Raw genomic sequence first — 57,671 nt, 5'->3', positions numbered from 1 at the left:
TTGCGCTTTCACAAATTCCATTTGCTTCTGACACATAAAATGTAGTAGTACCATTCACAACAGATGTAAAAGTAGTTGATGTACTGCTTTGTAAAGCTGTAGATGTACTGTTGTCAGCATACCATTTAAATGTTGGCGTTGGCAATCCAGAAGTTGAAGTTAAAATGGCAGTAGGAATACCCGAACCACATTGAGTTGAACCAAGCGAGCTAGGCGGTGTAGGAACGGTAGTAATAACAACCGGTAAAGTTGATGCCTGAGCATTACACCCTGTTAAATTAGCAATCGTTGCGGTATAAGTTGCAGTAGTCGTTGGATTAATTGTTATATTATTTCCAGAATAAGAAGAACCATTACTTCCTGCCCAACTTACTGATGTAATAGCAGGGTTTATAACAAATATAAACTTCGGGCGACTAGTTCCAGTTGTTGTGGTACCAAAATCACTTGCTACCGATAAAGGACAGAATGAAGCAGGAAGCGTATTGTCTTTTTGTCCAGATGCAGTACAAGTAAAACCTACTGTATCAACTTTTACAGTTGTACCAGTTGTTGAACTAGCAACTGGATTTTTAGACCAACAAAAGGATAAAACTATATTTGATGTTCCGTCCCAATTAAAAGGAGTGCTAAAAGTTAAAGTATTTATGCCAACTGTTGTAGCATAAGTACCATTAGTTCCTCCACCAGTATACACTTCAGTTAATCCAGTAGTTATTAGAGGAAAAGCTGCAGTAGTTGCAGTAGTGTTCCCAATACTTAAAGTAAATCCTTGGTAACCATTGAAAGCCGTTGTAGCTTCAAATGCAACTGAAGTGATATTTCCAGCAATTTGTCCTAAAGCTGTTAACTCAGATGCTCTAATAATATATTGTGTTTTATGACCTCCCCAAGTACCCGAGAACATAGAAGCTCCAGCTGAACTTGAAGTAGAGGCTCCAGCTCCTAAAACAGCTGGCGTATTGTTTAATGTTGCAGTCAATACAGTTGTACCAGCAGCACCACAAATCTGAGAATTAGAAGCACTAGCAGTAGCAGTAATTCCAGTCAATGGTTCGTCTTTATAAGATGTTCCTGTCGCACTAGCGATAATATTATTTGTATCAGTAGCAGTAACTGACCACGCAACTGTTGCATTAACAGGACTAACCGTTGGAATAACTCCTGTCCAATCATTTCCACTACTATTAGTCATTGCAACTGGGGCTTGAGCTACTCCATTTACTGAATAGTTAATGCTTACTCCTGATACAGGTGCTGCACCTGGAGTGGCTGTTACCGTTACTATTCTAGCAACATTTGTACACTGATTTCCAGTTGGGCTAATAGCCAAATTAGTTAATGCTGGTGGACTAGCTTTTGTAGCCATAGCAAAGAAACCACCTATATTTGTTGTTACCGGTGGCGATACCGATGTAATAGATGTACCCGTTACTGTAGGGGTTGTGCCTCCAAATAATCCATAAGTAAATCCACCATCTGAACTAAATCCTATAGCATTAGCAACTCCTGGAGTATCTGACAACCTTACTAATGTTCCCGTAAGGTTACTATTAGGGTCATTAAGAATAACAAACCAACTTCTGTTTGTGTTTATTGAACTGACTAATCCAGTACCTACACCACCTGTATTATTATCATAAACAGTAGCTCTAACAGTAACATTAGTTCCTGCAATTGTCGTTGGATTAACCAAAGCAAAAGGATTATAGCTTCCAAAACCTATTGGAAAATTATAAGTTGTCCCGGTTGCTAGACCTGATGCTAAAGTTCTATATAAATCTCCTTTAACGTAAGAAGTAGCTGAACCCCCAACAATAGCATTTTCCGTTGGATTAGCAATCGTTAATACAGATCCGGAGTTAACCAATATTCCATTCGTTAAAGTCAAAATACCAGAAGTTCCCAGCGTTCTTGGCGCATTAAGCTGAACTGTGTTGTTTGGAGAAGCAGCAGTGTTATTAATTGTTAATGAAACTGGTCCATTAACTGCTGGGAATTCTATTGGACTTATTGTTTGTGCCGCTGTGGTACTATTATAAGTCAAAACAGAACTAGCCCCATAAGTTAAAACAGCTCCCGATAAATTTCCATTAGAAATTGTTAAGTTTCTAACTGAAAAATCGGCAGTAAGATTAACTCCGGCTGCATTATTAACTCTTGCGTTAATAGCATTAGTACCGTGTGAACCTGTTACTAAAGTAAACGTTTGAGCACTTGTCCCGGAAAAATCTAACAAGCCACCTGTATTAGTTTGTAGCAAAGTACTAGGAGCGTTTTGAATAAAGTTGCCTAAAACTCTTAAGGTAGAAGCTCCACCTTGGGCAATGTCAAAAGTACCGCCGTTAATAGTAACATTTCCATTAACTATTAAAGTTCCTGTTGAAGAAGCTACTTCAAAAATACCCGAAGTAAGCGTTAAATTTCCTTGAACAGTTAATGTCCCTGAAGTTAATGCTCTAAATCTACCTGTACCTGTAGCTGAAATAGTCAAATTCCCTTTTACAACACCAGTTGTAGAGGTTGTAAACATACTCATAGTTCCAGATGCTGAACTACAGTTATAGGTTACATTACCATAAGACTGAGAAGCATTCGTCATTGAAGTAGCAGAAGTAATTCCCGATATTAACAAATTCGAAGTAGTGCCCCAAGTAGCTGATGGTATTGTGATACCAGTAGTAGCTCCAGTAATATTGTAGGTAGATCCATTGGCAAAAGACAATGTTGCTGTCGAACCACCAAAATAATTTCCAGTTCCAACAATAGTATTATTTACAGTTCCTGTTACTGTAACCAATGTTCCTGTACCTCCGACACTTGAAAAAGTATTTGAAGTACTACCTCCTAAGTTTAAAATACCGGCAATAGAACCCGTATTTCCAATTCCGGTAAAAGCAATGGCAACTGCAAAATTTGGAGAAGTTCCTGAAGCATTCAAATTCAAAGTACTTCCAGATTCTAATACAAAATCATCACCAGGGCTTCCTGATATTGTCAATGTTCTGACAGCGGAATTACCGATTAATGATAAGTTGGTGTTACTGGTAATTTTTAATTGTCCAATAGTATAGGATGCAGCATCAACTAGAATAGACATAGTACCACCTGCTACAGTACCGGCACCATCGACAATTAATATATCAGTGGTCAGAGGTGTAGATCGTGTGGAACCTGAACCGTCAGCTTGTGTATTCCAGTTTGCAGCAGTGGACCATAGATTTCCTGAAGTTCCTACCCAGTAATAGGTTGCAGAAGCAGTTGTTGCTTGAGAACTAGAAACTCCAGTACTTATACCAGCCTCAACAATGGCTTGAACCTTATAGAAATAAGTAGTACCCGGTGTTAAACCAGTTTGAGCAGAAGTATAAGCTGTTCCAGTTGTTCCAGAAGTTGTTGTAGCGACAGAAGTAGTAACCACATTTTGAGTAAATCCTGCATCTGTGGCTCTGGTTATTATAAACCCAGCCTCATTTGTAGCACTGTCAACAAAATTTACAGTAGTGGTTGATGTCGTAACGGCAGAAAAAGTCAAAGCCGTTACATCACCGGAAACACTGGTGAAATTAGGAGTAAATCGAAGCACTCTTCTTACACCATCGGCAGCAGAGTATAAATTAGTAATATTTCCTAAAGCATAAGAATTTGTTGTTGGCGAACCAGCCAAAACAAAAGTTGGATTAGTAGCAGCTACGGATGAAACTACATTGTAACCTGCAGTTGTAGCCGTATTGCTTGAAGATATAAATGTTGACCTTGAAGTAGATGCATTAGTTACCATCCCTCCATATATGTATTCTATAACACCTGTAGTTTCATAAAGCCAAACTTGCATATTAGCTACTTGTGTAGCTGATGAAGAAAAAGGGATTTTGAAATTTTTCCATTGCACCTTTAGAATTCTATTTCCAGGTGTTCCGGTAACAACATAACTTACAGGATCTAAGTCTCCGGCCAAACCAGAAGAGTTATCTCCAGCCATAGGTGCAAAGTAAGCAACCCCTGCTGAAGTTGAAGTAACCGCTCCACCACTAATTGCTGTAGAACCTAACCTCATTTGACCGTTACTTGTAACAGAAAACTGAGTATATGGTGTACCCATGAAAAAAAAGGTAAATCCAATATTCGTTACAGCTGAAGCATTATCATCGTTGTAACCAGTAGTCATACCTCCCGTACCTGCAAGTGATGTTGCACCTGTCATAGGGTCTAAAGTCCCTGAGAGATCGGTAGAATAACTATAATTAGCAAGACTCTGTCCCCACGATTTCTGACCAGTAGCCAAAGAAAGCAGGACGACAAGCATTACCAACCAGGAAAGGCCTTTACCTTTCAAAGAAGCATTAGAAGAAAATCCTTCTATAACTTCATTACCCTTTGTGAGTTGCGTTTTTGAACGTAAACTCAATTTAGTGTAGTTGTTCATCATAATATAAAAATTGGGTTAAATAAGTTTTGTGAATGTATATATATTGTTAATTATATGTAAAATTTAAAATCAATTTTTCGATGAAGTACATGTATCATCGTTAAACACTAGTCCGTTTTTCTTTTTTCTTACAGTTTTATAAATGACAAACGAAGAAAAACTTCATTAATCAATTGAAAACAAGTAACAAAACACTTCATTTTAGGCGCTTTAATTTTGATATTTAGAACTTTTGCAAGGCAAGTTAAATATCCCCCAACAAAGTGCTTAATATCTCCCAAAATCAAGAACATTTACTAAGTTTTTTTCTTATTCCGGATTTTCTCAATTTTATAAAAATCAGGAAAATTGAAATAATAAAAAGAACAAAACACTCAAATAAAATAAACTATTTTATCTGATGTGAGTTTTCACATTTGTAAGAAATCATAATAGAATACCAATAACAAAAAAAGGCACCAAACCCTAAAATGAATTTGGTGTCTTTTCTATTTATTAGTAAACCACTTTTTTGGTGACTATTGCACCATTCTCTGATTCAATTCGAACCAACAGTACCTGATTTGTAGTAGGCAATGTAGTAAATACTGTGGTGGTTCGGTCAACTTGCTTTTGGGTAGCAAGTAGTCTTCCTCTAATATCAAATATGCTTACAGTTGCCATATTCACAGCTCCTGAATCTATATACAATCCTTGGTTATTTTTGTAAACAATAACCGAATTATCATTAAATACCGGATTAGTAGTTCCTAAAGCAGTATCTGTATAACGCAATTCAAAACGATTATCAAAAGTACCAGCCAATGTTGCAAATGTATATGATGAGACTCTTAAATCATGAATAATATTTAAAACTTTATCCTCAACATACACATGTTGTGAAGTAAATAATCCATCATAATGAGACAAACTTATCGTAAAGGTTCCATCTATAGTCGACTTGTATCCTAATGGTATTGTCTCGTTAACATCAAAAGGCAACGGTTTCCCTTGGATACTCAATTTTGTATCTTCCACAGTTGTATAAAGTGTAACAGCATTACCTACGTCAACCATATCTCCATCAAATAATCTATCTAAACCACTAGTAGCTGTTTCTACATAACCAATCAATATTTGCTTGAAGGCTCCTTGAGAGTTAGCAATATCAATCCAATAACGATGCTTTTCTAATGCATCATCATTATCATTATCATTATTCTCTCTTGTATTTAATCTATAAAATTGGGTATTGTTACCTGCTCTTCTCATCGAATTGCTAAAAGTAGCCGTACCATTTGATAATCCTTTTACAAAAAATCCTTGACCGGAAGCTATGTTACCCAATGGAGGTGTTAGATCGGATGTTCCTGCTCCTGTGGTTGGTGCTGCCAGAGTCCCTCCTACTAAATTAAATATTGCATAATCGCTTGCAGTATATTGGAATGTTACTGGGTTTATTGGTGTATTATGCGTCCAAAAATAAAGTGTTCCACTAACATTTGGATTACCATTAATAAAATCAGGAGCGTTTAATGCACTAGGATATGGATTACCAATAAGATTCATCTGCGATGCACCTCCAACTATTGGTGTTGTAAATGTTCCGTTGTTTGGTACACCTATAAAACTTGCTGTATAATCCAATGGTAGCGCAGGGCTTACCGGATAATTAAGTGGCGCTCTAATAAGATATCCTTTACCAACTGTCATTGTTGTAGTACCAGGACTGGTCACGTATGCCCATGCATTTGAAGCAGCATTATAGGTAAGGAACCAATTTGTTGGCGATGCAGGCGAAACAGCTAATAAATTTTGTGGATTAACCGGACTTGACCAATAGGTGTAATCAAATTTATACATAGGTTCTGCAACTCTTTGAGAAGTAATATTTCCTGAATTACCTCCAGAATATACTCCAGGTGCATTAGTAACTGCTCCACTTTGGTAAAGACTCGCATTATCTTGTATTGTTAAGAATCCTGAACTAACATTAACCTCATTTTGAACAGTCAAAGTTCCAACATCAAATAAGACATCTGCCCCATTCGTTATAATAACACTACATGCTGATAAATTACCGGATGGTGATGCGTTTGTAGAAGAAACAAAGTCTTCTTGAAATTCGGCCGACAAACCAATTGTTGGACCTGTGCCATTAGACCAAACTCCACCAGCCCATATAACTCTGTTATAAGTTAAAGTAGCTGTAGTTGAATAAGCTGTAGTACATGAACCAACAGTAACTACTACTCTGTAATATCTGGTTCCTACAAAACTACCTATTTGTGCAGATGTTAACGTGGTAGAAGCACTTGAAGGCACATCTGTTAAATTAACTGTAAAAGCAGCATCGTCAGCATATTGCCATTTAGTAACAGTACCTGCACTGCCACTTAAAACAAGGTCGGCAAATGAACCTCCGCATATATTTTGACTACTTGAAACTGTTCCTCCTACGGCATTACCAATCACAAAAGTAGTAAGTGTTCTACAACCGGGATTCGACGAACATGCTCCATAAAAATTATAAGTTCCCGGTGTTAAAGTATTTGGCAATCCTGAACCTGCTACACCAACCGGATTATAAGGATTACCCGAACCTATTGGAGTACCTCCACTAGCCACGGTATACCAAGTTATTGATGCTGCTTGGAATGTCATTACGCTACCACCAACAGGAGTTATAAAATTCCACGTATAACTACCGGTTGTGCCACTGAAAAAAGTTGTAGTATATAACGTATAAACTACCCCGGCAGTTAAATTAACCGTAAATTTAGGTTGAACTCCGGATCCAGAATCATCATCAGCAGCAATTACTGTTCCTGAAGCACAACTACCAGGTGTAAATGAACCGCTAGTAATGTAAGCAAAGAAATCTATACCACCATCAGATGTTTCAAATGTATAACTTCCCGAAACACTAACCGTAATTTGAGTAGCATTATAATAAGCAGAAGTTCCAGATAAATTACAAGTAGTTCCTGTAACTTGTCGAAATGCTGTTGGACTACCTGTAGTCAGTGAATTGGTAATATTTGTAACTGGAGTCCAAGCATCACAAACAGTACTACTAGAAAGGCTTCCTGAACCACCGGTACAAACAACAGCACCTGTTGTAACTGGTGGAGGATTATTAACAGTAAAATCTGTACTGCTTGTAGCCGAGAATGTAGAAGTTATTACTTTAATTTTACCTGTAGTTGCAGTTGCCGGAACAGTAGCTGTAATCTGAGTTGGACTGTTAACTACATATGAGGCAGAAACTCCGTTAAAATTAACACCTGTAACACTGGTAAAACCTGTCCCGGTAATTACAACCGAAACCGATGAAGAACCGCAGTTATTATCTGTTGGAGTAAAGCTCGTAATAGTCGGGGGACTACTAACACATTTAATAGTAGCTGTCCAACCAAAAGGTGTTACAGAATCATCCGAAGTGAATTCAAAAGTAAGTGAACCATCAGCTGCAGTTGACAATATAGTTCCCGGTGATGTAGTTCCTGTCCAAGCACCTGTTGGACAAGATTTTGGGTGATTAGCAACCCTACCTGAAGACATTAAAGTTCCCGTATTATCCAATCCACTATATATCATCAATCCATCCCAACCTAATTCAACATTAAACGTATTGAAAATCACCATTAACTTGGCACCAGGTGTACCATCGGTCTTAAAGGTATAAGAATATGGTACATTCACCGCAGTTGAAGGCAGAGGAAAATATACTTTTTCATTATTAGAATAATTACCCGCTGTTCCACCACTGTCAGTAAAAGTAATGTTGGTAGTCGAACCACAAGCAACTGTATAAGGCCCTGTAGTATCATTTACTTTTATTACTGTTGGAATACTCACGTTTGTTGTTGTAAAACTGGCATAAGACGAAGACCAAGTACTGATTTGTCCTCCGCAATTAGAACGCACCCATACATAATAAGTAGTATTAGAAGACAAAGATGATAGGGTAACACCGGTACTGGAAACTGCACCTGTCTCTGTATCATAGTAACCCGGAGGCGTACTTGAGGTAGAAAGATAATAATAGTAGCCATTGCTTGGAGCACCTGTTGAAGGAACATTCCAAGCTATTGTGGCACCAAAATCATTCACACCTGAAACAGGGCTACCAGGAAAAGTTGGTGGCAAACAATTTTCTATTTCTAATCTTACGTTATCAAGATTTAAAGCTCCTGAACCTGTATTACTCAAAGCACTTAATAAAAAGCGAATGTAAAAAGTACCTGAAGTAGGTGCTACAAAGTTAAGTACGTTTGTAGTAACACTCGAAAAAGTATTGTGTGTAGCTAATAGCGAATTAACATTACTAACCGTTGGCGCAACATTATTTACAGGGCTACCAAAGAAAACCTGCATGTCTGCAGTTCCGTTTAGGTTACTGGCATAATCATAGGTCAAACGGTATAACTGACCTGCAGTTAAAGTAACTCCCTGTGTAAAGAAACTTTGTCCTACACCATTACAAAACAAATTTCCGTTAACACTATTAGATTGCCAGCTACTGGCTGTTGCCGAAGTACATGTTGGTAAAACACCACCTACTAAACCATTAAAAGTTTCAAGATAGGTAACCGTTTGTGGAGTACACAAAGTTGTTGTTGAAATTGGTCCAAGCCATGAACTCACACTACCAGAACCACAATTTGAACGCACCCAAAAATAGTATAAAGTGGAAGCACTTAAACCAGTAACGGTTGCTGATGTAGTAGCAACTGTCCCTCCGTTTGGTGATGTAGCTCCAGTTGGTGCTGTATTGGTTGTACTATAATAAACTTCATAATTGGCTGCTGTACCCGACCAGGTCAAAAAGGCACTGTTGTGGGAAACACCTCCTGCAGCAGCAAATGCCAATGCAGTTGGAGCCGGACAACCCACACACTCAACCTTTATTTTATAACCGGATAATGGTGCACCTGTACCTGATACAAATCTAACTGTGATATTACCACTCGAATCTGTTGAAGCATAAACCGTTACTCCGGGAAGTGTACTTGTACTGGTATATGCATTTAATAATACTGTGGATGCTGTTGTGGGTCCGTTATAAACACTTATTGTACTGGCAGTTCCACCAGATGCACCATTGATAGCAAAAGGACTCTGAAAGGTAATTTGCACTTTCTCTGAGGCAATTGCAGGGGCAAAAGTAATTGTTTGTGTTTGCAATCTATTGTATTCGTCTGAACTACCACCCTGATCATATAAAGTTAAAAAACCTGTTCCCGCTGCAGGAACAGTAATAGGGCTACACGAACTGTTACCTAACTCAGGAACAACAATCGTATTCTCACTGGCTGTTCTTGAAGTCCATGCAATATCATCTATTAGAAGACTACCAAAAGGACCATTATCAACTATTTTAAATTTCACGTTACTATTTAGTGAATTGCTTGTCCCAAATGTAACTGATATCAACTGCCATTCACTAAAATTTGTCAAGGCAGGTAACACAAAAGATGTAACGTTATAATTCGTTCTATTTGTACTATCTAATAAACTATACCAAGTACCCAGACCATCACCTACTAATAAATCATAATCGTCACCAAAAAGATAAAAGGAAAAGGTTTGAGGTGTTGCAATAGTTGGCGTTATAACGTATTCACCATTTACTGTATCATAATTGAAAAGTCCTCTGGCACCCGTTCGAAAAGTCCCACCATTACCATCATCATAAACACCTAAATTGGTACTAAAACTCCAACCCGCACCAGTTAGCGTAGAAATATCTTGCGGAACACTCTCAAAAGCTTGATACGGTCCGATACATTGTGCAAAAGTGATTTGAGTACCACTTAAACCTAAAAGCATTCCAAATAACAAAATTTGAAATACTAATCCTTTTTTAAACAAAACCAAATTACTCGAGGCTGTAAGTAAAGATTTTCTCATAGTTAATTTTTTAAGTTGTGCGTCACCACTCACAATGACATTAAAAGCAATGTTATATTATGGTTAAGGCGTTAAATTTACGCCATAAAAAATTGTAATCCTCATCCGGTCATCAAAAACCAATTGTTTTTCGATAAACTGTAAATATAATAGACCAATGCTGCACAATACTGCTACATTGGGTTATTTCATTTATAATCCATAAAAAAAATAGTACATTTTTAAGCAAACAGACTATTATTTAATGTTCCAAAATTAAATAATTATAATGAATTTGGGTGCGCTAATTTAACAAATTGTCAACACTTTTCAATATTTGTTTATAAAACATGTCTAAATAGGACAAAAAAATTACATTATTAATAAATACCTTATAAAAACTTAATGCTAAATTAATGTTCAAAATTAAAGCATTAACGAATAACTCTTTTAGTCACCACTACACCATCGTCTGTTGTTATTTGAACTAATAATACCTCATTGACAAAGCCGGCTTGAAAGCTTGTTTGCGTGGCATTAATACCTTTTTTCTTCAACAACAATCTACCTGCAATATCATATACTTTTATAGATTCCATATTAGTTGTTCCGGTAGTAACAACAAACTCATTAGTTGCGTTTCTGTAGATTACAATCTGATTAGCATCAAAAGCAGGATTATTAGTACCTAAAGCAGTATTGGTAAATCGAATCTCAAATCGATTTTCAAAAGTTCCTGTTTCGGTTGCAAACTCATAATCCCCTGTTCTCAAATCATGAATCATATTTAAGAGTTTATCTTCTATATAGATAGATTGTGATTCAAACAAACCATCAAAATCAGACAATCTAATCAGATAGGTTCCGGCAACAGTCGATTTATATCCAACCGGAATTATATCGGCTGCATTAAATGGTAAAGCGCGACCCTGAATACTAAGTTTTTTATCCTCCTGCATCGTGTAGAGGGTAATTATATTTCCAACATCTACTAATTCTCCATCAAAACCTCTATCCATTCCTACATTCGTTGCATTTTCAATATAGCCAACTAAAAGTTGTTTGAATGCACCATCGGGATTATAAATATCGAGCCAAAAACGATGACGTTCCAAATCATCAATTACTGAAGTTTCAGTGTGTGGATTTGTCGTTCTGTAAAATAAATTATTGTTACCGGCCAATCGCATACTGTTTTTAAAAGTAGCGTTTCCATTAGTCAATCCTTTAACAAAGAACCCTTGACCTGCCGCAATATTACCATTAGGAGCAGTGTTATTCACACCACTACTTGGAGAAGCTGTTCCGATACCTGTTGCAGTGCTTCCTGTATAATTATAAACTGCATAATCATTTCCTGTATAATTATTGCCTGATATTGGTGTGTTATGTGTCCAAAAATAAAGAGTAGCGTCAATAACAGGAACATTCAAAGGATCAGACAAAAATAAATTGGCACTTAATGCACATGGATATGGATTTCCTATTAAATTAACCTGATTGCCTCCTCCCACAATAGGAATGGTTATATTTCCTGTATTTGGTACTCCAACAAACGAGCCTGTAAATATGTTAGTGGTTGTTGTATTAAATGGAGCAATATCAGGTGTTCGTATTAGATATCCTTTTGCAGGAATCATTACATCAGTTCCATTAGCATAGGCATAACGACCCGTAGCTGAATTAAAGGTATAGAATAAAGTTGTACCCGGAGAAAAACCTATTAATGTTTGCGGAGTTACCGGGGCGGACCAATAGGTATAATCAAATTTACGAACCGGAGTACTGTTTCTTTTGTAGGTAATACTTCCTGAGTTGGTAAACTGTACCCCTAAATTATTTAAAGTATTCACCTGAACCAGGCTGGCAGTATTTTGGAAGGTTATTGAACCTCCGGTTACTTTAATATCATTTTGCACTGTAAATGTATGACCCGAAAGGATAGATACAGCACCCGAAAGCACCTCAACCGAACAAGCCTGAAGATCAGCTCCTGATGTATAATTTCCGGCAAAAATCACTTTAGTGGTAGCACTAGGAAAACCATTGCTCCATGAAGTTCCATTCCAGGTTGTTGATGAAAAACTTACATATACCGAATTAGAATATACTACGGGACAAGTTCCGGTTTGAAGTACAACTCTATAATAGCGTGTGCCTGTATAAGTTCCTATTTGAGCCGCTGTTAGCGTGGTTGTTGTATTGGCAATGGTGGTTAAACCAACTGTAAAAGCCGCATCTGTTGCATATTCCCATCTAACAATCGTACCAACAGAACCTGTTAGAGTTAAACTATTTGGTTCCCAATTTGCACACATAGCCTGACTGCTCGATAAAACTCCTGCTGTTGGTGCAGGTATAACCGTTATGACACTTGAATTAAAGGTTGAACACCCATTAGCTCCAAGAGCCGTTCCTGTATAAGTAGTCGTCGCACTAGGTTTGGCATAGACAGTTGATGTTGGTGTTCCTGCAATATAAGGACTGGTTGCCGCAGCATTAAAATAAAGTGCCGTTGCAGGTGACCAACTTACCTCTAATGCCAGTGCTCCTGTAATATTGATATTGTCGATTGCCCAACCATAATCCCAAGTCGCATCGTAATAAAATCTAAGCATAACAGATAAACCAACATAAGCGCTCAAATCTGCTGTTGCATTAACAAAAGCAGAAGCCGTTCCCCTGGAAGCTGTAAAGGCAGTTACAAGTATCCAGGTAGCACCTCCATCAGTTGATACCTGAACCCAGGCTTTGTTTCCACCAATATACCTTAAATAGTGCCAAAAGCTTAGTGTGGCGCTGGTATAACCTGACAAATTTATTGTAGGAGATGTCAAATAGGTCATGGTTCTATTACTACTTGGAGTACCTTGAGCATCTGAATTGGTAAAATAAAACTGTGAAGCATCATTACTACTTATCGTGGTATTCCAAGTTCCGCTTGAGTATGTATAGGGGCTTGTTCTCAATGTCCATGAAGCGTTAGCAGGAATTCCTCCGGTAGAAGTGTTAGTCGTTGTCCAACTATTACTACCATTGAAGTTTTCGCTGTAGATTACCGCTGCGCTTGCTGCTGCTAAAGTAGCATTTAGTGTCTGAACAGCCCCTTCACAGATTGTAGCTGATGCAGGCAATATACTAATAGCAGGAGGTTGTGGTTTTACGGTAACTGTTATACTCAACAACGATGAACATAAACTCCCTGATGTTTGTGAAGCTGTTAAAGAATAAGTTGTAGTTGCAGTAGGCTGAAATGTATAACCAGTTGCTACAGAACCAACAATATTTGTATTTGGTGACCATACGAAATTATTATAAGATGCAGCACCTGTTATAGTTACCAATGGCGTAATTTCTCCATAACAAATAGTAGCTGTAGTTTGGCTCAGGGAAATACTTGGTGCACTGGTCACAGTAGCATTTACAGGCGTTAGAAGTGAGCGGCAGATATTAGAGAATTTCCAATTATAAGCAAACATATAAAACGTATTGTCATAACCGTTTCCTGTTATGCTGGCAACAGAAGAATTATAAGGATATGAAGCGTTATCAATGTTAATCAACAAACCTGCTGCAGGTAAAGTATCCATGTATAGAAAAAAGTTACCTACTGGTAAATTGATTCCAAATGGAATGGTCTGCACAGTATTTCCACCAGCTGCATTGGTTGTGTATGGATATGTTGCCAATATTCCATTAGATGCATTTCGAATAGTAAATACGCCACTTTGCCCTGAAACTAGAGGATAAATATCGATTGATTGCAAGGTAGTAGCTGTTGAAACAGAAAAACTTACAAAGGTTTGAGTAAGGCCTGTACTTAAAGATCCGCCTTGGGCTATTGGCGAAATTGGACCAACCGTTACAAGCCCCCCCGGTGCTCTTGATTGAGCATAGTAAGTAGTTGTAGCGAAAAGTGTAGGAGTAACATAATTATTACCGGTTGAAATCAGGTTTGTTCCTGCGGAATCAGAAAACCATTCTACAGTAGAACCCGGAGCAGAAGTAGCTTGTAAAGTTGTTGATCCACCTCCACAGAGTGTTCCATTTACAACTGTTAGTAAAGTTGGTGTTGTACAGTCCGTGCTAAAAGATTGAATTAAACTCCAAATACTTTTATCTGTAGTACTACAATTACCTCTAACCCAAACATAATATAAAGTTGCCGGTGTCAATCCTGTAATAGTAGCGGTCAAGATTCCTGCACCAACTGAACCAGATGGTGTTACACTAACACTAGGTTGTGTATTGGAAGTGCTAAAATAATATTGATACCCATTCGCTGGTGCCGGTACCGGTTCATCCCACGAAATATTTGCCGTGGTAGCATTTGTAGAATTGACCGTGATAGATGCAGGTTCAAAACAAGTAGGAGAAACAATAACACTAATATCATCTACCACAATTTTACTTTGATTGGCAAAACTATAACCTTGAAATCCTAAATAATAAACATCATTAGTAACCGGAATAAAGTCAACTGTAGCCGTTTGATAAACTGTATTTACAAGATTAGGTAAATCTAATATCGTAATATTCATACTAGGTTCGGATGGACCATTACCTAAACGAACCCTTAGATTTTCGGTATATGTTCCTGCACTTGTGGTATTATATTTAAATTTCAATCGATAAGAAACTCCGGCGCTTAAACTTAGACCAGGAGTAAAAAACCAATCGTCAGAATCAATAGGATTATTTGTAGCTAAATGAATTGCATTAGGCGTTGATGATGCGATTGAATTTTGAACTTGCCAAAGCGCACTATCAGAGTTATTATTAGTAATGGTAAAACAAGTTGGAACTGTTGCCACAGTAGTTGTATCGAAATTTTGAAAATATGGAATTGAATAGGCACCACAAGTTGTAGTTACCGAGGCGGTACTACTATTAACATTACAACCTAAACCAACTGCTCTAACCCGAAAATAATAGGTAGTGAAAGGACTTAATCCATTAACAGCTAAACTGGTAAGTGTACTTGATGAAATATTATTGTAGGCAGGAAGAATAGCGGTAAAAGTGTTGTTGGTGGAAACATCGATACGATAGTCTGTTGCTCCTGTTACTGCACTCCACGTAGCTGTGAAAGAGTTCCCTTCGACGGTTGATGCTGTCAAGCCTGTTGGTGCCGGTATACAAGTGGCATTTGACTCTGAAATCATCCCTGCAAAATAATAAAACGGACCACCAATACAGCCCGAATTATATGGTATAACCCAATAGTAATAATTTGTATTTGGAGTTAAAGATGTTTGCGTAAAAGTGGTTGCATTAGTATTGCCGATTACTGTATAGGTTCCTGATATAATTTCACCTACAGCCCTATATACTCTATTTGGAATATTTAAGCTGGTGGGAGGTGTTGCAACTACGCTGCTTAATATCAGATAATTAGTTGGAGCCGGAGAAGCCGCCGTAAAGCTATTACCAACAAAACTGGTTGTGCTTACACTTGTTCCACCTATTATAAGATTAGATGGCGCTGCTGATGGCGTGAGACAAGTAGCTGAAGGCGTAAATGAAAATTTAAGTCCATTATTAGGATATTCTGTTACACTGGTTCTGACAGTATTTGAATTAGCAGTTCCCTCTACAGTTTTTCCAAACCATGCACTATTAACGTTTGCTCCTGTTTGCAAACGGTTTTTAACATCTCCCTGAAAAAAATCATTTGTAACACCACGTATACCAACCTGCGTATTTAAAACGGTAGTATCATCGGGAGCACATGCACCGTAAGACAGCTCAACGACATTTGTAGTTTCAACTAATCGTATTTGAAAATTAAAATTACCTGTCATGAATTTTCTTCGCGCATTAGTCCATTGCACTACAAAAATTCTGTTTGGTGATGATCCTATTGTTTTATAAACAATGTCTTCTGTAGCACTAGAAGTAGAAGAAGTTAAATTCATTCCTAACGCACTAATACTTCCGCCATTTGTATATGCAGTAGCGTCACTAAGTGGGATGTAATTTGTTGCTGTTGGAGCAATTCCAAAAGAAATAAATCCGTTTGAACTAATATAACACTGTGTTTGATTTACTCCATTAAAGGTAAAGGTAAAGCCCAAGTTAACAGCAGCAGTTACATTGTCATCCCAAGGAGCAGCAATAGCAGTTGTTGGAGTTGTTAATGCTGTGTATGTTGAATTTGATTCGGTGAATCCATAAGTATTCACTTGAGCAAACCCAAAATGGCAAAGCAACATGACAATGAAACTTATAAAAAAACTATATTTAGGTCTTTTTTTATTCAAGATATATGTTTTGGGACTATGTGAAGCACTAATTATAAATAAAGCAATTTTTTAATAATTTAATTTTAAACGTTTAAACGGAAATTTATAAATTATTTAAATATCCTAAAAAAATCAGGAGCGTAAATTTATAAGAAATCCATATAAAAAAAAGGATGATTAATGAATTTTAATGATTAATCGTTAAACTGTAAAAAACATCGATATGCCACATCGAAACAGTCGTATTATTCTTATATTTTTACTGGTCTTTTATGTGTTTTAATCCGTTGATTTTTTTTATATATTAACTGATTTACAACATTAAAGGTCGCAAATATATACGAAATATTGAATAAAAAAAGTTCAAATGTAAATATATGAATTAAAATAGCTGATTACAAAAGGAACATCAATGCAAAGCCGTTTTTAAATACTATAATTCTCATATAAAAACATGCCTCTTTTAAATTTGTGAAAGCTAACATTTACCTATCTTTGAAAAAAATATATCATGAGTCAAAATATAATTCTCAACCATCTGGAAATAGATCATAAAATCAAAAGAATTGCTTATCAGATTTACGAGACTTTTGCCGAAGAAAAAGAAGTAATCATAGCCGGAATTGCAAATAATGGTTATGTTTTTGCAGAAAAAATAGGTTCCGTTTTAAAAAACATTTCTGATTTAAAAGTTACACTTTGTGAGGTTAAGATTGACAAACAAAATCCTTCTGCCAAAATCACTACTTCGATTCCAAATGAACTATACCTAAACAAAAGCATAGTCTTGGTTGATGATGTATTAAACTCGGGTACCACACTGATATATGGTGTTAAACACTTTTTAGAAACGCCTGTAAAAAAAATCAAAACAGCAGTTTTGGTTGACCGAAATCACAAAAAATTTCCGGTTAAAGCTGACTTCAAAGGCATCTCACTATCGACTTCATTAAAAGAACATGTTCATGTTGTATTTGAAAACAAAAACAATCATGCCTATCTAGTCTAAATACTGAAGTATTTCTTGGGCTATTGTATCCGGGGTTTTATTGTCGATGTTAACTTTAAAAGTAGCTTGATTATAAAAATAGCTTCTTTCAAACAAGTGCTTGGCGACAAACTCTTTTAATTCGTCTTGGGATTGATTGGCAACAAGAGGTCTTGTTTTTTTTTCTGAAATAAGTCTTTCTAAAATAAGAGATAGTGAAGCATTCAAATAAATTGAAATAGAATTTTTGCCATTGAGCAGTAAATGATTATCCGCATAACATGGAGTTCCCCCTCCGGTACTGATAATTAAATTTTCTTCATTCTCTGTAATTTCCTTGAAAATTTCGTGTTCAATTTTTCGAAAGTAAACTTCACCTTTCTGTTTAAACAGTTCGCTGATACTTAAATTAGTTTTTTTTTCGATCAAACTATCTAAGTCAACCCATTTAGTCTCCATTTTTTCTGACAGTACCTGAGCAATTGTAGTCTTCCCAACAGCCATATAACCAATCAAAATAACTTTCTTCATTACAATAAAACCTTATAAATTAAGCCGTTAACGTCCTTTGTCAAAAAAAGGCAAATTTATAATAAAATTGCTTTGAAATATAAATAATAAGGTCTTATATTTGCACCCGCATTCAAGAAAAGAAAAAGACTCGATAGCTCAGTCGGTAGAGCACATCACTTTTAATGATGGGGTCCTGGGTTCGAGCCCCAGTCGGGTCACAAATTTTCTGCTTCTTTTTGCCAAAGACTCGATAGCTCAGTCGGTAGAGCACATCACTTTTAATGATGGGGTCCTGGGTTCGAGCCCCAGTCGGGTCACAAAAAGTCGAACAGATTTTGTTTGGCTTTTTTTGTTTTAGGCCACGTGGAGAAATTGGTAGACTCGCCATCTTGAGGGGGTGGTGTTGCAAGACGTGTCAGTTCGAATCTGATCGTGGTCACGAATAAATGGAAATGTCTAATAAAAATGATAAGCTTACTTAATCATTTTTATTGGGCATTTTTATTTTCAGCAAGGTAATTCCTTCTTAGTTACGGTTCAAGATTAAACTCTATTATAAGTTTACTCTTTTTTTAGTTTTTTTTCACTTAGTAAAAATATTATGCTATTTTTGTTTATTATTTTTCTACAAAAGATGAACAATATTAAAAATACTTTCAGCATAAAAGACCTGGAAAACCTAACCGGAATCAAGGCTCATACTATCAGAATATGGGAGAAAAGATATAATGTTCTCGAACCCATGCGTACTGAAACAAATATCCGTTTGTATGATATTGAAAATCTGCAAAAGCTTTTAAACATAACCTTATTGCACAATCACGGCTACAAAATTTCACATATTTCTAAGCTGTCTAAGGAAAGAATTCCTCAACTGGCAAACGAAATTATATCTGATAAAAGCTTTAAAAGTCACGCGATTAGTTCCTTTAAAATGGCGATGATGAATTTTGATCAGGTACTGTTTTTAAAAACCTATGACAAATTACTTTCTGAGAAATCGTTCCGCGAAGTCTTTTTCGATATTTTCATTCCTTTCATTCAAGAAGTTGGTTATTTATGGCAAACCAATACTATTTCAATTGCGCATGAACATTTCATCAGTTACTTAATTAAGCAGAAATTACTAATCAATACCGAAAAACTTCAAATTCAGGAGCCTACAAAACATGACAAAGTTTTTGTTTTGTATTTACCAGATAATGAAATACATGAACTTGGCTTAATGTATTTAAATTATGAAATACAATTTAACGGTTATAAAACCATATATTTGGGAGAAAGTGTACCGATTGATAGTTTAAAAGATGTAAAAAAATATTTTGATAATATAATTTATGTTTGTTATATGACTGTTGAGCCAAACAAATCATTAGTTAATGACTATATAAAAGAAGTCCAAAAAGAACTACTAATCGACAATTCGGAATTTTGGACTATTGGCAGAATGGTAGAAAGCATCGATACTAAATTGTGCTCTGATAATTTATTGACTTTTACATCTATCAAAAATCTGACGGATACTATATAATTGTTAAAACGTTTTTTTATTGTTTAACTTTTATTTACTTTTGTTAAACAAAATGAAAAAAGAAATCAAAATAATCGGCTCCGGATTTTCATCACTTGCTGCTTCCTGTTATTTGGCACAGCAAGGGCATAATATTACTATTTACGAAAAAAATGAAACTATTGGGGGCAGAGCGCGCCAGTTAAAAAAAGAGGGGTTTACGTTTGACATTGGTCCAACTTGGTATTGGATGCCTGATGTTTTTGAGCGCTTCTTTGCTGATTTTGGCAAAAAACCATCTGATTATTATGAACTAATCAAACTCTCTCCTGCTTACCAGGTTTACTTTGGTCCAAAAAATTTTATAACCATTGCTGACAATCTTGCTGAAATTATTACCACTTTTGAATCTATAGAAAAAGGAAGCGGACAAAAATTAGCTGTTTTTATGAAGGAAGCCCAAAGTAATTATGATATAGCTATAAAAGACCTGGTTTATCGTCCCGGAGTTTCTCCTTTAGAATTGATTACTTTTGAAACAGTCAAAAAAGTAAATCAGTTTTTCGGAAACATCTCTAAAGACATTCGAAAAAAATTTAAGAATCCGAAACTAATCCAAATCCTTGAATTTCCTGTACTTTTTCTTGGAGCAAAGCCATCAGACACGCCATCTTTCTACAGTTTTATGAATTTTGCAGATTTCGGTTTGGGAACCTGGCATCCAAAAAACGGAATGTACAGTGTGATTTTGGCAATGGAAAAATTAGCTTTAGAACTTGGCGTGACTATTCATACAAACTCGAATATTGAAAAAATTAATGTTGATAACGGAAAAGCCAATGCCCTAATAGTAAATGGTGAAATTGTGAATGGTGACATTATTTTAAGTGGTGCCGATTATCATCATACAGAAAGTTTGTTAGATAAAAAACATCGGGCTTATTCAGAAAACTATTGGGAGAGCAAAACATTCGCGCCATCTTCGCTCCTATTCTATGTGGGTTTTGACAAAAAAATAGAAAATGTCGAACACCATACTTTGTTCTTTGATGTTAATTTTGATACTCATGCACGAGATATTTACGATACTCCAAAATGGCCCGAAGAACCATTATTCTACGCCAGTTTCCCATCAAAAACGGATGCCAATTCAGCACCAATCGGAAAAGAAGCCGGAATATTTTTAATTCCGTTAGCCCCTGGATTACAAGACATTCCTGAGATAAGGGAAGAATATTTCGAGAAAATTATTACCCGATTTGAAAAACTGACTCAACAAACAGTAAAAGACAGCATTATTTTCAAAGAATCATTTTGTGTAAATGATTTTATTACAGAATACAATTCGTATAAAGGAAATGCATACGGTTTGGCCAACACCTTACTTCAGACAGCATTTTTAAGACCCAAATTGAAAAGTAAAAAAGTAAAGAACCTCTTTTTCACCGGACAATTAACCGTTCCCGGACCAGGTGTTCCTCCAGCATTAATCTCTGGCAAACTGGTTTCGGAACTGATTCAAAAAAATCTTTAATTCAATAGAAAGTATGAAATCCCTTTTTGATAAAATATCATTCGATTGTAGCAAGAACGTTACTAAATCCTACAGCACATCGTTTTCTGCTGCTGTAAAAATGTTGTCATCTACTATTCGTCAAGACATTTATAACATCTATGGATTTGTGCGCTTTGCTGATGAAATTGTAGACACCTTTCATGATTATGACAAAGAAGTACTTTTCGAAATGTTTGAAAAAGATCTGGAAAGTGCGCTGCAAAACAAGATAAGTTTAAATCCCGTACTCAATTCTTTCCAACATACTGTCCATAAATATGCAATTCCACGAAGCATGATTACCGCTTTTATGAACAGTATGAAATTAGATTTACATAAAAAAGAATATACAACAATTGATGAATTTAATGATTATATTTATGGCTCGGCTGATGTAGTTGGCTTGATGTGCCTGAAAGTTTTTGTGAATGGTGATGAAAAGAAATTTAATGAATTAAAACAGTCCGCAATGCGACTGGGTTCTGCTTTTCAAAAGGTAAATTTCTTAAGAGATCTTAAAACCGATTATGAAGATTTAAACAGAACCTATTTCCCTAATACTGATTTATCAAGGTTAGACGATTGTTCAAAAGATGCCATCATCAAAGAAATTGAAGCCGATTTTGAAGCAGGATTTCAAGGGATTTTAAAATTGCCGTTGGAAGCAAAATTCGGAGTTTATACGGCTTATATTTATTACAAAAAATTGTTGTCAAAGCTAAAAAAAACACCTTCTGTTGAAATCAAAAACACCCGAATCCGTGTTCCTGATTATGAAAAGTTTGGGCTCCTGGCGAAATGTTATGTTAATTATCATCTGAATTTATTATAAATCATGCTAGTAAATATTTTAGTTTTCATCCTCACGTTTTGCATTATGGAATTTATGGCTTGGTTCAGTCATAAATACATCATGCACGGTTTTCTATGGAAATTGCACGCCGATCATCACAAAAAAGACCATGATTCCTGGTTTGAAAGAAATGATGCTTTTTTTATTTTTTACGCCGTAGTGAGTATTGGCTTCTTTTTGCTTTGGCAAAATGATATACTCGAAATTGGTCTGGCAATCGGACTCGGAATCTTTGCTTATGGTTTGGCGTATTTTACCGTTCATGATATTTTCATTCATCAACGATTTAAATTGTTTAGAAATGCTGATAATCGTTATGCAAGAGCGGTAAGAAGAGCACACAAAATGCATCACAAACATCTTGGAAAAGAAGATGGTGAATGTTTCGGAATGTTGATTGTTCCGTTTAAATATTTTAAAAAATAAAAGGCGGGATAAATCCCGCCTTCATATCAAAAATAAAGACGAGATAAATCCTCGCCTCTATTCAAAAATTATTTAACTAACCCTTGTAATGGTTTTAATGCATCCATATCAATATTGGAACTTTGCAATAACGATATCATATTCATAATATTATTTGGATTCATATCATTACCTAAAATCCTAACTACTGCAAAACCGTTTTCTTTCTTTTTGGCAAAAAGGATAAACTCATCAATATGATTTTCATCGCCAACAAAACTTACCGAGGCAGCATCTCTCCCCGAACCAACTTTCATCAGTTCCTGATACTTTTCATTTTTTAGAATTTTCGTCACTTTTTGACTTTCAACATCGTATTGTGCTTTGTTGGTTTCATCCAATTTAAAAGCGAGAATATTCATTTTGTCAAACGACCCTAAAGCTGTTTTTTGTTCGGCTGTAAGTTTCGTTTTATCAATATTGATTATACTTGGTGAAACATTCAACTCAATAAAATCTTTCTTTTCAGCGCTTTCTACAAAGTACTTTTGAAGTGTTTGCTCATTAGTACAACTCGAAAATAGCAATGAAGCCAATAATAGTGCAAGATAAAGTACAGTTCTCATGGTCGATTATTTTTTCCCTTTCGAACCTTTTGATGCTTTTTTCAAATCATCGCCACCAGGCAAATTCATCTTGTCTGTTAATACCGAAAGCTCGTTTAAATCAAAATCACCAGTCAACGACATCAAAACTGTTTCTTCATTTCCTGAACCTTCCACAAACATCATTAACTCTTTAATTTGTGATTCGGTAGCTCCGGATTTTACATATATTTTGACGCTTTTACCTTTGTCATTTATTTTCATTAACTCTTCAAGGGTTGATGATTTTATATATTTATCTGAAACTGCTTTCATCTCTCCTGCTTTCTTGTCGCTCTGCGTTACGAAAACTCTCAAGTTGTCTAACTTCTTTATCAAATTCACATACTGTTGTGATTCTTTGTCTTTTACTTCCATTTTGCTCAAAAGCGAAAACATCTTTTTGTTAACCACGACAGCTGTTATTCCTTCCTGATCCTCAAATTTATCAAAGACGCTTTGTGCAAAAAAGGTGCTTGTGCTTAAAACTAATACTAAACTTAAAATTAATTTTCTCATGATTTCTGATTGTTTATTTTTTAAAAATTCTGTTTTTTGATTGTTGATATTCATTTAAATATTTCATACTTCCGATGCCTTTATTTACACTTTCCGAAATCATCGCTAACGCTTTTTGCGTTTCTCTAAAGGCTTCTTCGGGATCATCATAAGTTCCTAAATCTTGCGATTTTGGCTGATTATAATGATTGAATGTAAATAAACCCACACCAAGTAAAACTGCCACAGATGCTGCAACTGATAACCAAACTACGCGTTTGCGTTTGATAGTGTTTAATGGAATAGTTGCTGTAAATTGTTCTTGTTTTGCCTGAACAGCATAACCAAATATTGGTTTGTATTGTTCCAGATGCTGCGCAACATCTGAAGAAGCAAAGTAATCTTTCAATTCTTTTTCTTCTGCAATACTGGTTTCTGCCTCGAAGTATTTTTCTAGTAAATTTTCTATTCTATCCAATGCCATAATGATGTGTTTTTATCATTTTTTCTCTTATAACTTTCCGTGCTCTTGACAATGCTGTTCGAATGGCTTGCTCATTCATTTCTAAAACCCTTCCAATTTCTTCAAACTCCATTTCTTCTATGTCACGCATTTGAACAATCAGCTTTTGTTGTTCGGGCAAATTGTCCATTATTTTTTCAACCCAATTCCAAGTGTCAATATCTTCAACTTTTTGGTGCAAGCTCGCATCTCTGTTGGTGAAATTATTATGAACAATTCTCATGTTGCCGGCTCGCTTCGATTTTAGTTGATCCAAACAATAATTTTTTGTCATCGTCATTGCCAAAGCTTCAACGCTATTGTATTGATCCAAACTTTCATTCTTATTCCATAATTTTACCAAAACTTCCTGAGTGGCATCTTCCGCTTCTTCAGTGCTAACGAGTAATCGTTTCGCCACTCGAAAGAGCTTATCCTTAAACGGATTCACAAGTTGCATAAACTCATTTTGATTCATTTAAACTAGTTTTGGTTATTGGTTGTTAGGTCAAGACGATGCATCTTTTTATTTGTTACAAACAAAATATAATTATTAATCTAAACTTTGTAAATTTACGTTTATTAAAAGAAAAGCTGCTATGAGAAAAATTTTTATATCACTAATACTGCTATTAGTTGTTATTCCTTTTGGTTGTTCCGATATGGATGATAATGCAGTTCCTGCAAGTCTTCAAGTAAAGGACTTTGTTTGGAAAGGCATGAATTTATACTATCTGTGGCAGGAAGATGTTCCTGATTTGGCTGATGACCGATTTGCCAATCAATCACAACTGAATACTTATCTGGAACCATTTTCTTCGCCTACCGATTTGTTCAACGCGCTTCGTGTGCCTTCACCAACCGATAGATTTAGCGTGATTTATAGTGATTATACTGTTTTGGAAGGTGTACTTTCGGGAACTACTTTAAGCAACGGAATGGATTATGGGTTAAAGCATATCAATGCAACTACCGATGTGTTTGGTTGGGTAAGATATATTATTCCGAACTCAGATGCTGCAACCAAAAACATACATAGAGGCGATATTTTTTATGCTATTGATGGAATTCCGTTAAACGATGACAATTATCGCTCACTTTTATTTAGTAACAACGAAACCTACACTGTTAACTTAGCTGATTATAGTTTTGATAGTAGTGGTTTTGTAACAATTACACCTAATGGTCAATCAGTAACTTTGACCAAAACTGCCTTAGCCGAAAATCCTATTTTATTAAGTACGGTTATTAATCAAGGTACACATAATATCGGCTATCTGATGTATAACGGATTTTACCCGAGTTATGACGGTCAATTAAACACCGTCTTTGGCTCTTTTGTTTCGCAAAATGTAAATCGTTTAGTATTGGATTTGCGCTACAACTCCGGAGGATCAGTGGCTACGGCTACCAAACTGGCAAGTATGATTACAGGACAATTCAGCGGACAATTATTTGCCAAAGAACAATGGAATGCCAAAGCACAAGCTTATTTTTTAGCCAACAATCCAGCTTCGCTGGAAAACAAATTTGTTTCCGGCTTAAACGGTTTGCGCCTTAATAAAGTATATATACTAACCACGAAAGCGAGTGCTTCAGCAAGTGAATTAGTCATAAATTGTTTGAAACCGTATATAGATGTAGTTCAAATTGGTGATATAACTACAGGAAAAAATGTTGGATCAGTAACACTCTACGACTCGCCTACTTTTGCAAAATCGAATGTGAATAAAAATCATAAGTATGCTATGCAGCCTATTGTGTTGAAAATTGTAAATAAAAATGGTTTTGGAGATTATACTACCGGAATTACACCAACCATTCCTTTACCTGAAAACTTAGACAACCTGGGTGTTTTGGGCGATGCTAACGAACCTTTATTAAATGCTGCCATCAATCAAATCATAGCCAGCGGAAAAGCGTTACCACAAGTTCCAGACATAATTGAACGTGATTTCACCGATGCTAAAGCGATTAATCCTTTGAGAACGGAAATGTATGTTGAACATAAATAAAAAAACGCTTCAGGGTGCTTTTCACTTTCAAAAAAGCACAACATTTACACGAGATTAGTCTAATATCTTAACTATTATCCTCTTGGTACTTTACCAGTACCATTTGTGGCACCGTTAGTTCCCGTTCTGTCAGAAGCGGTTCCGTGATTTGGGTATTGACATGCACAGGAAAATAACACCAATGCCATAATAACCAATAAGCCGTTTCGGAGGTTGATTAAAGTTTTCATAAATCAATTATTTGAATTACTATAAAGGTACTTCCTCATAAACTCATAATGATTATAAATTTATAGTCTAAATTTACATAATTTTAAGCACTCCAATTTGTAATTCAATGTTAAAAAAAGCACTCTTTCGAGTGCTTCCCTTCATTTACAAAATTATATTTAACCCAATTTTGAAATTTCTACCTCGAGTGGAATAACCCACATTTTCCAAATATTCTTCATTAAAAATATTCGTCGCTGCACCAAAAATGGTCAGCCTGCTTTTTATCAATTCATATTTGATTAAAGCATCAACCAATTGATACGAATCTAATTTTGTTGGCAATACACTAAATACATTGGCATCATAATACGCGTCGTTTCTTGCATCAAAATACTGATAATTCACACTGAAAAGCGTTCTGCTTGTTGGCTGATAATTCAAACCGGCATTGACTTTATGTTTTGGAATTAATCTATCTAACTCCTCGTCAACTTGTGTGAAAGTGTAATTCCCGTTGAATTGTAGTTTTGAAGTTAATGTAATGTTCAATGAAGTTTCAACACCTTTGGCTTTGGTTTCTCCGTTTACATTAACATAATAAGCTTCAAATGTTGAAGAATTAAAATAAAAATCGATGGCATTGGTTTGATTACGGAAGAATGCCACAGCGTTTAACTTTATTTTTTTGCTTAACAATTCGGTTTCAAAACCGGCTTCAACAGTTGCATTTTTCTCTGGAGTTAAATTTGCATTGCCATATTCTGAATACAGTTGATACAAACTTGGCGTGATATAAGCAGTGCTGTAGGAAGCTAAAACTTTTAGGGGGAAAAGGGTTTTGAAATTATATGACGGATTGAAATTGTAAACAAAATTATTACCATAAGCGCTATGATTATTTAGTCTTCCTCCGGTATTAATATTTAAACCAAAATCGGAATTGTAAACCAAAGTCGTATAACCATCAATAATGCTAAACTTGGTGTTCTCGTTTTCAATTGAGCCGAATGGAGTTGTGCTTTTCATATCATTAAACTGATAAGTAGTTCCCAAAACCACAAAAAATTGTTTGCTGAAATTGTATTTGTTAAAACCATCAACGACTATACTTCTCGAATCATAAACCGAATAATCCATAGTGTTGGTGTAAACATTCAATTCTTTGTAATCACGTGTGATTTTTGTAAAACCCGAATTCAGTACAAATTCCCCTTTGTTGTATTTGTATTTTGGAGCAACTCCAAAACGAATTTGTTCCGATGTCGTAACGTTAGCATTAGTATCGTTAAATCCTGTATTGTCAAACGTATAATCGAAATTATTTTTGATTTTATCATAGTTTCCAAAGAAGTCTAAAGTTAGTTTCTCTGTAGCTTTGAAACCTAATTTAGTCAAAATATTTTGTCTCGAAAAACTATCCGGTTCATAATATTCGCCGCTAATTTGCGACATTCCTTTAGTTTCAGTGCTGTTGAAACCTGCATAATAACTTACTTTTTTGACATTGCCATTTACAGAAAGTCCTTGGTTAAAGTCCTGCCCTTTGTATTTGTGATTATCCGCCGTATTATTTGAGCCAATATTCACATAAGCATTTCCTTGAATTTCTTTTCTTGCAGATTTTTTCAAAGTAATATTAATTACTCCTGTCGCTGCACCTGTTCCATATAGCGTACTTGCAGCGCCTTTCATGATTTCGATTTTATCGACTTGTTCTACTGGCAATAATCTCAAATCAAATTCAAAACTAATTCCAGATGCATCCGTTACCGGAATACCATCAATCAAAATTAAGACTTGTCGGTTTTTACCACCGCGAATGTAATAACCTAAATTTTTCCCGTTAGCCGATTGGTTTCCGTTAATTTCTACTCCGGCCACCTGCGATAATACATTTGCCAAACTTTGCCCTGATTTTTTCTCTAAATCTTTGGCAGAAATCACTTCAATAACTTTTCCTGATTTTTCTTTGTTCTGTGCAAATTTCGTATCCGAAATCACCACTTCTTTTAGCGAATTCACTTTGGTAGAATCCTGTTCTTGTGCATAGGCACAAGTGTTTAGCAAAGCCAAAATAGCTACTGCTTTTACTGTTTTTTTCATTTTTTAAATTCAACAATAATTTAATAATACTGGGAGAAAAGCATAGAATTTACCCATACCCAAACCTTTTGTCCCGAAAGTTTGTTACTCGATGAATTAGGCAGGTCTCCTGGCTTGCGTCTTGTTGTTGACCTTCTCGGAATCTGAAATAAATTCAGATGGACCAATGGTTTTGTAGATAACAACAAGCTTGATAGCTTACAGTTGCGGGAACAGCTTTGGATTTGAACCAAATTCCCTTTTAATGCGATTTTGAAAAACAGAAATCGCAACCTTAATTCGGGTGCAAATGTAAAGTATAAATTAAAAACAAAACAATACTTTTGCAAAAAACAATTTGATGAAGAACTTTTGTAATGCACTATTCTTAACTATTCTCTCTTTTTTTCTGGTACAATGTAAAAACGAAAAAAAATCAGAAACAATAGTTACTCCCAAAAATGAAGTGCTTTACGCCAAAGGCTTTTCTATTGAAAACTATGATGGATATTCGGTCGTAACGGTGAAAAATCCTTGGCCAAAAGCTACCAAAACCTATACTTACATTCTAAAAGAAAAAAATGGTATTGTTCCTGATAGTTTAAAACAAAACACCATTATTTCTGTTCCGATAAAAACAATAGTCGTAACCTCAACCACGCATATTCCTTCACTCGAAATGCTTGATAAAGTCAATACGCTAGTTGGTTTTCCACATTGCGATTATATTTCTTCCGAAAAAGTAAGAGCGCGAATTGATGCCGGGAAAATAAAAGAACTCGGCAATAATCAGGATTTAAACACCGAAGTCATACTCGATTTACAGCCTAATGTTATCATTGGTTATGGCATCGACAACAAAAATCCAACGCTGGATAATCTGCAAAAAAGCGGTTTAAAAGTGATGCTCAACGGCGATTGGAACGAGGAAACTGCTTTAGGCAAAGCCGAATGGATTAAGTTCTTTGGCGCTTTATATGGCAAACAAAAACAAGCAGATGAAATCTTTACCAAAATTGAAAAAGATTATTTAAAAACCATAGCTATCGCAAAATTGGCTAAAAACACTCCAACCATTTTGGCTGGCGATATGTTTGAAGACCGATGGTATTTGCCAAAAGGAACCAGCTGGGGAAGTTTGCTTTTGAAACAGGCGAATAGCAATTATTTATGGCAGGAAACCAGCGGAACCGGTAGTTTATCATTATCATTCGAAACCGTTTTTGAAAAAGCTAAAAGTGCTGATATTTGGATTACGTCGGGACAATTTTCAACCTTAAAAGAAATGACCGATTTGAATCCACATTATGCTAAATTTGATGCTTTCAGGAATAAAAATGTATATTCGTTCAGCGGAAAAAAAGGAAAAACAGGAGGCATTCTTTATTATGAATTAGCGCCAAACCGACCTGATTTGGTATTAAAAGATTTGGTAAAAATTTTGCATCCTGAGTTGTTACCGGGTTACCAACCTTTCTTCTTTGAAAAATTGAAATAATTTGAAAAACCGAAATACCATAATATTTTCTTCACTGTCATTGCTATTGCTATTGACCTTGTTATTGAATATTTCTATGGGACAAGTTGCCATCCCGATGAAAGAAGTTTTCAGAAGTTTGTTTGGCGGTCATGCTTCCAAAGAAACCTGGGAATATATTATCGTTAATTTTCGTTTACCAAAAGCGATTACTGCAATTCTTGTTGGTATTGGACTCTCGATTTCAGGTTTGTTGATGCAGACATTGTTCAGAAACCCGCTAGCCGGACCTTATGTCCTTGGATTAAGTTCGGGTTCGAGTTTAGGCGTTGCCTTTGTTATTCTCGGTGCCGGATTTTTGCCTGCAGTTTTTTCGCAGTTTTTGTTGTCTTCCTATGGAATTATTTTGGCTTCCTGCATCGGAAGTTTGTTGGTGCTACTAATGATTTTAATTGTTTCGCAACGCTTACGCGATACAATGTCAATTTTGATTGTTGGATTGATGTTCAGTAGTTTTACGAGTGCGATTGTAAGTGTGTTTACCTATTTCAGTTCTGCAGAACAATTGCAGAAATATACGTTTTGGTCGATGGGAAGCATTGGTAATTTATCGTGGCAGAACATTTCAATTCTGGCTGTTGCTGTTTTTATTGGATTAGGTTTCAGTTTACTTTCATTAAAACCTTTAGATACTTTACTGCTCGGAGAAAACTACGCCAAAAGCATGGGCTTGAACATCAAAAAAGCACGTTACATTATTATATTCGCCACCAGTATTTTAGCAGGAAGCATAACGGCTTTTGCCGGACCAATTGCGTTTATAGGATTGGCCGTTCCGCATTTGGGAAAATTGTTATTTCAAACGAGTAATCATAAAGTTTTGTATTTTGCAACGCTGCTTATCGGTGCTGTGATTATGCTTTTTTGCGATATGATTTCGCAAATGCCGGGTTTTGATTTTACCTTGCCCATAAATGCCATAACATCAATTATTGGTGCTCCTGTTGTGATTTGGCTGATTGTCAGAAAGAAAAGTATACAATAATGAGTTCGAATAAAATCATACTTTCTACATCAAATTTATCTATTGGATACCAATCCAAAAAGGGTAATCATACTATTGCTCAAAACCTCAACCTTACTTTTGAAGAAGGAAAATTAATTTCATTAGTTGGTGGAAACGGTATCGGAAAATCTACTTTATTACGAACCGTAACCGGAATTCAAAAACCATTGTCAGGAACAGTTACGCTAAACGAAAAAGATATTCATTTGTATACTACTTTGGATTTGGCACAAAATTTAAGTCTGGTATTGACCGAAAAATTACCTCCAAGTAACTTAACCGTTTTCGAATTGATTGCTTTGGGAAGACAACCTTACACCAATTGGCTCGGAAAACTTTCAACAGATGATTTAGAAAAAATTAATCAGGCTATTACACTAACGCATATTGAACATTTGATTGATAAAAAGCATCACGAAATCAGTGACGGCCAATTGCAGATTGTTTTAATTGCCCGAGCTTTGGCGCAAGACACACCTTTGATAATTCTGGACGAACCGACAACACATTTGGATTTGTTTCACAAAGTTTCGGTTTTTAAACTGTTAAAAAAACTATCGCAGGAAACCAATAAATGCATCTTGTTTTCGACGCACGATATCGATTTGGCAATACAACTTTCGGATGAAATGATTGTGATGACGGAAAACTCAGTTGAGCAGGATCAGCCATGCAATTTGATTACGAAGGGAATTTTCAATACTCTTTTTAAAGATTCGTCCATCACTTTTGATGGTGAAAAAGGGAAGTTTGTTGTTTCTTAGTTCTAACAACAAAAGGTACAAAAGTTAAGCAAAGTCACAAAAGCTGCAAACTGTGACTGTGACTGTGACTGTGACTGAAAACTACTTTAAAGCAATCTGTCGTTTCGCTTCGCCAACTACAAACGCTACCGAATTGGCAATATTATAACTTCGGATTAAATTTGACATTGGAATCGTTAAATGGTTTTCGAATAATGCCAGAACTTCTTTAGATAAACCCACACTTTCTTTACCAAAAACCAACCAATCTCCATCCTGAAACTCGGCTTCATAAATCGATTTTGTGGCGTGTGAACTCATCAGAAAAACTCTTGACTTATCTTGAATTTGCTCCATCCATTCAGCTACATTTTGATATTCTGTAACATCCAAATGCACCCAATAATCCAAACCTGAACGCTTTAGATTTTTGTCATTGATTACAAATCCAAACGGATGAATCAAATGGAGCCTACTTTCAGTTCCAACAGACAATCGTCCAATGTTTCCTGTATTGTTTGGGATTTCGGGTTCTACTAAAACAATGTTGAGCATTTGGTTATTCGGTTATTTGGTTATTTGAAAAAACTTTCTACTTCGAGAATTTCTCCTGCTTTTAAATTTTGCAAATGTATATTTCCTACGCGGATTCTGACCAATCGAAGTGTTGGAAATCCAACTGCTGCAGTCATTTTTCGAACCTGACGAAATTTGCCTTCGGTCAAAGTTATCGAAAGCCATGAAGTTGGTCCGTGACGTTCATCGCGAATTCTTCTTCCTTCTCCAATACTTTCCGGAAGTTGGTCTATGATTTTGGCTTCGCATTTTTTGGTGGTGTATCGAACTCCTTTGAAACCAATTTCGACACCATTTTTTAGTTGCTCGATTGCTGCTTCATTTATAATTCCGTCAACCTGAGCGTAATATTCTTTTTCGACGGTTTTACTTCGCACTATTTCGCTCATCATTCCATCAGTAGTTAGTAAAAGTAAGCCTTCGGAATCTTCGTCTAAACGCCCAATTGCCATAGTTCCTTCGGGGAAATTGTATAATTCACCGAGCAACTTTTTGTGTCGCTTTCTTTCATAAATGAATTGACTCAAATACCCGTGTGGTTTATGAATTAGGAAATGACGTTGCATAAAGGAATTTTGACAAAAATAAAAAAGACCATCCTAAAAGGACGGTCTTTCTTGATTAAATTTAAAAAATATTATTGTTTGCTTTGAACGTAATCTGACAATTCATCAACATTACTACTGAAAGAAAAAATTCCGTTTAACTTAAAATAGTTTTTGGGTTCTATACAATAATCATAAGCATATTTGGCAAATTCCAATTTGTTATCTTCAAAACTAAATGTGTTGGCAATTTGAATGATTTGGTCCACATTCAAACAGTTTGCAGTAATTACCTGTTTTGCTGTTTTTAATCTTGTGTCTTCAAAACTCTGCTTCTTGATTGTAGCCAAAGCGGCATTAAAATTTCCGGGCGTCATACAAGAACGTCCACCACAACCTCTTACAGGTTCGTCATAATGAACATCGGCATTGCCAGAATGTGTTGTAGTAGTTGTGGTTTGAGTAACTGAACCTCCTCCCATAGAATCGTTAATAGTAACTCCCATATTAATACCACCTACATTGACCCCAACTCCAACGCTTGTTCCACCGGTTTGTGTAGTCGTTGTTGTGGTGGTTTGAGAAACTCCTGTAGTTTGTTGCACTACAACAGGTCTTGGCTGTCCATAATGAATTACATGTACATTAGATGCCGGAATAAAATCTGGTCTAACAGGAATTGAAGAAAAATAATTCATCTTCATTTTTGATTTATTATTTTTATCTCTCTTTATTTTATATGTAACATCCGAAAAGATTCCGTCAACATCAGTCAGCATCAAATTGTTTTTGGTTATATCAGCTAACGATGCATCTTCAAATTTAATTTTAGCATTGTAATATGGTTGATTTAAATCCTCAACTCTTAGGTTAGTTTGTGGTACATCGTTTATTACTTCTCCATTCAAAATAAGGGTAAATTTATCTCCATCTTCTGAAAAAATGGTTAAATGACCAACTGGCCCTGGTTGTGCAAATGAAAACGAAGTGAGCATCAAAAGAATTAGAAGTGTAAAATTTCTATTCATAAATCATAATTTTAAAATTGTTAATTGATAAATCTATTTTTCTGCGTTGGCAATTGCCAAAAATAATGCCAAACATAAAAAAACTATTTTGAAATTCATATAAATTTAATTCCTAAAGTATGTATATTTAACAGCTATATATTTTATGTTTTTATGAATGATAATGTAATGATTATTGTCGCTTTTACGATTGCATTAGGTTTTGGGATTATTATCGGAAAAACACTCTTAGCAGCCAATTCAAAATTGGACAAAGCGGCATTGGAAGAAAAAATAAATGGATTGCTTCAACAAATCGAACAATTCAAATCACAATTAAATCAAACGGTTCAGGAACGCGAAACTATCCGTACCGAAAAAGAATCATTAGCCATTCAATTGTCCAAAAAAGAGACTGATTTCGAAAACCTTTGGGAACGCAACAAAGAACAAAAGGAAGAAGTCGAAAAACTGCAGGAGAAATTCACCAAAGAATTCGAAAATTTAGCGAACAAAATTCTGGAAGAAAAAACCACGAAATTCACTGAGCAAAACAAGGAAAACCTGAAAAACATATTAAATCCACTTAGTGAAAAAATTCAGCTTTTTGAAAAGAAAGTCGAAGACACACACAAAGAAAGCATTGATTATCACGCAGCATTACGTCAGCAAATATTGGGCTTGCGCGAAATGAACGAGCAGATGAGCAAAGAGACTTTAAACCTAACCAAAGCACTAAAAGGTGACAGCAAAATGCAAGGAAATTGGGGCGAATTGATTTTGGAACGTGTGCTGGAAAAATCAGGTTTGGAAAAAGGAAGAGAATACGAAGTGCAGCAAAGTTTTGTAACCGAAGATGGTAATCGGGTTTTTCCTGATGTCGTAATTAATTTACCTGACGGCAAGAAAATGGTAGTCGATTCCAAAGTTACATTGACAGCTTATGAACGTTATATCAACGAAGAAGACGATGCTGAAAAAGCGCAGCATTTAAAAGAACATGTGATGGCAATCAGACGCCATGTTGACCAATTAAGTGAGAAGAATTATCATGATTTATATCAGATGGAAAGCCCTGATTTTGTGTTGCTATTTATTCCGATTGAATCCGCTTTTGCTTTGGCATTGAATGAAGATACTTCGCTTTACAATAAAGCTTTTGAAAAAAATATTGTGATTGTTACGCCATCCACATTATTGGCAACTCTGCGAACAATTGACAGTATGTGGACGAATCAAAAACAGCAGGAAAACGCATTGGAAATTGCACGACAAGCCGGAGCTTTGTACGACAAGTTTGAAGGTTTTGTAGCCGACTTGGTTAAGGTAGGAAATAAAATAAAAGACTCAAAAACAGAATATGATAATGCCATGAACAAGCTTGTTGATGGCAGCGGAAATCTAATCAACCGTGTTGAAAACCTAAAAAAAATGGGAGCTAAAGCCAAAAAAGCATTGCCCGAAAACATTTTACAGCGAGCCAACAAAGATGAAGAAATGTAGCAATTATATTGCGTAATTTTTATCAAATTATGAATAATCGAGTTTCATCTTTTAGAAATCCTGTTAATTTTTAGAAGGTTATCAAATAATTATTATATTTGGTCTGCATTTTAAAATTCTATGAAAAAATATTACCTACTATCCGCAGTTTTACTTTTAACTTTTGTCCTTTTTATTTCCTGTTCAGACAATGATGACGAGTACATTCCGATTTCTCCGGTTACAGTTGATTTAACTTTAGTTCCTTATCCGAAACTGTCGGATTATCATTTTTTTGAAGGTGCAATCAAGGATCAAATTCCATCTTTAAATGTGGTTGCATATGAGCCTGCGAGTTCCCTTTTTACTGATTATGCTTCAAAAAAGAGATTTATCTGGATGCCGAATGGTGTTGCTGCAGCTTATGTTGCCGACAATAAAATTCTTGATTTTCCGGTTGGAACTGTTTTGATAAAAACTTTTTATTACACCACAATTCAACCAGGAAACCAAACAAAAATTATCGAGACTCGAATAATGATTAGAAAAGACGATGGTTGGAAATTTTATGAATATTTATGGAATGATGATCAGACAGATGCCGATTTAGTAACAGGTATCGATTTCACTAATGGAAGTACCAAAAATATAACTTTTGCAAAACCCAGCGGTGAAATAGTAACTACAGATTATAGAATTCCTTCAGATGCAGAATGTTTTGCCTGTCATAAGATTAATGAAATCGCAACACCAATTGGTGTTAAACCACAAAATTTAAATCACAATCATACCTACGGTAATACAAGTAAGAAGATTTTACAAAAATTGGTTGAACAAGGTTACTTAGAAAGTTATCCTTCATCTATTGCTTCTGTGGTAGATTATCACGATACAACGCAACCATTAGATTTAAGACTGCGCTCTTATTTAGATGCAAACTGTGCCCATTGCCATCAGGACGAAGCCCGTTGTTATTACAGACCAATTCGATTGCCATTCCATCAAACAGATATTGATTCTAATATTGGTATTTGTTTACTGGCCGACGAAGAGATAAGTCCGACTTTACAAAAAGTAATTACTCCGGGAAACTTCAACAAATCAATCATGCATTATCGAATGATATCAAATGATGAAAGTGAGAGAATGCCTTTGTTAGGCAGAACCATGGTTCATGACGAAGGTGTTGCTCTTTTAGAGCAGTATATTTTATCATTGACTCAAAGGTGTCCATAACAATTTCAAATAATCTAACCAAAATCATATTATGAAAAAAATTACGTCTGTTATTTTTTTACTTTTTAGCATAACTGTAGCCATAGCACAACAAGATTGTAGTACGCCGGTTGCTATTTTGCTTAACTCAACAACAACAGCTCCTGCGTTTACAGGAGAGAATGGTACTGCTCCAACATTGTTTTGTAACTTAAACAACAATGGCAACAATCCAACAAAAGGAAAATGGTACACCTATACCGCATTGGCAAATAACAGCGTAATTCTATCAACAGCATTAGCGCAAAACGGCAATTCTGACACAAGAGTATTTGTATATACCGGAACTTGCGGCAGTTTGGTTTGCTTGACTGCAAATGATGATTATAATGGAGCATTAACTTCACAAGTCACCTTTAACGCGACGACAGGCACTACTTATATTATCGCATTTGACAACAGATACAGCAACAATGGTTTTGATTTCACACTTATGGTAGCTCCACCTCCAGCTACAGATAGATTGTCATTTACCACTCAAGCAGTTACTGGTATAGCCGGAACATATAACAACTGTATTGCCGATATGAATGGAGATAATTTAGACGATATTGTTTCTGCTGTTTCTACAACGCAATTGGTAATTTCCTATCAGCAAGCTGGTGGCACATTTACTTCAACGTCTTTTGCAGTTAGTAATACAACCGTTTTACCTTCATGGAGTATTGCTGCCGGAGATTATGACAATAACGGATTCAATGATTTAATTTATGGTTCGGGAAGTGGTGTTGTTTTTTTAAAAGCAAACAATGACGGAACAGGATATACAACCGACAGAAAAACACAAAATTATTTGGTACAAAGAACAAACTTTGTAGATATCAATAATGATGGAAAATTAGATGCTTTTGCCTGTGATGATAATGCTCCCAATCGTTTTTATATGAACGACGGTGTTAATCTAAATGCTAATCAAGGTGGTCTAGGTGATTTCCCATCTGGTGGAAATTATGCTTCCAATTGGTTTGATTTTGATAATGATGGTGATATTGATATGTATCTTGCAAAATGTGGACAAGGTGGTTCCGGTGTCGGAGGAAATATTGACCAATTGCATAAAAACAATGGAGATGGAACTTACACAAATGTAGCGGTAGAAGCCAACATGGCAAATCCTGAACAAACTTGGTCAGGTGCTTGCGGTGATTTTAATAACGATGGATGGATGGATGTTATTGTTGGGGTAAACTCAGCATCTAACGGATATACAAACGTAAAAAGAAATAATGGCAATGGAACATTTACAAGTGTGACTGCGGGTTCAGGTTATGACACAAACACTTCTTTGGGCAGAGAATATGTAGCTCAGGATTTTGATAATGATGGGTTTTTAGATGTATTAGGATCGGGTAATAACATAATGTTTGGCGATGGTAATTTTCACTTCACAGCTAACCCAAACACCTATAATTTATCTGCTTTTGACAGACCAATTGGCGATTTAAATAATGATGGATTTCTAGACATTCAAAACGGCACCAATGTATTGTTTAACAATGGTAATACTAATAAATGGTTAAACGTAAATTTACGCGGAATTCAAAGCAACAGAAACGGAATTGGAGCCAGAGTTGAAATTCATGGCGCTTGGGGACAACAAATTAGATATGTACAAAGCGGTACCGGATTCCAAAACATGAGCACGATAACTGCTCATTTCGGAATTGGACAGGCAACAACTATTGATCAGGTAATCATTAAATGGCCATCCGGAATTATTGACACTATTAATGGTGTGAATCCAAATCAAAATCTATCGGTAGTTGAAGGTTCTACTTTGGCAGTTAATTCATTCAACAATGGTGTGTTCTCAATATATCCAAATCCAGTAAAAAGCGTTGTTAATATTCAATTGCAAAACAATTTAAATGTAACACTTAAATCAGCTTTAGTATATGATTTAACCGGAAAAGTAGTGCTTTCAACCAACGCTGTAAATCAACCTATTAACGTTGAAAATTTAGCAACCGGAACTTATATTTTAACAATTTCTGATACAAACGGTAAAAGTTATCCTCAAAAATTCATTAAGGAATAACGCTTTAATCATAGCTTAAAAAATGCATTTCATTTTCGGGATGCATTTTTTTTTATAATTAAGTTTTGGTTCATTCTGTACTAGTAAAAAAAGAATTTTGCAGGATATATAATCTATTAATTTTAAACAAATTATGAAATAATTATTATATTTGGCTTGCATTTTAAAATCTATGAAAAAATATTACACTTTATCAATAACGCTATTTTTATTGATTATTGTTCTTAATGCTTGTTCTGATAAAGATGACGTTTACAAACCGGTTTCTCCTGTTAAGGTTGATTTGACATTAGTGCCTTATCCAAAATTATCAGACTATAATTTTTTTGAAGGTGATATGAAAAATCAAATCCCTTCCTTAAATGTTATACCGTATGAACCTGCCAGTTCTCTTTTTTCAGATTATGCTCATAAAAAAAGATTTATTTGGATGCCACAAGGGACAAAAGCAAGTTTTGTTGCAGACAACAAAGTTTTAGAATTACCGGTTGGTGCTGCTTTAATAAAAACATTTTATTACGATAATGTACAACCCGATAATACAACACGAATCATTGAAACACGTGTCATGATTAGAAAATCAACAGGATGGATTTTTGCCGATTATGTTTGGAATACAGACCAAACTGAAGCCTACTTTGATTTAGCAGGCAGTTACACAGATGTTTCCTGGAAAGATGAAAATAATATAATTAGAAGTGCTAATTACAGAATCCCAACAGAAGTGCAATGTATGATTTGCCACAAAAACAAAGAGGTCATAGGAAGTACTGTGATAGATACTTATATACCTATAGGCATCAAACCTCAAAACCTTAATTTTAATTATACTTATAATACCGAAACTAAAAATCAACTTTCAAAATGGATTGAGAGCGGTTATCTTGAAAGTAATTTTACTTTCCCCTCTACAGAAAACACAGTAATCAACTATAATGACAGCTCAAAACCATTAGAGTTAAGAGTCAGATCCTATTTAGACAGCAATTGTTCTCATTGTCACGCTATTGACAGACACTGTGATTACAGACCAATGCGTTTCCCTTACAGCGAAACGGGTGGCGTTAATGGTCAAACTAATATGGGAGTTTGTGTTGATACTGAGGATTATAGTTTTGCAACTGCTCTAACCAAAATTGTAGCTCCCAGAAATATAAATAGATCTATGCTCTATTATAGGCTAAACACCACAGATGAATCTTTTAGAATGCCATTGCATGGAAGAACAGTTATACACGAAGAAGGAGTAGCATTAGTAGAACAGTGGATTAATTCACTAGCGCCTTGTCCGTAAACTAAAAAAAACAATCAAACTAAAAATAAAAAAATGAAGAAAATTACCTTAATCTTAGCATTCTTTTTTATTGCGCAAGTAGCAAACGCACAAGACACTTGTGCTACTGCAGTTCCAATTACTGCAGGTACTTATGTCATAAGTGCTGTAAACGGAACACAGGTTCCAAGTCCAATTTGTGCTGATAATGGTACTGGAGCTACGGCCGGAGAATGGTATACGTACACACCAACCCAAGCTCACACTACTACTATTACCACAGATTTAGCTATTAATTCCGGAGGAGATACCCGATTTCATGTTTACACCGGAACATGCGCTAATTTAGTATGTTATTCAGGAGATGATGACGGTGGTATAATTGGAAATGGTTTTTTGTCGACAGCTACATTTAATGTAACTGCAGGAACTACCTATTATATTGCTTTTGATAACAAATGGAATTCAGGAGGTTTTACTTTCCAACTGACTGAAAGTGCTGTCGTTGTTCAACCTACGCCACCAATAACTTATACAACGCAATCTATTGCTACAATAAATAGTGGATATAATTTATGTGTGGTTGACATGAATGGTGATTATGTTGATGATATCGTAGGAGTAAGTGCTAATAATTTAAGAGTACACACTCAAGGTGCCGGTGGTACGTTTACTGTTACTGATTATCCAATATCAGGAACAAGCTTTATGCCTGGATGGAGTTTGGCAGCAGGTGACTATAACAGAGATGGGAAATCGGATCTAATTTTGGGAAGCGGAAATGGGCTTTCTGTATGGAAATCTAATGAAACCGGTTATACCAGTATAACTCCTGGTGATTATATTTTTTGTCAGCGAACAAATTTTGCGGATTTAAATAATGATGGAAATCTTGATGTTTTTTCCTGCCATGATATAGCTCCGAATTGTTATTATTTAAATGGTGGTGGACTTACAAATACTTTGACTTTTTATCAATCTAACACTACGCCCGGTGCTATGAACTTGAGTTCTGGTGGTGGAAATTATGCCACTTTATTTACCGATTTTGATAATGATGGGGATACAGATGTGTTTATTTCTAAATGCTCTGGACCTCCATGTCAATTATTTAGATATGATGGTGGAAATAATTATACAAATGTTTCTACTCTCGCCGGAATAGATATTACTCCGGTTCAAACATGGTCCTCTGCTATTGCTGATTTTGACAATGATGGGGATATGGATATTATCATTACAGCTAGTACAGGAACACACAAATATTTTAGAAATAATTTTGAAACAACTAATACTTTAAGTGCTTTTACGAATATTACAACAAACTCAGGATGGGACACAAATACTTCTACCAATATTGACAATATTGCCTATGATTTTGACAATGACGGATTTATTGATGTATTAGGTGGTGGAAATAAAATTATGTTTAATCAGCATAACAGTACTTTTGCAGCTGTTAGTTATTCAGGAATAGGCGTTGGTGCCGTTGGCGATTTAAACAATGATGGTTTTCTGGATATTCAAAATGGAAACACCATTCGTTATGCGATTCCAAATACAAACAAATGGTTAAAAGTTACTTTACAAGGAATTCAAAGTAATAGTAACGGAATTGGTGCTCGTCTTGAAGTATACAGTGCATTAGGCAAACAAATTAGAGATATTAGAAGTGGCGAAGGATTTAAATACATGAGTTCATTAAACGCTCATTTTGGTATTGGACAAGATACAACAATTAATCAGGTGATAATAAGATGGCCATCCGGACTTGTTGACACATACAACAATGTAGCTCCAAATCAAACCTTACATGTAGTCGAAGGAGCAACTTTGGGTGTTAATTCATTTAACAACACTGTTTTCTCTGTTTATCCAAATCCGGCAAAAAATGTGGTTAACATTCAGCTAAAAGCCAATCAAAGTGTTACTCTTAAATCAGCATTTGTTTATGATTTAACCGGTAAAGAAGTTTTGAAAGTTGACGATTTAAATCAACCTATAAATGTCGAAAATTTAGCAAGCGGTACTTACATCTTATCCATATCTGACACAGATAATAAGAACTATGCTCAAAAATTCATTAAAGAATAATAAGAGTCATTAAAAATAAAAAAGTCCTCTCGTTTAATAAGACGAGAGGACTTTTTTTTATAGCTGAAAGTTACTTTTTAAAAAACTCTCAAGAGATTAAATCCAAAGAAAATATCTCCTTTTCCCCAATCTCCGGTTGTATTACCCAAAAATCCTGCTTCATGCATTCCTTGTGAGCTACTGAAATGCATCTGAAAAACGTGACCGCCAGTATCTAAATCAACTCCAATAGAAAGCGGATCTTTAAATGGTGAAGTACTTGAACGGTTTAAATGAGCCGCATAATCAACATTTACAGACCAGCGTTTTGCAAATTTATACCTTCCGCCTACTCCAATAGCATATTGACTGTTATCCTGATTATCATCAATTACAAAATTTTCATGAAAGAAAGTTGGAGCCAACTCTAATGATAAATTTTTATTGAATTTTCTGGAAACTAATATTTGCGCCACATAAATTAATCTGTTCTCAAATTTCATTTCAGGATAATTACTTTCTTTCAAAGTATTATTAAATCCTATACTGGTAAACCCTGCAATAGCAACCGGAAAACCATTTGTTTCCTGAGATTGCAATAAATATTTTCCGGAAAAATCATAAGCTAATTCACTTCTTGCTGCACTAATAGTAAACCAATCGGCAATTCCGTAAAGAAATTTCAATTGAGTCACGGCGCTGTCGAGTCCGTATGCGCCTTCAAATCCATCTTTTAGAGAGCCAAATCTATGTGCCACTATAAAATAAAAATCGCCTTTAGCTGCTAGTTTCGTAGATTCTAGATTTACAATTTTCAAAGCTTTAAAGGCTGAATCAACTTTGCTTTTTGGAGTTTTCGTCGAGTCTACACCACTAAGTAAATCTTCCTGAGCAACCATGGTAATTGGTAATAATAGCAATAAAATAATCTTTTTCATATAATTTTCTTTTTAGTCTTTTGTTATAAATAATTTATTCAATAGCGCATTGATCCATTTGTATTTCTTCTAACAAATCGTCAAAACCTACCAATCTTCCTTTTAAAGTTATCGAATCCTGAAGTTTTATAGTATCCGGAATCTTATCTGTAAATCGGGCTGAAAGCTTTTCGTCAACGGTAATAATTTTATTGGCTAAATCAATATTGGTTATTTTACCTTTTACAGAAATTGTTTTGTCTAAATAAGTTTTATTTGCCAAACTATCATTAGCCGTAAATTCGTGAAAGACTTCCGTCACTGTTTTAGAAAAAGCAGCATCTTCTGAAGCTATATCTCTGTGACTTTTATAGACATATTTGTAGACTCCAAAAATCACCACAATTAACAAGAGTGAAATATAAAACAACTTTTTCCTCATAATCGAAATTAATTTAAACTGCTTAACAGATAATTACGTAAATTTACTTAAAAATACTACTTAAAAAAAAACTAGAATGAAAAAGATATTATATTTTCCACTCCTGACTTCCTTTGGTATTGTTTTTGTCTTAGGATGCACGAACGATTCAAGTTCTGATTTGATTGATATAAACCAGTTTGACGAAGTTACTTATACCAATACCGTAAAAGCTATAATTGACAATAACTGTGTTCCTTGTCATGCAACGGTTCCTGTAAACGGTGCGCCCATGTCTTTAACTACATACGAATTTGTTAAGAATGCGGTTCAAACAAGAGGTTTATTAGATAGAATTTCAAGAGCGCAAGGTTCTCCCGGAATGATGCCAAATGGTGGAACAAGATTACCACAGGCAAAAATTGATCAGATTTTCGAATGGGCAAGTAACGGTTTCCCAGAATAAATTTAAAGCTATGACATCAAAATTAATAAGTCTTCTAATAATAATGAGTTTGAGCAGTTTTGCACAAACCAAGATGATTACAAAAACAGCTAAAGTTACATTTGAAGCCTCTGTTCCTGCTTTTGAAGAAGTAAAAGCAAAAAATGAATCTGCTACTTTAGTGCTAAATCCAAGTAGCGGAGAAATTGCCAGCCTTGTATTAATAAAAGGATTTCGCTTCAAAGTAGCATTGATGGAAGAACACTTCAACGAAAATTATATGGAAAGTGATTCATATCCAAAGGCAACTTTCAAAGGTAAAATTGACAACTTTGATGTTTCAAAACTTACCGAAACTGCCAAAGCCTATATCATAAAAGGGAAAATGGAAATGCACGGAAAATCTAAAGACATTACCTTTACGGCAAACATAAAAAAAACAGGTAACGGTATAGAGATTGATGCTGATTTTAATCTGAATACCGACGATTACGGGATTGAAATTCCAAGTGTTGTCAGTAAGAAAGTCTCCAAAAAAGTAGCGGTAAAATTAGATGCTGCTCTAAAATAAAAAAAGAAGCTGTAAATTATTTTACAGCTTTATTTTTTCATACAAGTTCAGTTTATCAATGTGAAGAACTGTTTTATTTTGATTCTCGCTTCGAGAAAACATCGGTAAAAACTTGGCACCAAAAACAATCTCATCAAACGAATAAGACGCTCGTTTTACAACTGTCGTACTAAACATATCATCAAAAACCTTAAGAAACACCAGAAATTCTCCATCAATGTGTTCGTAATCTTCTTTGGTCAAATTATACAACGGACTATTTTCAGTTATCGGATGAACCAATGTCCAACTCAAATTAAGTAGATTTATTTTTGACAATTCTAAATCTAAAGTATAGAACTTGTTTACCAGAACACCTTTTTCATCCAGTTTCATTCCAAGTGTTACTTTGGCTTCTGCATCGGTCAGATTGGTATTTTTAAAAGGTGATAATCTAAGCATGAAAGCGGTTCCATCTTTGTATGGCGCTATCAAAGCGTTATGTGAAAATTTGATGTGTGCTTTGGGTTTACTAAATCTTCCGTAAAACAACCCTGTTGCAATAGCAAAACTCAACAAGCCAAATAAAGCTTCTACAGCAGCCACAAAGCTAGCCGCAAAACCGGTTGGACTGATATGTCCGTAACCAACTGTTGTAAAAGTTTGAATGCTAAAGAAAAATGCCTGTCCAAACTTATCCAAAGTTGTACTGGCTGTAACCCCGTTTAAGTGTTCGACTCCAACAGCATAATACAGACTGGCAAAAATAAAGTTGACCAGAAAATAAAATACAACAATGATGACCATGAATTTCCATCTCGGAATATTGAGCATGGTATGATACCAACTAATACTTTCAAAAAGACCAATGCCCGATTTCTTGACATTGGCATTTCCATTTTTGGTGATAAACCGTCCGCCGTAACTCGAAGCATTCGCCCCGAAACCTGTGTTGGCATCGGATTTTGCTTTGCTGTTTATTTTTTTCAGAAACTTCATCGGTTGCATTTTAAATCGATTTTTCCATTACATAATCATCCATTACATAACCATTGCCAATATCGATGACTTCTTCAGAACTGATTTCAAAACCAATTCTCTCGTAAAAACGAATAGCTATATTATTTTTATTCACATTCAAAATCAATCCCCTTTGATGCTTTGCTTTGGCTTCAATTGTGATAAAATCGATTAGTGCTTTCCCAATGCCTTTGCCTTGCTGATTTGGCAAAATATAGATTTTATGAACTTTTGTTTTTGGTTTTTTATTGTAGTTGAATTCATAAGAAGCAAAACCAACAGGAACTTCATTTTCAACAGCCAATATAAAACGATGGCCTTTTTCATTAACCTGATTTTGCAATGACGGAACGCTGTACATCATTTCCATCATATAATCAAATTGCTCCTGACTCAAAATACTACCATAAGCAATGGGCCAAACTTCGGTAGCTATAGCTCTGATACTGATGAAATTTTCGTCTTTATTTCTTTGAATTGTAATCATCTTATTTTTTAAATGCGCTTTCGTAATTTGAAATCCAATCTTCTACCGATACTTTGGCTATCAATTCTCCGATAAAATCAAACGGAATCTCATCCATTTTTTTAAATCGAAGACAACTTTTTCCCATATCTAGTTTGGATTTAACGTGTTTTGGATATTCGGCAACAAACCAGTTTTCCAAATCCTTATTGGCATAAATTCCCATATGATACAATGCAATAAAGTTCTTCTGTGAAGCCAAATTAATAAAAGGCAAGGGCAATTTCGGATTGCAGTGATAGCCTTTCGGATAAATGCTGTGCGGCACAACATAACCTAACATTCCGTAACCGATAACTTCTTCAAAACCTTTTGGCAGATTATCTTTAATGGCTTTTCGAAGTTTTTGCATGGCCTCTCTTCTGTCTTCAGGTAATTCGGCTAAATATTGTTCCGGAGTTGTAGCTTTTGATTGCATGGTTTTGTGTTTTGTGTCTCAAAAATAGAAATAATTTTAATAGATTTACATTTTGATTTTTATAACTATTCCTATGTCGAAAAGTCCATTAAGAAAAGACAAAACCTGCCTGAATTGTAATTATGTTGTAGAAAATAGATTTTGTCCTAACTGCGGACAGGAAAACACCGATACCCGAAAGACTTTTCATCACTTATTTGTTCATTTTTTTGAAGACTTAACACATTATGAAAATGCTTTTTGGAAAACCATAAAAAACTTATTGTTTAAACCCGCATCGCTAACTAAAGAATACCTTTCTGGAAAACGTCTTTCCTATTTAGCACCGGTAAGATTATATATTTTCATCAGTTTTGTGACCTTCTTTCTGATTGCAATTTTCCCAACAAACACTGATAATCTAATGAATTCAGATCAAACGACAACTGTGCCTGTAACAGACAAAAACGGAGTTGTTAAAGACAGTGTTATTGCAGCCAAAGTAGTAAAGCTTTCCGAGATTCTAAAAGCCGATGAAGAAGCACAAAAGAAAAAGCATCTTACCAATGAACAACAGAATGAAAACTTTCTAAATTTTGGTTACAAAAACGTCAAAGAGTTGGATTCATTACAAAAATATGGTCCGGCAGAAGACAAACTAAGTGATTTTGAATATAACATTGTTAAAAAAACATTGATAGTAAAAGCCAAAAACACCAAGGAAGAAATGATGCAGAAATTTTTGGAAGAATCACAACGCAATATCCCAAAAGTATTATTTATCTATATGCCGCTATTCGCATTGATGCTTTGGCTTTTTCATGGTAAAAAGCGTTGGTATTATTTTGATCATGGCATTTTCACGCTACATTATTTTTCATTTCTGCTGCTTACTATATTATTGATATTCATTTTCAATAAAATAATGGACTGCTTTGTTGAAAATGCGTTTACCGATTTCATTTCCGGTTTTGGAAAAGCTATTTCATTTATTTGGTTTTTCTATTATTTCTTCCCGGCACATCATCGTTTTTATGGCGAAACAAGAGTGATTTCGTTCCTTAAAAGCATTGCGTTGTTATTCATCAACATCATTTTAATAATCATCCTACTTTTAGTATTTATCGTATATACTTTTATCAATATTCATTAAAAATCAACATGAAGAAACCAATAGTATTATTACTGTTTATATTTCTATTTATAAATTGTTCAAGCCCGAAAAATGTTGTTGCAGTCAAGTCTGATAACCATTCAAAAAATAATTATATTGATGGTGTTTCACGAGAAAGCCTAAAGCAAAATCTCGAAATCATCGCTTCCGATGAAATGGAAGGTCGCGACACCGGAAGCGAAGGTCAGAAAAAAGCAGGTCGTTATATTATTGATTTCTACAAAAAACATGGCGTTGGTTTCCCAAAAGGTGCTACCGATTATTACCAACATATTCCGGCTGCTTATTTAAATGCAAAGCGCAACAAAAATCTCCCCGATTCAGAGAACATATGGGCCTTTATTGAAGGTTCCGAAAAACCAGAAGAAATTGTGGTTGTCTCGGCGCACTACGACCACATTGGAATAAAAAATGGTCAAATTAATAACGGTGCAGACGATGATGGTTCGGGAACAGTCGCTATCATGGAAATTGCTGCTGCTTTTCAAAAAGCTAAAAATGAAGGCCATGGACCAAAACGTTCCATCTTAATTTTGCACGTTACAGGTGAAGAACACGGTTTGCATGGTTCGCGTTACTACACAGAAAATCCATTATTCCCATTAGCTAATACAGTTGCCGATGTGAATATAGATATGATAGGAAGACGCGATCCGTTTCATGAAAACACTAATAATTATGTCTATTTGATTGGTTCAGATTATCTTTCAACCGATTTATACAATGTGTGTGAAGAGGTTAATGCGAAAAATAAATTCTTAACCATCGATTATAAATACAATGACAAAAGTGATCCAAACCGTTATTATTATCGTTCGGACCATTATAATTTTGCCAAAAACGGAATTCCGGTAGTTTTTCTTTATAACGGAGAGCATGCTGATTATCACAGACCTACAGACGACGTAAGCAAAATAGAATTTGACGCATTGACTACAAGAACCAAATATGCTTTCGCTATTGCTTGGGAAATTGCTAATCGGGCAAATAGATTAGTAGTTGATAAGTCTGATACAAAGTAGTATAAAATAAAAAAGCCTCGATTTCTCGAAGCTTTTTACCTATGGGTGGCTGACCGGGTTCGAACCGGCGACCCGCGGCACCACAAACCGCTACTCTAACCAGCTGAGCTACAACCACCATTTTAGACGGGTGCAAATATAGTATAAATTCTTTTCTTCTGCCAAGAAAAAAATTAAAAACTTATTTTAAATCACTTAAGCTATTGACCGCCACATATCTTTCAACCGTAAAACCTTCGGCGTGTTCTACGCCTACTAATCGCCCAAAATCCTGCGAGCGATAATGTATGCTTTCCAGGAAATTTTTGGTCGCAATTGGTGTTACTGGCTCATTGGAATTTTCAGAATAAAACTGTGAGGCATACGCCAAAATCGAAGCTGCTTTCTTATCCACAAATCCTGTTATATCAACCACAAAATCTGGTTCAATATTTTCCCATTGAATATAGTGATACACCACTTTTGGCCTCCAGGCTTCCTGATTTTTACCGTCGAAAGTAGTTTCTATTCTTCTCAAACCCGAAAGAAAACAAGCATCCGAAACCAATTTGCTTCCTTTCCCGTGATCTATATGTCGGTCACGAACAGCATTGCAAAGCACAACTTCCGGCTGATACTTCCGAATCATTTTTATAATTTGAAGTTGATGTGCTTCATCATTTACAAAAAATCCATCACGCATATTCAGGTTTTCGCGAACAGCAATTCCCAAAATTTCAGCAGCCAATACCGATTCAGAATCTCTGATTTCAACTGATCCACGGGTTCCTAATTCACCACGTGTTAAATCGATAATACCAACTTTTTTTCCTAACGAAATTTCTTTGGCAATAGTTCCGCTACAACCTAATTCTACATCATCCGGATGCGCACCAAAAGCCAATATATCTAGTTTCATTTTAAGTTCTATTTAGTTTACTTCGTCTGTTCACCGCTAACGCGGCTCGAGTCAAAAATACGTTTTATTGAATAATCTTTTTCATCGTCATTGATTTATTGACCGTTTCAATATATTCATCTACAGGATTACTGTCTTTTGTAATACCACATCCAACAAATAGCTGTGCTTTATTTTTGATAATTTTCATACAACGCAAATTGACAAATAAATCGGTTTGCAAAGTTCTGAAAGTCACGAAATCGATATTCAACTCACCTAAAAATCCCGAATAGTATTCGCGATTGTACCCTTCATTTTCGAGTATGAATTCTTTAGCAGCCTGCTTTGGCAATCCGCAAACTGCCGATGTTGGATGCAATGCTGTGATAATTTTTTTTAATGACTTCTTCGATTTTAATCGGGCTAAAATATCTGTTTTGATGTGCCACAAATTACCGGCTCTAAAAGAATACGGACTTGAAATGGTAACCTCTTTAGTCAAATCTTCTAAACTATCTACAATGAAATCAGTAACTAACTGCTGTTCCTTTTTTTCCTTTTCTTGCCAAACGATGTTTTTAGAACTTGTTGCCAACTGCGTTCCGGCAAGTGCTACTGTTTTTAACGTATTGCCATTGGTTTTTAAAAACTGCTCCGGAGTTGCACCAAGCCAAATGCCAATCTTTGGATGAAAAAAACAATACTTAAACGCTCCGGAATAAATACTAATCATTTTATTCATGGTAGTTTCAATATCAAAATTAGGGTTGCTAATTTCTTCTTTTCGGGATAAAACTACTTTCGAAAACTGATTTTCATGGATAGCTTCAACAGCTTTGGTAACTAATTCTTCAAAAAAATCATTACTAATTGCGCTATTTACTTCTGGAGCCTTTTTATCAAAAAAATAATCGGACGTGTTCACATTTTCAACATACACATCAGCATGTTCTAACGGAATAAAAGGTATTTCTTCGGCATCAAATGGCGCAAAAACAAATCCTTTTTCTTCAAAATTTTCCAAAAAATACAAATGATCGTTCTTTTGAAACACGCCTACAATTCTATCCGAATCGGGTTTACAGAACAACGCAAATGGCAATTGTTGCTCCTGATGTGTTTTGACTTTTATGAATAAATCCGTCATTAGCGTCGCGGTATAATCATGTTAGACAGTTTGCAAAGAGAAATCAATTTTCCTTCCTCATCGGTGATTTTTATTTCCCAAAGATGAATGCTTCTTCCCTTATGAATAATTTTTGCCGTACAAAAAACAGTTCCTTCCCGTTTACTTTTTAAATGATTTGCTGAAATTTCAATGCCACGAGCTTCTTGTTTTTCAGTATTGATAAACATTAGTGAAGCTGCACTTCCAACACTTTCGGCTAAAGCTACTGTGGCGCCACCATGAAGCAAACCCATGGGTTGATGTACTCTGGAATTGACAGGCATTTTTGCTGTTAAAAAATCTTCTCCGGCATCGATATACTCTATTTCTAAAGTTTCCATCAAAGTGTTTTTGGACCAATCGTTACAAAGTTGGAGGATTTTGTCTTTATCGAATGACATAGCTTTTTTTTGTAAAAATAATACTTATTTACAAGAATCTAAAAGTCAAAGGATGCTGAATTGATTGTAATGACAATAAAACTGAATTTTTAACGTTATAAATGATATGATTTTTAAATTTTCAAATTAATACTTACATTTACCAAAATTCATACTGCAAATGCGTAAACTCTTTATTCTTTTTTTTGTTGGTTTAGCTGTTACCGTTAGTTCATGTCGTCAGGACTTTGTTTTTGAACCTAGTACTGGAGATTTAGTTTTTTCAAAAGACACTATTTATTTGGATACCGTTTTTGCCAATATAGGTTCAAGTACATACACTTTGAAAGTCTATAACAAAAGCAGCAAAGACATCAAAATCCCTACAATCAGGTTAGCTAAAGGCGTTGGAACAAAATACAGAATTACTGTTGACGGAATGACAGGTGATGAAAACAGGGTTTTCCATGATGTAGAATTACTGGCAAAAGACAGCATGTATATTTTCATAGAAACCACTGCAGGAATTGGTGATGCCAACCCTTCGGATTTCCTTTATACAGACCAAATTGAATTTGACAGTGGCGCTAATTTGCAAAAAGTAGAATTGGTAACACTAATCCAGGATGCTTATTTTATATTTCCAAATAATACCAATGGCGTTATTGGTCAGATTCCGATTGGTTTTAATGAAGACGGAACTGTGTTGGAAACTAATGGTCGAAATCTAAGTCATTCACATCCTGATAATGGGAATGAATACTTATTCAGGACAGATAAACCCTATGTCGTCTACGGTTATGCCAGTGTTCCCAGTGGTGAAACATTAACGATTCCTGCCGGAGCAAGAGTTCATTTTCATGACGGTTCGGGTTTAGTGGTTCAGGAAGGCGGAACGCTTCATATTGATGGCGAAACATCAACAACTGCAGCATTAGAAAACGAAGTTATTTTTGAAGGCGACCGGTTAGAACCTATTTTCTCCGATGTTCCAGGACAATGGGGAACGGTGTATCTCAGACAAGGAAGTACCAATCATAGGATTAAAAATTTAACCCTCAAAAATGCCATCATAGGTTTATTGGTTGAAAACAATTTAGGCGCACCAATGACCATCGAAAACACTCAAATTTATGATTGTTCCAACGTTGGTTTACTGGGAAGAGCAGCAAACATTGAAGGCAAAAATATAGTTATCAATACGGCTGGAGTTGCTTCCTTAGCTTGTACCTTGGGTGGAAGTTATGAATTTAAACATTGCACCTTTAACAACAATTGGTCGAGCTCAAAACAAGTTGCCGTAACAGTTGATAATTATTATACCGACGCAACAACTAATCAACAGGTTGCTTTTGATTTGGTAAAAGCTGATTTTAAAAACTGTATTATTTTTGGCTCCAATCAGGTAGAATTGCTTGTTAATAAAGGTACGGATACTAGTAAACAATTCAATAAACTGTTCAGTAAATGCCAGATTAAATTTAATAACTCGAACAATCAATTTACTAATAATCCTGATTATGCCTTTATTAATGACACTGCTGAGATTATTAAAAACGGTGTTGTAGATTTTCAGGATATCAGTAAAAACAAATTGTTTATTGGTGAACTTTCAGCGTCTAAAGGGTTTGGAGTAGATGTTGGAGTTCCTTTAGATATCTTAGGAAATCCAAGAAATGGTGTTTTCGATTTGGGTGCTTATAATTCGATTATTTTTCCATCAAATTAATTCAAAAAGCAATTTTAGATTTCATTTATTTAGCCTAAATTTGCACCAACAACAACTTACAACTACAACACAATGATTCATTTCTTCGGAAACGAAAGTAACACTGTTTTTGCCGTGCAATCGCAAAACGAACTTTCGGCAGAAACTATCTCAAAACTTAATTGGTTATTCGCTAACGCACATAAAATAGAAAAATCCGTCCTGACGGATTTTTTTATTGGTCCACGTGCCGCTATGATTACGCCTTGGAGCACCAATGCTGTGGAAATTACACAAAACATGGGAATTGAAGGCATTATCAGAATTGAAGAATTTCAAAAAGTTGCTGCTGATTTTACCAATTTTGATCCAATGCTTTCGCAAAAGTATAGCGAATTAAATCAGGATATTTTCACGATTAATATCAAGCCTGAACCTATTCTGGAAATTGATGATATTGCTTCATATAACAAACAGGAAGGTTTGGCGTTAAGCGATGAAGAAGTTATTTATTTAGAAAACCTTTCTAAAAAACTAAACAGAAAGCTCACCGATTCAGAAGTATTTGGATTCTCGCAAGTCAATTCAGAACATTGTCGTCACAAAATCTTCAACGGAAAATTTGTTATTGATGGTGTTGAAAAAGAAATGTCTTTATTCAAAATGATTAAGAAAACTTCGGAACTCAACCCGAACGATATCGTTTCTGCTTATAAAGATAATGTGGCTTTTATCAAAGGTCCAAAAGTGACACAATTCGCCCCAAAAACGGGAGACAAAGCCGATTTCTATCAGGAAAAAGAATTTAACTCTGTAATCTCTATAAAAGCCGAAACGCATAATTTTCCAACAACTGTTGAACCTTTTAATGGTGCAGCTACTGGTTCCGGTGGAGAAATTCGCGATCGTTTGGCTGGTGGACAAGGTTCATTACCATTAGCCGGAACAGCGGTTTATATGACCGCTTATTCAAGATTAGCCGAAAACCGTCCATGGGAAAACGGAATGACCGAAAGAAAATGGTTGTATCAAACTCCAATGGACATTCTGATTAAAGCTTCAAATGGTGCTTCTGATTTCGGAAATAAATTTGGACAACCATTAATTACAGGTTCTGTTTTAACATTCGAACATGAAGAGAATAATCGAAAGTTAGGTTTTGATAAAGTGATTATGCTTGCTGGTGGAATTGGATACGGAAAAGAAGAACAAGCCAAAAAACACAAACCAAAAAAAGGCGATAAAATCGTAGTGCTTGGTGGTGAAAATTATAGAATCGGAATGGGTGGTGCAGCAGTTTCATCTGCAGATACAGGAGCTTTTGGTTCCGGGATTGAATTAAATGCAATCCAACGTTCCAATCCGGAAATGCAAAAACGTGCTGCCAATGCTATCAGAGCAATGGTTGAAGGTGACGTAAATCCAATTGTTTCCATTCACGATCACGGTGCGGGTGGACATTTGAATTGTCTTTCTGAATTGGTTGAGGAAACTGGTGGCTTGATTGATTTGGATAAATTACCTGTTGGTGACCCAACACTTTCTGCCAAAGAAATTATCGGTAACGAATCACAGGAAAGAATGGGATTAGTAATTGGTAAAGACGATATCGAAACCCTTAGAAAAATTGCGGAACGAGAACGGGCTCCAATGTATGAAGTTGGTGAAGTAACAGATAATCATCGCTTTACTTTCGAGAGCAAAACAACAGGCAACAAACCGATGGATTTTGCTTTGGAAGACATGTTCGGAAGTTCTCCAAAAATAATAATGACCGATAATACTTCTGCTTTAAATTATACTGAAGTAAATTACAATCAAAACAAAATTCAAGACTATTTAGAACAAGTTTTGCAACTCGAAGCTGTAGCTTGCAAAGATTGGTTAACCAATAAAGTGGATCGTTGCGTTGGTGGAAAAGTAGCCAAACAACAATGCGCCGGGCCATTACAATTGCCTTTAAACAATGTTGGTGTAATGGCTTTAGATTTTCATGGAAAAGAAGGAATTGCGACAACCATTGGTCATTCGCCGGTTTCAGCTTTGATTAATCCAAGTGCCGGTTCTAGAAATTCTATTGGAGAAGCTTTGTCGAATATTGTTTTTGCTCCATTAAAAGATGGTTTGAAAAGTGTTTCGCTTTCTGCCAACTGGATGTGGGCTTGTAAAAATGATGGTGAAGATGCCCGATTATATGAAGCCGTAAAAGCGTGCTCTGATTTTGCAATCGAATTAGGAATCAATATTCCAACCGGAAAGGATTCACTTTCGATGAAACAAAAATATCCAAATGACGAAGTGATTGCACCAGGAACGGTTATTATTTCGGCTGCCGGAAACTGTTCAAATATTACGAAAGTTGTCGAACCTGTTTTACAGAAAAACGGTGGTTCGATATACTATATCAATTTGTCGCAGGATGAATTTAAATTGGGTGGAAGTTCATTTGCTCAAATACAAAATAAAGTTGGAAACGATACACCAACAATTAAAGATGCTGCCTTTTTCAAAAAAGCATTCGACACTATTCAAGGGTTAATTAAGGAAAGACAAATCGTTGCCGGACACGATATTGGTTCAGGTGGGTTAATTACAACTTTATTGGAAATGTGCTTTGCAGATGTGAATTTGGGAGCCAAAATCGACTTCAGTTCATTCGCCGAAAAAGATTTGATAAAGATTTTATTTTCTGAAAATATCGGATTAGTGCTTCAGGCAAAAGACGATGCTACATTTGAAAAAGCGTTAAACGGAATTGAGTATTTCAAGATTGGTGAAGTTACTTCATCAGAATCTTTGGAATTTGAAAATTACAATTTGGATATTGCGAGTTTACGAGATGTTTGGTTCAAAACCTCTTTCCTACTCGACCAAAAACAAACCAAAAACAACAAAGCGAAAGAACGATTTGAGAATTATAAAAACCAATCGTTACTTTATAATTTCCCAGCGCATTTCACAGGGAAAAAGCCTGAAATAGACAACTCAAAACCACGTCCAAAAGCAGCCATCATCCGCGAAAAAGGAAGTAATTCTGAACGCGAAATGGCCAATGCATTATACATGGCAGGTTTTGATGTAAAAGACATTCACATGACCGATTTGATTACGGGCAGAGAAAATTTAGAAGATGTTCAATTTATTGGTGCTGTTGGTGGATTTTCTAATTCGGATGTTTTGGGTTCGGCTAAAGGTTGGGCTGGCGCTTTTAAATACAACGAAAAAGCAAACGAAGCATTAAAGAATTTCTTCCAAAGAGAAGACACTCTTTCGGTTGGAATTTGCAACGGTTGTCAACTTTTCATGGAATTAGAATTGATAAATCCGGAACACAAAGTCCACGGAAAAATGCATCATAACGAGAGTCAAAAACACGAAAGCATATTTACATCTGTTAAAGTTCAGGAAAATAATTCCATCATGCTAAAAACATTGGCCGGAACAAATCTTGGCGTTTGGGTTTCACATGGTGAAGGAAAATTCAACTTGCCTGAATCTGAAAATCAATATAGTATTGTAGCGAAATATGCCTACGAAGGTTATCCAGCTAATCCAAATGGTTCTGACTACAACACCGCAATGATGTGTGACAAAACAGGAAGGCATTTGGTGATGATGCCACATATTGAGCGTTCAACTTTCCCATGGAATTGGGCACATTATCCAACAGCTAAAAAAGATGAAGTTTCACCGTGGATTGAAGCGTTTGTGAATGCGAGAATTTGGTTGGAAAACAACTAATAAGAAATCAACATTTCAACAATCTAACGTGTTCATAACTAATTCATACACTCCGACAAACAACAACTAATAGTTTTTATTTTTATTGAAAGTAATTCTGAAAATATGAAAGTAAATAATCTACTATACGTTGCTTTATTGCTGCTTTCGCTGAACTGTTTTTCTCAAAACTGGGATAAAATCGAAGCCAAAGACGGCATCCATTACATTTCACATTATATGCAGAATATCAATCTGGATATCCTTGGTAAATATTTATATAAAGGTCAGGAACCTGTGGTTGAACTAAATGAATACGGAATGGGATTCTATCAGCTTCACGAACAGCCAAAAAGACCAATGATTTGGGGATTAGAATGCGATGACAGAGGAGCGTTGATATATAAAAAGGGATTTGATAATTCGAAATATACACTTTGGTACCAATACACTACAAAACTGGAAGGTGATACTGAAGATGATTTGAATTGGAAACAAGTAGAATTTACAATGCATTTCAATACTTTAAAAATGTTCATTCAGGGAGAACGAAGTAAAGACTACAAAGAAATAGCCAGTAAATAATATCATAAAGGCTCCTGAAATCAGGAGCCTTTTTGATTAAAATCTATAACCGAGAGTAGCCTGATACCACATGTTTTTGTAACGTGGCGTATCCGAAGTTCCGTCTCCATTATTATTCTTGACATCCCAACCTGCTCGGAGACCAAATACGAAATGATCAAAATTTAAATCAACTCCTCCTGTCAGACCAAAAATGTTTTTACGAAGATTGGCATTACTGAATGCCTGTTCTTGTGTAGTCGTAATCGTTCCTCCTTGAAAATCATCCGTTTGTTTTGACAAATACGAAAACTGTGGCCCAAATAAAATAGAAAAATTTTCAATAGGCTTAAATGAAGCTAAAATCGGCACATCAATAAAGTTAGTCGTTCTGGTCACTTCATAGCTACTCCCCAAAAATGTCCCGGTTGATTTGAATCCTTTTTGTGAAAACAAGATTTCAGGCTGTATCCCAAAATACTTTCCGATTGGAATGGAAACAAAACCTCCTATAGCAAATCCAGCTTTTGAATCGGCTACAAAATCATCTCCTTCAGAATCATACACATTTGATAAATTGGCTCCGGCTTTAACCCCTAAAAACAACTTTTCACGATTGTCTGTCATCGTTACGGGCTCACTTTGAGCCAAACTCTTTGTCGCTGTTAACGTAATCATTGCGATTACTAGAATTACATTTTTCATAGTTTTCATTTTAAGTGTTTGTAAATTTTGGGTCTGTTATAAATAACATTGTAAAATTCGCTATTAACAGTATAAAATGAATTACAGAAATATCCCGATATGTTATATAATTATGGCATGTCCCTTCGGGCTGGGCTGTCCGTTATATCTTTTTACTGTTTAGCAGGTTTGGTTTCTGCCAAATAATTTTCTT

At 35.5% G+C, this 57,671-nt stretch carries 43 protein-coding genes, 4 tRNA genes and 1 riboswitch (1 of these 48 running past the window's edge); of the genes, 24 read left to right on the top strand and 23 right to left on the bottom strand.

The genetic code is table 11. The annotated features are described in order from the left end of the window. The 3 genes from L1S35_RS11190 to L1S35_RS11180 all read right to left on the bottom strand — a co-directional run. On the bottom strand, positions 1-4,429 hold the beginning of the coding sequence (locus tag L1S35_RS11190) for an NIDO-like domain-containing protein (protein ID WP_236400695.1). The gene continues 8,156 nt to the left of window position 1, outside the view; 4,429 of the gene's 12,585 nt are visible here — the first part of the coding sequence; the start codon lies at positions 4,427-4,429; its stop codon lies off the left edge, out of view. Positions 4,430-4,924: 495 nt separating this feature from the next. Next, positions 4,925-10,324, bottom strand: a complete 5,400-nt coding sequence (locus tag L1S35_RS11185) for a RemA C-terminal-like gliding motility protein (RefSeq protein WP_236400692.1) — start codon at positions 10,322-10,324, stop codon at positions 4,925-4,927. A gap of 413 nt (positions 10,325-10,737) precedes the next feature. Continuing rightward, positions 10,738-16,566 (bottom strand): RemA C-terminal-like gliding motility protein, encoded by a 5,829-nt coding sequence (locus L1S35_RS11180; RefSeq protein ID WP_236400690.1) that lies wholly within the window; start codon positions 16,564-16,566, stop codon positions 10,738-10,740. Between the two features lie 493 nt (positions 16,567-17,059). On the opposite strand from L1S35_RS11180, the gene L1S35_RS11175 reads away from it, so the two are divergent. Next, a complete protein-coding gene (locus tag L1S35_RS11175; protein ID WP_236400688.1) occupies positions 17,060-17,557 on the top strand; it encodes a phosphoribosyltransferase family protein in 498 nt (165 codons plus the stop codon). On the opposite strand, the gene L1S35_RS11170 is transcribed toward L1S35_RS11175, so the two are convergent. After that, a complete protein-coding gene (locus tag L1S35_RS11170; protein ID WP_236400686.1) occupies positions 17,549-18,067 on the bottom strand; it encodes a shikimate kinase in 519 nt (172 codons plus the stop codon). The genes L1S35_RS11175 and L1S35_RS11170 overlap by 9 nt on opposite strands. 127 nt (positions 18,068-18,194) lie before the next feature. Between L1S35_RS11170 and L1S35_RS11165 the strand changes: the two genes are divergently transcribed. From L1S35_RS11165 to L1S35_RS11135, 7 genes are all read left to right on the top strand, one after another. Then, positions 18,195-18,267, top strand: a tRNA-Lys gene (locus tag L1S35_RS11165). A gap of 26 nt (positions 18,268-18,293) precedes the next feature. Beyond that, positions 18,294-18,366 (top strand) — tRNA-Lys (locus tag L1S35_RS11160). Positions 18,367-18,406: 40 nt separating this feature from the next. Beyond that, positions 18,407-18,488 (top strand) — tRNA-Leu (locus L1S35_RS11155). Positions 18,489-18,683: 195 nt separating this feature from the next. Beyond that, positions 18,684-19,580 carry a MerR family transcriptional regulator gene (locus L1S35_RS11150; protein WP_236400684.1) on the top strand — a complete coding sequence of 299 codons (897 nt, stop codon included), beginning with the start codon at positions 18,684-18,686 and terminating at the stop codon, positions 19,578-19,580. Positions 19,581-19,632: 52 nt separating this feature from the next. Further along, positions 19,633-21,093 (top strand): bifunctional phytoene desaturase/3,4-desaturase, encoded by a 1,461-nt coding sequence (gene crtID, locus L1S35_RS11145; RefSeq protein WP_236400682.1) that lies wholly within the window; start codon positions 19,633-19,635, stop codon positions 21,091-21,093. A gap of 13 nt (positions 21,094-21,106) precedes the next feature. Further along, the gene (locus L1S35_RS11140; RefSeq protein ID WP_236400679.1) at positions 21,107-21,946 is read left to right on the top strand and encodes a phytoene/squalene synthase family protein; all 840 of its coding nucleotides are present in this window, start codon (positions 21,107-21,109) and stop codon (positions 21,944-21,946) included. A gap of 3 nt (positions 21,947-21,949) precedes the next feature. Further along, positions 21,950-22,393, top strand: a complete 444-nt coding sequence (locus tag L1S35_RS11135; protein WP_236400677.1) for a sterol desaturase family protein — start codon at positions 21,950-21,952, stop codon at positions 22,391-22,393. A 68-nt stretch (positions 22,394-22,461) separates the two neighbouring features. Here the strand turns inward: L1S35_RS11135 and L1S35_RS11130 are convergent, their stop codons facing one another. The 4 genes from L1S35_RS11130 to L1S35_RS11115 are packed head-to-tail and all read right to left on the bottom strand — an operon-like array spanning position 22,462 to position 24,494. Further along, the gene (locus L1S35_RS11130) at positions 22,462-22,998 is read right to left on the bottom strand and encodes a GFO_1091 family lipoprotein (RefSeq protein WP_236400675.1); all 537 of its coding nucleotides are present in this window, start codon (positions 22,996-22,998) and stop codon (positions 22,462-22,464) included. 6 nt (positions 22,999-23,004) lie between these two features. Further along, a complete protein-coding gene (locus L1S35_RS11125) occupies positions 23,005-23,535 on the bottom strand; it encodes a GFO_1090 family protein (protein ID WP_236400673.1) in 531 nt (176 codons plus the stop codon). A 13-nt stretch (positions 23,536-23,548) separates the two neighbouring features. Then, a complete protein-coding gene (locus L1S35_RS11120; RefSeq protein WP_236400671.1) occupies positions 23,549-23,998 on the bottom strand; it encodes a PG0215 family putative anti-sigma factor in 450 nt (149 codons plus the stop codon). Further along, positions 23,985-24,494 carry a GFO_1088 family ECF-type sigma factor gene (locus tag L1S35_RS11115; RefSeq protein ID WP_236400670.1) on the bottom strand — a complete coding sequence of 170 codons (510 nt, stop codon included), beginning with the start codon at positions 24,492-24,494 and terminating at the stop codon, positions 23,985-23,987. Before L1S35_RS11115 ends, L1S35_RS11120 begins: the two co-directional genes overlap by 14 nt. A 121-nt stretch (positions 24,495-24,615) precedes the next feature. Between L1S35_RS11115 and L1S35_RS11110 the strand changes: the two genes are divergently transcribed. Next, positions 24,616-26,031 carry a GFO_1087 family putative carboxy terminal peptidase gene (locus L1S35_RS11110; protein WP_236400668.1) on the top strand — a complete coding sequence of 472 codons (1,416 nt, stop codon included), beginning with the start codon at positions 24,616-24,618 and terminating at the stop codon, positions 26,029-26,031. 74 nt (positions 26,032-26,105) lie between these two features. Here L1S35_RS11110 and L1S35_RS11105 read toward each other — a convergent pair whose 3' ends face one another. Both L1S35_RS11105 and L1S35_RS11100 read right to left on the bottom strand, forming a co-directional pair. After that, on the bottom strand, positions 26,106-26,261 hold the full coding sequence (locus tag L1S35_RS11105) for a hypothetical protein (protein WP_236400665.1): 156 nt from the start codon (positions 26,259-26,261) through the stop codon (positions 26,106-26,108). A gap of 145 nt (positions 26,262-26,406) precedes the next feature. After that, positions 26,407-28,347, bottom strand: a complete 1,941-nt coding sequence (locus L1S35_RS11100; RefSeq protein WP_236400663.1) for a TonB-dependent receptor plug domain-containing protein — start codon at positions 28,345-28,347, stop codon at positions 26,407-26,409. An 82-nt stretch (positions 28,348-28,429) separates the two neighbouring features. Further along, positions 28,430-28,639: riboswitch (cobalamin riboswitch) on the bottom strand. Positions 28,640-28,687: 48 nt separating this feature from the next. Here L1S35_RS11100 and L1S35_RS11095 point away from each other — a divergent pair. Genes L1S35_RS11095 through L1S35_RS11085 form a run of 3 tightly spaced genes read left to right on the top strand, consistent with a single transcriptional unit; the run spans position 28,688 to position 31,633 of the window. After that, positions 28,688-29,824: an ABC transporter substrate-binding protein gene (locus tag L1S35_RS11095; protein ID WP_236400660.1), complete on the top strand. Its 1,137-nt coding sequence runs from the start codon at positions 28,688-28,690 to the stop codon at positions 29,822-29,824. A 1-nt stretch (position 29,825) separates the two neighbouring features. Then, a complete protein-coding gene (locus L1S35_RS11090) occupies positions 29,826-30,848 on the top strand; it encodes an iron chelate uptake ABC transporter family permease subunit (protein WP_236400659.1) in 1,023 nt (340 codons plus the stop codon). Next, a complete protein-coding gene (locus L1S35_RS11085; protein WP_236400657.1) occupies positions 30,848-31,633 on the top strand; it encodes an ABC transporter ATP-binding protein in 786 nt (261 codons plus the stop codon). The genes L1S35_RS11090 and L1S35_RS11085 overlap by 1 nt, the downstream gene beginning before the upstream one ends. Before the next feature lie 81 nt (positions 31,634-31,714). On the opposite strand, the gene L1S35_RS11080 is transcribed toward L1S35_RS11085, so the two are convergent. The 3 genes from L1S35_RS11080 to L1S35_RS11070 form a co-directional block, all read right to left on the bottom strand. Beyond that, positions 31,715-32,167 carry a tRNA (cytidine(34)-2'-O)-methyltransferase gene (locus L1S35_RS11080; RefSeq protein WP_236400655.1) on the bottom strand — a complete coding sequence of 151 codons (453 nt, stop codon included), beginning with the start codon at positions 32,165-32,167 and terminating at the stop codon, positions 31,715-31,717. Positions 32,168-32,187: 20 nt separating this feature from the next. Continuing rightward, the gene (locus L1S35_RS11075) at positions 32,188-32,754 is read right to left on the bottom strand and encodes a pseudouridine synthase (RefSeq protein WP_236400653.1); all 567 of its coding nucleotides are present in this window, start codon (positions 32,752-32,754) and stop codon (positions 32,188-32,190) included. Between the two features lie 71 nt (positions 32,755-32,825). Beyond that, positions 32,826-33,761 (bottom strand): proline and serine-rich protein 1 family protein, encoded by a 936-nt coding sequence (locus L1S35_RS11070; RefSeq protein WP_236400651.1) that lies wholly within the window; start codon positions 33,759-33,761, stop codon positions 32,826-32,828. A gap of 153 nt (positions 33,762-33,914) precedes the next feature. Between L1S35_RS11070 and L1S35_RS11065 the strand changes: the two genes are divergently transcribed. From L1S35_RS11065 to L1S35_RS11045, 5 genes are all read left to right on the top strand, one after another. Further along, positions 33,915-35,243 (top strand): DNA recombination protein RmuC, encoded by a 1,329-nt coding sequence (locus L1S35_RS11065; RefSeq protein WP_236400648.1) that lies wholly within the window; start codon positions 33,915-33,917, stop codon positions 35,241-35,243. A 120-nt stretch (positions 35,244-35,363) separates the two neighbouring features. Further along, positions 35,364-36,458, top strand: coding sequence for a hypothetical protein (locus L1S35_RS11060; protein ID WP_236400646.1), 1,095 nt, complete (start codon positions 35,364-35,366; stop codon positions 36,456-36,458). 31 nt (positions 36,459-36,489) lie between these two features. Beyond that, positions 36,490-38,535 carry a T9SS type A sorting domain-containing protein gene (locus tag L1S35_RS11055; RefSeq protein WP_236400645.1) on the top strand — a complete coding sequence of 682 codons (2,046 nt, stop codon included), beginning with the start codon at positions 36,490-36,492 and terminating at the stop codon, positions 38,533-38,535. A gap of 172 nt (positions 38,536-38,707) precedes the next feature. Next, a complete protein-coding gene (locus L1S35_RS11050; RefSeq protein ID WP_236400643.1) occupies positions 38,708-39,829 on the top strand; it encodes a hypothetical protein in 1,122 nt (373 codons plus the stop codon). A gap of 33 nt (positions 39,830-39,862) precedes the next feature. Further along, positions 39,863-41,902, top strand: coding sequence for a CRTAC1 family protein (locus L1S35_RS11045; RefSeq protein ID WP_236400640.1), 2,040 nt, complete (start codon positions 39,863-39,865; stop codon positions 41,900-41,902). A 77-nt stretch (positions 41,903-41,979) separates the two neighbouring features. Here the strand turns inward: L1S35_RS11045 and L1S35_RS11040 are convergent, their stop codons facing one another. Both L1S35_RS11040 and L1S35_RS11035 read right to left on the bottom strand, forming a co-directional pair. Beyond that, the gene (locus L1S35_RS11040; protein WP_236400638.1) at positions 41,980-42,819 is read right to left on the bottom strand and encodes a DUF5777 family beta-barrel protein; all 840 of its coding nucleotides are present in this window, start codon (positions 42,817-42,819) and stop codon (positions 41,980-41,982) included. Between the two features lie 34 nt (positions 42,820-42,853). Further along, the gene (locus tag L1S35_RS11035; protein ID WP_236400636.1) at positions 42,854-43,240 is read right to left on the bottom strand and encodes an OB-fold protein; all 387 of its coding nucleotides are present in this window, start codon (positions 43,238-43,240) and stop codon (positions 42,854-42,856) included. A 76-nt stretch (positions 43,241-43,316) separates the two neighbouring features. On the opposite strand from L1S35_RS11035, the gene L1S35_RS11030 reads away from it, so the two are divergent. Both L1S35_RS11030 and L1S35_RS11025 read left to right on the top strand, forming a co-directional pair. Further along, a complete protein-coding gene (locus tag L1S35_RS11030) occupies positions 43,317-43,685 on the top strand; it encodes a hypothetical protein (protein WP_236400634.1) in 369 nt (122 codons plus the stop codon). A 10-nt stretch (positions 43,686-43,695) separates the two neighbouring features. Continuing rightward, positions 43,696-44,235 carry a YceI family protein gene (locus tag L1S35_RS11025; protein ID WP_236400631.1) on the top strand — a complete coding sequence of 180 codons (540 nt, stop codon included), beginning with the start codon at positions 43,696-43,698 and terminating at the stop codon, positions 44,233-44,235. 21 nt (positions 44,236-44,256) lie between these two features. Here L1S35_RS11025 and L1S35_RS11020 read toward each other — a convergent pair whose 3' ends face one another. The 3 genes from L1S35_RS11020 to L1S35_RS11010 are packed head-to-tail and all read right to left on the bottom strand — an operon-like array spanning position 44,257 to position 46,178. Further along, positions 44,257-45,213, bottom strand: coding sequence for an ion channel (locus L1S35_RS11020; RefSeq protein WP_236400629.1), 957 nt, complete (start codon positions 45,211-45,213; stop codon positions 44,257-44,259). A 10-nt stretch (positions 45,214-45,223) separates the two neighbouring features. Then, a complete protein-coding gene (locus L1S35_RS11015; RefSeq protein WP_236400627.1) occupies positions 45,224-45,721 on the bottom strand; it encodes a GNAT family N-acetyltransferase in 498 nt (165 codons plus the stop codon). 1 nt (position 45,722) lies between these two features. Beyond that, a complete protein-coding gene (locus L1S35_RS11010; protein ID WP_236400625.1) occupies positions 45,723-46,178 on the bottom strand; it encodes a DUF1801 domain-containing protein in 456 nt (151 codons plus the stop codon). Positions 46,179-46,251: 73 nt separating this feature from the next. Here L1S35_RS11010 and L1S35_RS11005 point away from each other — a divergent pair, with 73 nt between their 5' ends. Both L1S35_RS11005 and L1S35_RS11000 read left to right on the top strand, forming a co-directional pair. Beyond that, positions 46,252-47,310, top strand: coding sequence for a DUF3667 domain-containing protein (locus L1S35_RS11005; RefSeq protein ID WP_236400623.1), 1,059 nt, complete (start codon positions 46,252-46,254; stop codon positions 47,308-47,310). 8 nt (positions 47,311-47,318) lie between these two features. Beyond that, entirely contained in the window at positions 47,319-48,353 is a 1,035-nt protein-coding gene (locus L1S35_RS11000) for a M28 family metallopeptidase (RefSeq protein ID WP_236400621.1), read from the top strand. Positions 48,354-48,397: 44 nt separating this feature from the next. Here the strand turns inward: L1S35_RS11000 and L1S35_RS10995 are convergent. The 4 genes from L1S35_RS10995 to L1S35_RS10980 all read right to left on the bottom strand — a co-directional run bounded on the left by L1S35_RS10995 (position 48,398) and on the right by L1S35_RS10980 (position 50,802). Continuing rightward, positions 48,398-48,471: transfer RNA gene (locus L1S35_RS10995), tRNA-His, on the bottom strand. A 63-nt stretch (positions 48,472-48,534) separates the two neighbouring features. Then, entirely contained in the window at positions 48,535-49,251 is a 717-nt protein-coding gene (gene bshB1 / locus L1S35_RS10990) for a bacillithiol biosynthesis deacetylase BshB1 (protein WP_236400619.1), read from the bottom strand. Between the two features lie 64 nt (positions 49,252-49,315). Further along, positions 49,316-50,380, bottom strand: a complete 1,065-nt coding sequence (locus L1S35_RS10985) for an isochorismate synthase (protein WP_236400617.1) — start codon at positions 50,378-50,380, stop codon at positions 49,316-49,318. Beyond that, complete coding sequence (locus tag L1S35_RS10980; protein ID WP_236400615.1) at positions 50,380-50,802, bottom strand: PaaI family thioesterase; 423 nt, start codon at positions 50,800-50,802, stop codon at positions 50,380-50,382. The genes L1S35_RS10985 and L1S35_RS10980 overlap by 1 nt, the downstream gene beginning before the upstream one ends. Positions 50,803-50,962: 160 nt before the next feature. Between L1S35_RS10980 and L1S35_RS10975 the strand changes: the two genes are divergently transcribed. The 3 genes from L1S35_RS10975 to L1S35_RS10965 all read left to right on the top strand — a co-directional run bounded on the left by L1S35_RS10975 (position 50,963) and on the right by L1S35_RS10965 (position 56,794). Beyond that, a complete protein-coding gene (locus L1S35_RS10975) occupies positions 50,963-52,510 on the top strand; it encodes a hypothetical protein (RefSeq protein ID WP_236400612.1) in 1,548 nt (515 codons plus the stop codon). 72 nt (positions 52,511-52,582) lie between these two features. Then, positions 52,583-56,230, top strand: a complete 3,648-nt coding sequence (gene purL, locus L1S35_RS10970) for a phosphoribosylformylglycinamidine synthase (RefSeq protein WP_236400610.1) — start codon at positions 52,583-52,585, stop codon at positions 56,228-56,230. 105 nt (positions 56,231-56,335) lie between these two features. Then, positions 56,336-56,794: a hypothetical protein gene (locus L1S35_RS10965; protein WP_236400608.1), complete on the top strand. Its 459-nt coding sequence runs from the start codon at positions 56,336-56,338 to the stop codon at positions 56,792-56,794. 36 nt (positions 56,795-56,830) lie between these two features. Here L1S35_RS10965 and L1S35_RS10960 read toward each other — a convergent pair whose 3' ends face one another. Continuing rightward, positions 56,831-57,478: a porin family protein gene (locus L1S35_RS10960; RefSeq protein WP_236400607.1), complete on the bottom strand. Its 648-nt coding sequence runs from the start codon at positions 57,476-57,478 to the stop codon at positions 56,831-56,833. Between the last annotated feature and the right edge of the window lie 193 nt (positions 57,479-57,671).

The organism is Flavobacterium anseongense (genome assembly GCF_021608185.1).
Taxonomy (GTDB): Bacteria; Bacteroidota; Bacteroidia; order Flavobacteriales; family Flavobacteriaceae; genus Flavobacterium; species Flavobacterium anseongense.
Note: the sequence above shows the minus strand (reverse complement) of the source record. Positions and strands in the feature narration are given on the sequence as shown.

What these genes read in the sequence shown, in the direction of transcription:
- L1S35_RS11020 (WP_236400629.1), bottom strand. Translation starts at nt 45,213, where the DNA reads ATGAAGTTTCTGAAAAAAATAAACAGCAAAGCAAAATCCGATGCCAAC.
- L1S35_RS11105 (WP_236400665.1), bottom strand. Translation starts at nt 26,261, where the DNA reads ATGAAAACTTTAATCAACCTCCGAAACGGCTTATTGGTTATTATGGCA.
- L1S35_RS11045 (WP_236400640.1), top strand. Translation starts at nt 39,863, where the DNA reads ATGAAGAAAATTACCTTAATCTTAGCATTCTTTTTTATTGCGCAAGTA.
- L1S35_RS11170 (WP_236400686.1), bottom strand. Translation starts at nt 18,067, where the DNA reads ATGAAGAAAGTTATTTTGATTGGTTATATGGCTGTTGGGAAGACTACA.
- L1S35_RS10985 (WP_236400617.1), bottom strand. Translation starts at nt 50,380, where the DNA reads ATGACGGATTTATTCATAAAAGTCAAAACACATCAGGAGCAACAATTG.
- L1S35_RS11125 (WP_236400673.1), bottom strand. Translation starts at nt 23,535, where the DNA reads ATGAGAAAATTAATTTTAAGTTTAGTATTAGTTTTAAGCACAAGCACC.
- L1S35_RS11175 (WP_236400688.1), top strand. Translation starts at nt 17,060, where the DNA reads ATGAGTCAAAATATAATTCTCAACCATCTGGAAATAGATCATAAAATC.
- L1S35_RS11115 (WP_236400670.1), bottom strand. Translation starts at nt 24,494, where the DNA reads ATGAATCAAAATGAGTTTATGCAACTTGTGAATCCGTTTAAGGATAAG.
- L1S35_RS11130 (WP_236400675.1), bottom strand. Translation starts at nt 22,998, where the DNA reads ATGAGAACTGTACTTTATCTTGCACTATTATTGGCTTCATTGCTATTT.
- L1S35_RS11040 (WP_236400638.1), bottom strand. Translation starts at nt 42,819, where the DNA reads ATGAAAAAGATTATTTTATTGCTATTATTACCAATTACCATGGTTGCT.
- L1S35_RS11120 (WP_236400671.1), bottom strand. Translation starts at nt 23,998, where the DNA reads ATGGCATTGGATAGAATAGAAAATTTACTAGAAAAATACTTCGAGGCA.
- purL (WP_236400610.1), top strand. Translation starts at nt 52,583, where the DNA reads ATGATTCATTTCTTCGGAAACGAAAGTAACACTGTTTTTGCCGTGCAA.
- L1S35_RS11050 (WP_236400643.1), top strand. Translation starts at nt 38,708, where the DNA reads ATGAAAAAATATTACACTTTATCAATAACGCTATTTTTATTGATTATT.
- L1S35_RS11085 (WP_236400657.1), top strand. Translation starts at nt 30,848, where the DNA reads ATGAGTTCGAATAAAATCATACTTTCTACATCAAATTTATCTATTGGA.
- L1S35_RS11025 (WP_236400631.1), top strand. Translation starts at nt 43,696, where the DNA reads ATGACATCAAAATTAATAAGTCTTCTAATAATAATGAGTTTGAGCAGT.
- L1S35_RS11110 (WP_236400668.1), top strand. Translation starts at nt 24,616, where the DNA reads ATGAGAAAAATTTTTATATCACTAATACTGCTATTAGTTGTTATTCCT.
- L1S35_RS11000 (WP_236400621.1), top strand. Translation starts at nt 47,319, where the DNA reads ATGAAGAAACCAATAGTATTATTACTGTTTATATTTCTATTTATAAAT.
- L1S35_RS10980 (WP_236400615.1), bottom strand. Translation starts at nt 50,802, where the DNA reads ATGTCATTCGATAAAGACAAAATCCTCCAACTTTGTAACGATTGGTCC.
- L1S35_RS11150 (WP_236400684.1), top strand. Translation starts at nt 18,684, where the DNA reads ATGAACAATATTAAAAATACTTTCAGCATAAAAGACCTGGAAAACCTA.
- bshB1 (WP_236400619.1), bottom strand. Translation starts at nt 49,251, where the DNA reads ATGAAACTAGATATATTGGCTTTTGGTGCGCATCCGGATGATGTAGAA.
- L1S35_RS11010 (WP_236400625.1), bottom strand. Translation starts at nt 46,178, where the DNA reads ATGCAATCAAAAGCTACAACTCCGGAACAATATTTAGCCGAATTACCT.
- L1S35_RS11030 (WP_236400634.1), top strand. Translation starts at nt 43,317, where the DNA reads ATGAAAAAGATATTATATTTTCCACTCCTGACTTCCTTTGGTATTGTT.
- L1S35_RS11015 (WP_236400627.1), bottom strand. Translation starts at nt 45,721, where the DNA reads ATGATTACAATTCAAAGAAATAAAGACGAAAATTTCATCAGTATCAGA.
- L1S35_RS11070 (WP_236400651.1), bottom strand. Translation starts at nt 33,761, where the DNA reads ATGAATAGAAATTTTACACTTCTAATTCTTTTGATGCTCACTTCGTTT.
- L1S35_RS11065 (WP_236400648.1), top strand. Translation starts at nt 33,915, where the DNA reads ATGAATGATAATGTAATGATTATTGTCGCTTTTACGATTGCATTAGGT.
- L1S35_RS10965 (WP_236400608.1), top strand. Translation starts at nt 56,336, where the DNA reads ATGAAAGTAAATAATCTACTATACGTTGCTTTATTGCTGCTTTCGCTG.
- crtID (WP_236400682.1), top strand. Translation starts at nt 19,633, where the DNA reads ATGAAAAAAGAAATCAAAATAATCGGCTCCGGATTTTCATCACTTGCT.
- L1S35_RS11100 (WP_236400663.1), bottom strand. Translation starts at nt 28,347, where the DNA reads ATGAAAAAAACAGTAAAAGCAGTAGCTATTTTGGCTTTGCTAAACACT.
- L1S35_RS11060 (WP_236400646.1), top strand. Translation starts at nt 35,364, where the DNA reads ATGAAAAAATATTACCTACTATCCGCAGTTTTACTTTTAACTTTTGTC.
- L1S35_RS11080 (WP_236400655.1), bottom strand. Translation starts at nt 32,167, where the DNA reads ATGCTCAACATTGTTTTAGTAGAACCCGAAATCCCAAACAATACAGGA.
- L1S35_RS11005 (WP_236400623.1), top strand. Translation starts at nt 46,252, where the DNA reads ATGTCGAAAAGTCCATTAAGAAAAGACAAAACCTGCCTGAATTGTAAT.
- L1S35_RS11035 (WP_236400636.1), bottom strand. Translation starts at nt 43,240, where the DNA reads ATGAGGAAAAAGTTGTTTTATATTTCACTCTTGTTAATTGTGGTGATT.
- L1S35_RS11095 (WP_236400660.1), top strand. Translation starts at nt 28,688, where the DNA reads ATGAAGAACTTTTGTAATGCACTATTCTTAACTATTCTCTCTTTTTTT.
- L1S35_RS10975 (WP_236400612.1), top strand. Translation starts at nt 50,963, where the DNA reads ATGCGTAAACTCTTTATTCTTTTTTTTGTTGGTTTAGCTGTTACCGTT.
- L1S35_RS11135 (WP_236400677.1), top strand. Translation starts at nt 21,950, where the DNA reads ATGCTAGTAAATATTTTAGTTTTCATCCTCACGTTTTGCATTATGGAA.
- L1S35_RS11185 (WP_236400692.1), bottom strand. Translation starts at nt 10,324, where the DNA reads ATGAGAAAATCTTTACTTACAGCCTCGAGTAATTTGGTTTTGTTTAAA.
- L1S35_RS11140 (WP_236400679.1), top strand. Translation starts at nt 21,107, where the DNA reads ATGAAATCCCTTTTTGATAAAATATCATTCGATTGTAGCAAGAACGTT.
- L1S35_RS11055 (WP_236400645.1), top strand. Translation starts at nt 36,490, where the DNA reads ATGAAAAAAATTACGTCTGTTATTTTTTTACTTTTTAGCATAACTGTA.
- L1S35_RS11075 (WP_236400653.1), bottom strand. Translation starts at nt 32,754, where the DNA reads ATGCAACGTCATTTCCTAATTCATAAACCACACGGGTATTTGAGTCAA.
- L1S35_RS10960 (WP_236400607.1), bottom strand. Translation starts at nt 57,478, where the DNA reads ATGAAAAATGTAATTCTAGTAATCGCAATGATTACGTTAACAGCGACA.